This window comes from Thermomonas sp. (assembly GCF_025993755.1).
GTDB lineage: Bacteria > Pseudomonadota > Gammaproteobacteria > Xanthomonadales > Xanthomonadaceae > Thermomonas.
On record NZ_JAMQHN010000119.1, the window covers coordinates 1 to 57,671 of the forward strand.

The 57,671-nt window shown below is 64.7% G+C and carries 51 protein-coding genes, 2 tRNA genes and 1 pseudogene (1 of these 54 running past the window's edge); 25 read left to right on the forward strand and 29 right to left on the reverse strand.

The window, feature by feature from the left end:
• Positions 1-132 precede the first annotated feature (132 nt).
• From guaB to Q0X16_RS08030, 5 genes are all read left to right on the forward strand, one after another.
• Positions 133-1,593: an IMP dehydrogenase gene (gene guaB, locus Q0X16_RS08010; RefSeq protein ID WP_297833001.1), complete on the forward strand. Its 1,461-nt coding sequence runs from the start codon at positions 133-135 to the stop codon at positions 1,591-1,593.
• A 129-nt stretch (positions 1,594-1,722) separates the two neighbouring features.
• Positions 1,723-3,282 (forward strand): glutamine-hydrolyzing GMP synthase, encoded by a 1,560-nt coding sequence (guaA, locus tag Q0X16_RS08015; RefSeq protein ID WP_297833003.1) that lies wholly within the window; start codon positions 1,723-1,725, stop codon positions 3,280-3,282.
• Positions 3,283-3,589: 307 nt separating this feature from the next.
• A complete protein-coding gene (gene tadA / locus Q0X16_RS08020) occupies positions 3,590-4,102 on the forward strand; it encodes a tRNA adenosine(34) deaminase TadA (protein ID WP_297833005.1) in 513 nt (170 codons plus the stop codon).
• A gap of 223 nt (positions 4,103-4,325) precedes the next feature.
• On the forward strand, positions 4,326-4,895 hold the full coding sequence (orn, locus tag Q0X16_RS08025) for an oligoribonuclease (RefSeq protein WP_297833007.1): 570 nt from the start codon (positions 4,326-4,328) through the stop codon (positions 4,893-4,895).
• A 17-nt stretch (positions 4,896-4,912) separates the two neighbouring features.
• Positions 4,913-7,936, forward strand: a complete 3,024-nt coding sequence (locus tag Q0X16_RS08030; protein ID WP_297833009.1) for a ligand-binding sensor domain-containing diguanylate cyclase — start codon at positions 4,913-4,915, stop codon at positions 7,934-7,936.
• A gap of 101 nt (positions 7,937-8,037) precedes the next feature.
• Here Q0X16_RS08030 and ppsA read toward each other — a convergent pair whose 3' ends face one another.
• Positions 8,038-10,407, reverse strand: a complete 2,370-nt coding sequence (gene ppsA, locus Q0X16_RS08035) for a phosphoenolpyruvate synthase (RefSeq protein ID WP_297833011.1) — start codon at positions 10,405-10,407, stop codon at positions 8,038-8,040.
• 77 nt (positions 10,408-10,484) lie between these two features.
• Between ppsA and Q0X16_RS08040 the strand changes: the two genes are divergently transcribed.
• From Q0X16_RS08040 to Q0X16_RS08055, 4 genes are all read left to right on the forward strand, one after another.
• On the forward strand, positions 10,485-11,306 hold the full coding sequence (locus Q0X16_RS08040; RefSeq protein WP_297833081.1) for a pyruvate, water dikinase regulatory protein: 822 nt from the start codon (positions 10,485-10,487) through the stop codon (positions 11,304-11,306).
• 181 nt (positions 11,307-11,487) lie between these two features.
• Positions 11,488-11,997 carry a DUF1249 domain-containing protein gene (locus Q0X16_RS08045; RefSeq protein WP_297833013.1) on the forward strand — a complete coding sequence of 170 codons (510 nt, stop codon included), beginning with the start codon at positions 11,488-11,490 and terminating at the stop codon, positions 11,995-11,997.
• Between the two features lie 44 nt (positions 11,998-12,041).
• A tRNA-Ala gene (locus Q0X16_RS08050) sits at positions 12,042-12,117 on the forward strand.
• Positions 12,118-12,140: 23 nt separating this feature from the next.
• Positions 12,141-12,216, forward strand: a tRNA-Glu gene (locus tag Q0X16_RS08055).
• Positions 12,217-12,287: 71 nt separating this feature from the next.
• On the opposite strand, the gene smpB is transcribed toward Q0X16_RS08055, so the two are convergent.
• Complete coding sequence (gene smpB, locus Q0X16_RS08060) at positions 12,288-12,779, reverse strand: SsrA-binding protein SmpB (RefSeq protein WP_297833015.1); 492 nt, start codon at positions 12,777-12,779, stop codon at positions 12,288-12,290.
• 54 nt (positions 12,780-12,833) lie between these two features.
• Here smpB and Q0X16_RS08065 point away from each other — a divergent pair, with 54 nt between their 5' ends.
• Positions 12,834-13,112 carry an RnfH family protein gene (locus Q0X16_RS08065; protein WP_297833017.1) on the forward strand — a complete coding sequence of 93 codons (279 nt, stop codon included), beginning with the start codon at positions 12,834-12,836 and terminating at the stop codon, positions 13,110-13,112.
• Positions 13,113-13,195: 83 nt separating this feature from the next.
• On the opposite strand, the gene bamE is transcribed toward Q0X16_RS08065, so the two are convergent.
• Positions 13,196-13,600: an outer membrane protein assembly factor BamE gene (bamE, locus tag Q0X16_RS08070; RefSeq protein WP_297833019.1), complete on the reverse strand. Its 405-nt coding sequence runs from the start codon at positions 13,598-13,600 to the stop codon at positions 13,196-13,198.
• Between the two features lie 157 nt (positions 13,601-13,757).
• Here bamE and fur point away from each other — a divergent pair, with 157 nt between their 5' ends.
• Positions 13,758-14,156: a ferric iron uptake transcriptional regulator gene (fur, locus tag Q0X16_RS08075; RefSeq protein WP_297833021.1), complete on the forward strand. Its 399-nt coding sequence runs from the start codon at positions 13,758-13,760 to the stop codon at positions 14,154-14,156.
• A 9-nt stretch (positions 14,157-14,165) separates the two neighbouring features.
• On the opposite strand, the gene Q0X16_RS08080 is transcribed toward fur, so the two are convergent.
• From Q0X16_RS08080 to Q0X16_RS08090, 3 genes are read right to left on the reverse strand one after another with little or no spacing between them, the layout of a single operon-like run.
• Positions 14,166-15,029, reverse strand: coding sequence for a copper resistance protein B (locus Q0X16_RS08080; RefSeq protein WP_297833023.1), 864 nt, complete (start codon positions 15,027-15,029; stop codon positions 14,166-14,168).
• 2 nt (positions 15,030-15,031) lie between these two features.
• Positions 15,032-16,759, reverse strand: coding sequence for a copper resistance system multicopper oxidase (locus Q0X16_RS08085; RefSeq protein WP_297833024.1), 1,728 nt, complete (start codon positions 16,757-16,759; stop codon positions 15,032-15,034).
• Positions 16,760-16,761: 2 nt separating this feature from the next.
• Positions 16,762-16,968, reverse strand: coding sequence for a heavy-metal-associated domain-containing protein (locus tag Q0X16_RS08090; protein WP_297833027.1), 207 nt, complete (start codon positions 16,966-16,968; stop codon positions 16,762-16,764).
• A 136-nt stretch (positions 16,969-17,104) separates the two neighbouring features.
• Between Q0X16_RS08090 and Q0X16_RS08095 the strand changes: the two genes are divergently transcribed.
• Positions 17,105-19,525, forward strand: coding sequence for a heavy metal translocating P-type ATPase (locus Q0X16_RS08095; protein ID WP_297833029.1), 2,421 nt, complete (start codon positions 17,105-17,107; stop codon positions 19,523-19,525).
• Positions 19,522-20,007: a Cu(I)-responsive transcriptional regulator gene (cueR, locus tag Q0X16_RS08100; RefSeq protein WP_297833031.1), complete on the forward strand. Its 486-nt coding sequence runs from the start codon at positions 19,522-19,524 to the stop codon at positions 20,005-20,007. Before Q0X16_RS08095 ends, cueR begins: the two co-directional genes overlap by 4 nt.
• A gap of 28 nt (positions 20,008-20,035) precedes the next feature.
• On the opposite strand, the gene Q0X16_RS08105 is transcribed toward cueR, so the two are convergent.
• A complete protein-coding gene (locus tag Q0X16_RS08105; protein ID WP_297833033.1) occupies positions 20,036-20,182 on the reverse strand; it encodes a hypothetical protein in 147 nt (48 codons plus the stop codon).
• A 758-nt stretch (positions 20,183-20,940) separates the two neighbouring features.
• Positions 20,941-21,864, reverse strand: coding sequence for a DNA-binding protein (locus tag Q0X16_RS08110; RefSeq protein ID WP_297833035.1), 924 nt, complete (start codon positions 21,862-21,864; stop codon positions 20,941-20,943).
• Between the two features lie 153 nt (positions 21,865-22,017).
• Between Q0X16_RS08110 and Q0X16_RS08115 the strand changes: the two genes are divergently transcribed.
• The 6 genes from Q0X16_RS08115 (at position 22,018) to Q0X16_RS08140 (ending at position 28,855) form a co-directional block, all read left to right on the forward strand.
• Complete coding sequence (locus Q0X16_RS08115) at positions 22,018-23,055, forward strand: site-specific integrase (protein ID WP_297833037.1); 1,038 nt, start codon at positions 22,018-22,020, stop codon at positions 23,053-23,055.
• A gap of 479 nt (positions 23,056-23,534) precedes the next feature.
• Positions 23,535-24,539, forward strand: coding sequence for an SAVED domain-containing protein (locus Q0X16_RS08120; protein ID WP_297833039.1), 1,005 nt, complete (start codon positions 23,535-23,537; stop codon positions 24,537-24,539).
• 9 nt (positions 24,540-24,548) lie between these two features.
• Entirely contained in the window at positions 24,549-25,826 is a 1,278-nt protein-coding gene (locus Q0X16_RS08125; protein ID WP_297833040.1) for a nucleotidyltransferase, read from the forward strand.
• A 148-nt stretch (positions 25,827-25,974) separates the two neighbouring features.
• Positions 25,975-27,582 (forward strand): ThiF family adenylyltransferase, encoded by a 1,608-nt coding sequence (locus Q0X16_RS08130; protein WP_297833042.1) that lies wholly within the window; start codon positions 25,975-25,977, stop codon positions 27,580-27,582.
• Positions 27,572-28,099, forward strand: coding sequence for a Mov34/MPN/PAD-1 family protein (locus Q0X16_RS08135; protein ID WP_297833044.1), 528 nt, complete (start codon positions 27,572-27,574; stop codon positions 28,097-28,099). The genes Q0X16_RS08130 and Q0X16_RS08135 overlap by 11 nt, the downstream gene beginning before the upstream one ends.
• A 21-nt stretch (positions 28,100-28,120) precedes the next feature.
• A complete protein-coding gene (locus Q0X16_RS08140; RefSeq protein ID WP_297833046.1) occupies positions 28,121-28,855 on the forward strand; it encodes an RES family NAD+ phosphorylase in 735 nt (244 codons plus the stop codon).
• Between the two features lie 97 nt (positions 28,856-28,952).
• Here the strand turns inward: Q0X16_RS08140 and Q0X16_RS08145 are convergent, their stop codons facing one another.
• The 5 genes and pseudogenes from Q0X16_RS08145 to Q0X16_RS08165 form a co-directional block, all read right to left on the reverse strand.
• Complete coding sequence (locus Q0X16_RS08145) at positions 28,953-29,603, reverse strand: hypothetical protein (protein WP_132982817.1); 651 nt, start codon at positions 29,601-29,603, stop codon at positions 28,953-28,955.
• A 185-nt stretch (positions 29,604-29,788) separates the two neighbouring features.
• Positions 29,789-30,325, reverse strand: a pseudogene (locus Q0X16_RS08150) (transposase); the annotation flags it as partial.
• Between the two features lie 241 nt (positions 30,326-30,566).
• Entirely contained in the window at positions 30,567-30,788 is a 222-nt protein-coding gene (locus Q0X16_RS08155; protein WP_114958865.1) for a GDCCVxC domain-containing (seleno)protein, read from the reverse strand.
• Positions 30,781-31,068 carry a cation transporter gene (locus tag Q0X16_RS08160; protein WP_114958864.1) on the reverse strand — a complete coding sequence of 96 codons (288 nt, stop codon included), beginning with the start codon at positions 31,066-31,068 and terminating at the stop codon, positions 30,781-30,783. Before Q0X16_RS08160 ends, Q0X16_RS08155 begins: the two co-directional genes overlap by 8 nt.
• Before the next feature lie 10 nt (positions 31,069-31,078).
• Positions 31,079-31,435 (reverse strand): mercuric transporter MerT family protein, encoded by a 357-nt coding sequence (locus Q0X16_RS08165; protein WP_114958863.1) that lies wholly within the window; start codon positions 31,433-31,435, stop codon positions 31,079-31,081.
• Between the two features lie 41 nt (positions 31,436-31,476).
• Between Q0X16_RS08165 and Q0X16_RS08170 the strand changes: the two genes are divergently transcribed.
• Entirely contained in the window at positions 31,477-31,878 is a 402-nt protein-coding gene (locus tag Q0X16_RS08170; RefSeq protein WP_187570539.1) for a MerR family transcriptional regulator, read from the forward strand.
• 74 nt (positions 31,879-31,952) lie between these two features.
• Here the strand turns inward: Q0X16_RS08170 and lpdA are convergent, their stop codons facing one another.
• The 12 genes from lpdA to Q0X16_RS08230 all read right to left on the reverse strand — a co-directional run bounded on the left by lpdA (position 31,953) and on the right by Q0X16_RS08230 (position 48,268).
• On the reverse strand, positions 31,953-33,356 hold the full coding sequence (gene lpdA, locus Q0X16_RS08175) for a dihydrolipoyl dehydrogenase (protein WP_297833051.1): 1,404 nt from the start codon (positions 33,354-33,356) through the stop codon (positions 31,953-31,955).
• 53 nt (positions 33,357-33,409) lie between these two features.
• A complete protein-coding gene (gene lspA / locus Q0X16_RS08180) occupies positions 33,410-33,880 on the reverse strand; it encodes a signal peptidase II (RefSeq protein WP_114958860.1) in 471 nt (156 codons plus the stop codon).
• Positions 33,881-33,911: 31 nt separating this feature from the next.
• Complete coding sequence (locus tag Q0X16_RS08185; RefSeq protein WP_297833055.1) at positions 33,912-35,159, reverse strand: sodium:proton exchanger; 1,248 nt, start codon at positions 35,157-35,159, stop codon at positions 33,912-33,914.
• Positions 35,160-35,181: 22 nt separating this feature from the next.
• Entirely contained in the window at positions 35,182-35,502 is a 321-nt protein-coding gene (locus Q0X16_RS08190; RefSeq protein WP_297833057.1) for a P-II family nitrogen regulator, read from the reverse strand.
• On the reverse strand, positions 35,499-38,627 hold the full coding sequence (locus tag Q0X16_RS08195; RefSeq protein ID WP_297833059.1) for a CusA/CzcA family heavy metal efflux RND transporter: 3,129 nt from the start codon (positions 38,625-38,627) through the stop codon (positions 35,499-35,501). Before Q0X16_RS08195 ends, Q0X16_RS08190 begins: the two co-directional genes overlap by 4 nt.
• Before the next feature lie 40 nt (positions 38,628-38,667).
• Positions 38,668-39,903, reverse strand: a complete 1,236-nt coding sequence (locus Q0X16_RS08200) for an efflux RND transporter periplasmic adaptor subunit (protein ID WP_297833061.1) — start codon at positions 39,901-39,903, stop codon at positions 38,668-38,670.
• Entirely contained in the window at positions 39,828-41,021 is a 1,194-nt protein-coding gene (locus Q0X16_RS08205) for a TolC family protein (protein ID WP_297833083.1), read from the reverse strand. Before Q0X16_RS08205 ends, Q0X16_RS08200 begins: the two co-directional genes overlap by 76 nt.
• Positions 41,022-41,172: 151 nt before the next feature.
• The gene (locus tag Q0X16_RS08210; RefSeq protein ID WP_114958854.1) at positions 41,173-41,559 is read right to left on the reverse strand and encodes a hypothetical protein; all 387 of its coding nucleotides are present in this window, start codon (positions 41,557-41,559) and stop codon (positions 41,173-41,175) included.
• Positions 41,560-41,668: 109 nt separating this feature from the next.
• The gene (locus Q0X16_RS08215; RefSeq protein WP_297833064.1) at positions 41,669-44,008 is read right to left on the reverse strand and encodes a heavy metal translocating P-type ATPase; all 2,340 of its coding nucleotides are present in this window, start codon (positions 44,006-44,008) and stop codon (positions 41,669-41,671) included.
• 47 nt (positions 44,009-44,055) lie between these two features.
• Positions 44,056-45,243 (reverse strand): sterol desaturase family protein, encoded by a 1,188-nt coding sequence (locus Q0X16_RS08220; protein ID WP_297833066.1) that lies wholly within the window; start codon positions 45,241-45,243, stop codon positions 44,056-44,058.
• A gap of 27 nt (positions 45,244-45,270) precedes the next feature.
• Entirely contained in the window at positions 45,271-47,115 is a 1,845-nt protein-coding gene (locus tag Q0X16_RS08225; RefSeq protein ID WP_297833067.1) for a cytochrome c/FTR1 family iron permease, read from the reverse strand.
• Positions 47,116-47,227: 112 nt separating this feature from the next.
• Complete coding sequence (locus Q0X16_RS08230) at positions 47,228-48,268, reverse strand: DNA-binding protein (RefSeq protein ID WP_291210801.1); 1,041 nt, start codon at positions 48,266-48,268, stop codon at positions 47,228-47,230.
• Positions 48,269-48,604: 336 nt separating this feature from the next.
• On the opposite strand from Q0X16_RS08230, the gene Q0X16_RS08235 reads away from it, so the two are divergent.
• The 5 genes from Q0X16_RS08235 (at position 48,605) to Q0X16_RS08255 (ending at position 55,188) form a co-directional block, all read left to right on the forward strand.
• Positions 48,605-48,985, forward strand: a complete 381-nt coding sequence (locus tag Q0X16_RS08235; protein ID WP_297833070.1) for a hypothetical protein — start codon at positions 48,605-48,607, stop codon at positions 48,983-48,985.
• A 71-nt stretch (positions 48,986-49,056) separates the two neighbouring features.
• Entirely contained in the window at positions 49,057-50,361 is a 1,305-nt protein-coding gene (locus Q0X16_RS08240; RefSeq protein ID WP_291210796.1) for a TolC family protein, read from the forward strand.
• Positions 50,358-51,638 (forward strand): efflux RND transporter periplasmic adaptor subunit, encoded by a 1,281-nt coding sequence (locus Q0X16_RS08245; protein WP_345780285.1) that lies wholly within the window; start codon positions 50,358-50,360, stop codon positions 51,636-51,638. Before Q0X16_RS08240 ends, Q0X16_RS08245 begins: the two co-directional genes overlap by 4 nt.
• Complete coding sequence (locus tag Q0X16_RS08250) at positions 51,635-54,814, forward strand: efflux RND transporter permease subunit (RefSeq protein WP_297833072.1); 3,180 nt, start codon at positions 51,635-51,637, stop codon at positions 54,812-54,814. Before Q0X16_RS08245 ends, Q0X16_RS08250 begins: the two co-directional genes overlap by 4 nt.
• Positions 54,811-55,188, forward strand: a complete 378-nt coding sequence (locus Q0X16_RS08255; protein ID WP_246373314.1) for a copper-binding protein — start codon at positions 54,811-54,813, stop codon at positions 55,186-55,188. The genes Q0X16_RS08250 and Q0X16_RS08255 overlap by 4 nt, the downstream gene beginning before the upstream one ends.
• 140 nt (positions 55,189-55,328) lie before the next feature.
• Here Q0X16_RS08255 and Q0X16_RS08260 read toward each other — a convergent pair whose 3' ends face one another.
• The 4 genes from Q0X16_RS08260 to Q0X16_RS08275 form a co-directional block, all read right to left on the reverse strand.
• Positions 55,329-55,895, reverse strand: coding sequence for a hypothetical protein (locus Q0X16_RS08260; RefSeq protein ID WP_297833075.1), 567 nt, complete (start codon positions 55,893-55,895; stop codon positions 55,329-55,331).
• Between the two features lie 90 nt (positions 55,896-55,985).
• Positions 55,986-57,020 carry an ACR3 family arsenite efflux transporter gene (gene arsB / locus Q0X16_RS08265; protein ID WP_291211168.1) on the reverse strand — a complete coding sequence of 345 codons (1,035 nt, stop codon included), beginning with the start codon at positions 57,018-57,020 and terminating at the stop codon, positions 55,986-55,988.
• A 13-nt stretch (positions 57,021-57,033) separates the two neighbouring features.
• Complete coding sequence (locus Q0X16_RS08270) at positions 57,034-57,552, reverse strand: arsenate reductase ArsC (RefSeq protein WP_291210789.1); 519 nt, start codon at positions 57,550-57,552, stop codon at positions 57,034-57,036.
• A 39-nt stretch (positions 57,553-57,591) separates the two neighbouring features.
• Positions 57,592-57,671: the 3' end of a metalloregulator ArsR/SmtB family transcription factor gene (locus Q0X16_RS08275; RefSeq protein WP_291211164.1), read on the reverse strand. It continues 253 nt past the right edge of the window; only the last 80 of its 333 coding nucleotides appear in the window; its start codon lies beyond the right edge, outside the window; its stop codon occupies positions 57,592-57,594.

The window sequence follows — 57,671 nt, forward strand, 5'->3', positions numbered from 1 at the left end:
AGTATCGGGGAGCGACTTTCGGGAAGGGCTTCACCTCCGCCTGCCAGGATCTCCCCAAGCTCCACGAGGACCACGCGCTTCCCGCAATCGCGGTACAATGACGCGCTTCCCCACTTCCACATGGGACTGCCGATGCTCCGCATCCAGGCTGAAGCACTGACGTACGACGATGTTTCCCTCGTCCCCGCGCACTCCAGCGTCCTGCCCAAGGACGTCACTCTCGACACCCGCCTGACCCGCGACCTGCGCATCCGCCTGCCCCTGGCCTCGGCCGCCATGGACACCGTCAGCGAGGCCAGGCTGGCCGTCGCACTGGCGCAGCTGGGCGGCATCTCGATCATCCACAAGAACATGACCGCGCAGGCGCAGGCCGCGCAGGTGGCGTGGGTGAAGAACTTCGAGGCCGGCGTGATCCGCGAACCGCTGACCGTCGGGCCCGAAACCACCATCGGCGAAGTGCTCAAGCTCACCCGCGCGCGCAACATCTCCGGCGTGCCGGTGGTCGACGACAGCGGGCACCTCGTCGGCATCGTCACCGGCCGCGACATGCGCTTCGAGAAGAAGCTCGACGATCCGGTGCGGCACGTGATGACCAAGCGCGACCGGCTGGTCACCGTCAAGGAAGGCGCCAGCGACGAGGAAGTCGTCGAACTGCTGCACAGGAACCGGATCGAGAAGGTGCTGGTGGTCAACGACGCCTTCGAGCTGCGCGGGCTGATCACCGTCAAGGACATCCAGAAAAAATCCGACAATCCCAACGCCGCCTACGACAGTCACGAGCGCCTGCTGGTCGGCGCCGCGGTGGGCGTGGGCGGCGACACCGAGGCGCGGGTCGAGGCACTGGTCGGCGCCGGGGTGGACGTGATCGTGGTCGATACCGCGCACGGACATTCGCAGGGTGTCATCGAGCGCGTGGCCTGGGTGAAGAAGCACTACCCGCAGGTGCAGGTGATCGGCGGCAACATCGTCACCGGTGACGCCGCGCTGGCGCTGATGGACGCCGGCGCCGACGCGGTGAAGGTGGGCGTCGGCCCCGGGTCGATCTGCACCACCCGCGTCGTGGCCGGCGTCGGCGTGCCGCAGATCACCGCCATCGACATGGTGGCCACCGCGCTGAAGGACCGCATCCCGCTGATCGCCGACGGCGGCATCCGCTACTCGGGCGACATCGGCAAGGCACTGGTGGCGGGCGCGTCCAGCGTGATGATCGGCGGACTGTTCGCCGGCACCGAGGAGAGCCCGGGCGAAATCGAACTGTTCCAGGGCCGCAGCTACAAGAGCTATCGCGGCATGGGCAGCCTGGGCGCGATGGAGAAGGGCTCGAAGGACCGCTATTTCCAGGACGCCGCCGACGCCGACAAGCTGGTGCCGGAAGGCATCGAGGGCCGGGTCCCGGTGCGCGGCCCGCTGGCTGGCGTCGTGCATCAGCTGATGGGCGGCCTGCGCGCGACGATGGGCTACCTCGGCTGTGCCACGATCGAGGACATGCGCAGCAAACCGTCGTTTGTGCAGATCACCGGCGCCGGTCAGCGCGAAAGCCACGTCCATGACGTGCAGATCACCAAGGAGCCGCCCAACTATCGGGCGGGGTGAGGTGGCGCGCTTGCGAACCACCGGTTCGCGCGCCGCCGAACGCCCGGCCAGGGATGGCCGGGCAGGGCCATCCGGAGCCGAGGGTATTGCGCCATGGACGGCGACATCCGTTCTCAAAATGCGAAGCCGATGACCGCCATCCACTCCGACAAGATCCTGATCCTCGACTTCGGCGCGCAGTACACCCAGCTGATCGCGCGCCGCATCCGCGAACTCGGCGTGTATTGCGAAATCTGGGCGTGGGACCACGATCCCGCCGAGATTGCCGCGTTCGGTGCGAAGGGCATCATCCTGTCGGGCGGCCCGGAATCGACCACGGAAGCAGGCTGCCCGGCCGCACCGCAGCAGGTGTTCGATGCCGGCGTGCCGCTGCTCGGCATCTGCTACGGCATGCAGACGCTGGCGAAGCAGCTGGGCGGCGATACCGAAGCCGGCAACCAGCGCGAATTCGGCCATGCCGCGCTGGAGGTCGTCGCGCAGGACGCGCTGCTTTCGCAGGTGGCGACCACGCCCGAGCTGCGCAACGTGTGGATGAGCCACGGCGACCACGTGTCGCGTGCGCCAGAAGGGTTCGCCGTCACCGCCAAAACCGACCGCCTCGGCATCGCCGCCTTCGCCGACGACGCGAAGAAGATCTACGGCGTGCAGTTCCACCCGGAAGTGACCCACACCGCCGCCGGCGAGGCGCTGCTGCGCCGATTCGCGGTGGACATCTGCGGCTGCAGGACGCTGTGGACGGCGGCCAACATCATCGACGACCAGATCGCCCGCGTGCGCGAGCAGGTCGGCTCCGACGAGGTGATCCTCGGTCTTTCCGGCGGCGTGGATTCGTCCGTCGTCGCCGCGCTGCTGCACCGGGCCATCGGCGACCAGCTGACCTGCGTGTTCGTCGACACCGGCCTGCTGCGCTGGCAGGAAGGCGACCAGGTGATGGCGATGTTCGCCGAGCACATGGGCGTCAAGGTGGTGCGGGTGAACGCCGCCGACCGCTATTTCAAGGCGCTGGCAGGCGTCAATGACCCGGAGGCCAAGCGCAAGATCATCGGCAATCTCTTCATCGAAATCTTCGACGAGGAATCGGCCAAGCTGAAAAACGCCAAGTGGCTGGCGCAGGGCACCATCTACCCGGACGTGATCGAATCGGCCGGCAGCAAGACCGGCAAGGCGCACGTCATCAAGAGCCACCACAACGTCGGCGGCCTGCCCGAGCACATGAAGCTGGGCCTGGTCGAGCCGCTGCGCGAGTTGTTCAAGGACGAGGTGCGCCGGCTCGGCGTGGCGCTCGGCCTGCCGCGCGAGATGGTCTACCGCCACCCGTTCCCCGGCCCCGGCCTCGGCGTGCGCATCCTCGGCGAGGTGAAACCCGAATACGCCGAACTGCTGGCGCGGGCCGACGCCATCTTCATCGACGAACTGCGCAAGGCCGGACTGTACGACAAGACCTCGCAGGCCTTCGCCGTGTTCCTGCCGGTCAAGTCGGTGGGCGTGGTCGGCGACGCCCGCGCCTACGAATGGGTGATCGCCCTGCGCGCGGTGGAGACCATCGACTTCATGACCGCGCATTGGGCGCACCTGCCGTACGAGTTCCTTGGCACGGTTTCCAATAGAATAATCAATGAATTGCGTGGCATTTCTCGTGTTGTGTATGACATTTCCGGAAAGCCACCCGCAACGATTGAATGGGAATGAAGCGACCGTTTGCGCGCCACTGGCGCGCGGTCGCTTCATTGCCCCGTCGAATAGACGGGGCCGGGGCGAACGGCCCGTTTGCGAACCACTGGTCCGCGGGTCGTTCATTGCCCCGCCGAATAGGCGTGGCCGGGGCGAACGGCCTGTTTGCGAACCACTGGTTCGCGGGCCGTTCATTGCCCCGCCGAATAAGCGGAGCCGGGGCGAATGGCCTGTTTGCGAGCTACTGGCGCGCGGTCGCTTCATTGCCCCGCCGAATAGGCGTGGCCGGGGCGAACGGCCTGATTTCGAACCAAGCGACCCCTGAATGACCGAGACTGTGGCCAACGACCATCACTGGATGCGCCATGCCCTAGCGCTGGCTGCTCGTGCCCGCGACGAAGACGACGAAATCCCGGTGGGCGCGCTGGTGGTCGACGGGACCGGCAAGTGCATCGGCGAAGGCTGGAACCGCAACATCACCGACCACGATCCGTCCGCCCATGCCGAGATCGTGGCGCTGCGCGAGGCCGGCCGGGTCCTGAGCAACCATCGGCTGGTCGGCTGCACGCTGTACGTGACGCTGGAGCCCTGCGCCATGTGCGCGATGGCCATGGTGCATGCGCGCATCGCGCGGGTGGTGTTCGGCGCCTTCGATCCCAAGACCGGCGCGGCGGGCAGCGTGTTCGATCTGCTGGCCGATCCCCGCCACAACCACCGCGTCACGGTGACGGCTGGCGTGCTTGAGGCCGACTGCGGGGACATCCTGCGCCGGTATTTCCGGTCCAAACGGGCCATGTCGGTTCGCCCGGATGGCGATCCGGACCCAGGCGTGGCTTGAAGGATCGCCCCTGCCGCGTGCGCGATACATGGTCAGGGTGCGCCATTTCGGCCAATCTCGATTTTTGAGATTGATTTGCGCTATCTTCAGCCGGAGGTCGTTCAGGCTTGAACGATAGTCATGGCGGGCGCCGCGCGCATGATTTGCGGGTTTGCCATCCATGACGCAAGTCAACGCTGGTTGATGTTGCTTGTGATAAACCGCGTGCAAGGTGCTTGAATTGATGAACACGGATGTGACGAACGATCGGCTGATCTGGATCGACCTCGAAATGACGGGGCTTGATCCGCTTGCACACGAAATCATCGAAATCGCCACAGTCGTCACCGACGCCCAGCTCAACGTGCTGGCCGAAGGGCCGGAACTGGCGATTTCGCAACCGCTGGCGACGTTGGAAGCGATGGACGACTGGAACCGCAACCAGCACGGGAAGTCCGGGCTGTGGCGGCGGGTGCTGGAAGAGGGCGTCGCACTGGCCGAAGCGGAGGCACAGACGCTGGAATTCCTGAAGGTCTGGGTTCCTGCCGGGGCATCGCCCATGTGCGGCAATTCGATCTGTCAGGACCGCCGCTTCCTGAGCCGGCTGATGCCATCGCTGGAAGCGCATTTCCACTACCGCAACCTCGACGTCAGCACGCTCAAGGAATTGGCCCGACGCTGGGCGCCGGCGATCCACTCGGGGTTCAGCAAGACATCCGCGCACACCGCGCTGAGCGATGTGCGTGATTCCATCGACGAACTGAAGCACTACCGACGATTCATGGGCGCACTGGCGGGGCTTCCGCCGGGCTAGGGAGCGAAATCGGACGCATGAGCAGGGGGGCTCTCGTTTCCACAAGACATGCGCTGCTGGCGGCGTTGCTGCTTGTCGCATCCACTTGCGCGCTTTTTCTGCCGCAGACGGCAATTGCGCGGACGGTTTCCCCGGCCCGCGCGGAAAAGCCGATCTCCACCTTTTACCGTGAGGTCTGGACCACGCGGCAGGGCCTGCCGCACAACCAGGTCAACACGATGGCGCAGACGCCTGAAGGCTATCTGTGGCTTGGAACCTGGGAAGGCATCGTCCGCTATGACGGCCTTGAATTCCAGATCTTCGATCGCGGCAACACGCCGGAACTGAAGGACAACGGGATTCGTTCGCTTCAGGCCGCTGCCGATGGTGCGCTGGTCGCGGGTACCGCGCGCGGTGGCGTGGTCATCAAGCGCGGCAATCGCTGGCAGACCCTGGAGATGCGTGACGGGCTGGCGGAAAACAGCGTCATGGACGCGCTCATCGACCGCCGTGGGCGCCTGTGGGTGGCCCATGAGAGCCACGGCGTCACCCGCGTCGAGAACGGCAGATTCACGCATCTGAACGTCGCCAACGGTGGCCTGCCCAGCGACGTCGTCTACAGCCTTGCCGAGGATGGCGATGGCGATATCTGGGTCGCCAGCGCGCGCGGACTGGTGCATCTGACTGATCGGGGCAGCCGCGTGCTCGGATCGGGCGCCGGGCTGCCGGACGGCGCCATCGTGCACCTGACCCAAACCCGATCCGGGCAACTTCTGATCGGAACCGAGCGTGGCGCCTACCGCCGCATCGGCCACGAGGAGCGCTTCGAGCCGATTTCCCCGCTGCTGCCCAAGGACAACGTCCCCAGCCTGGCTGAAGATGCTGCAGGGAACCTGTGGGTCGGAACCATCAACAATGGCCTGTACCGGATGTCGGCGCTTGGCCTCGAACATTTCACCAGCGACGATGAACTGCCCAACAACCGCACGGCCTCTCTTCTGGTCGATCGTGAAGGCAGCCTTTGGGCCGGGACCAATGCCGGTCTGCTGCATCTGGCCGATACTCCTTTCACCAACTGGGGGCGCGCCCAGGGGATGAGCGATGACTATGTGCGGGCCCTGTCTCCAGCCGATCAGGGTGGCGTCTGGATCGGCACCGGTCGCGGCTTGAACCTGTGGCGGGATAACCGGGTCGTCGCCAGCTACACCCATGCCGACGGACTGCCGGGCGATTCGATCCTGAGCCTGCAGCCGAGCCGCGACGACAGCCTGTTGGTCGGCACTTACAACAACGGCCTGCTGCGCCTGCGCGACGGCAAGGTCGTCGCTCATTACGATACGGCGAGCGGCATGCCGGGAAGCGACCAGGTCCGCGCAATCGCGGAACAAGCCGATGGCACCCTCTGGATCGGCACCACCCGCGGACTGGTGCGATACCGCGATGGCCAATACCGGCTGATCACCCGTGCCGACGGACTTCCCAGGGAGTTCGTCCTGGCACTGCACATCGATCGCAAGGGCGCGCTCTGGGTGGGCACATCGGATGGGGTGGCGGTGATCCGGGGCGATCGGATCGAAACCATCGACGTGCGCGCGGTCAACGATGGCAAGGTCGAGTTCGACTTCCTGGACGATCCCGATGGCACGGTGTGGATCGCCAGCGACCGCGGCCTGATCCGCTGGCGGAACGGGCAGATGCATTCGCTGGGATTGGCCCAGGGCCTTCCGTTCGACACGTTCTTCGCGGTCGTCGACGACGGCCGCGGGGCGTTCTGGCTGACTTCCAACCGCGGCGTGCTTCGCGTTGCCCGAGCGTCGGTCGACGCGGTGCTGGACGGCCGCAGCAGCCGGCTGCAGGTGGACCACTTCAGCGAACCCGACGGGTTGGCCAGTGCACAGTGCAACGGCGGTTCCAGCCCGGCGGCGATCCTCGACGCACGCGGCAATGTGTGGGTAGCCACCGCGGGCGGCGCGGCGATGGTGGCACCAACCGCCCTCCAGGGCAACCGGCCGGCGCTGCCGCAGGTGGTGCTGGAACAGATCCTCGCCGACGACCGTGTCGTCGATTGGGTGGAAGGACAACCCCTGCAGCTTCCTGCGGGCACCCGGAAGCTTGAATTCCGCTATGCCGCGATCAGTTTCCTGATTCCGCGATTCCTGCGATACCGGCACCGGCTCAACGGCGTCGATTCGGGCTGGGTCGAAACCAGCAATCGCCGCATGGCGCAGTTCACGAACCTCGGCCCTGGCCAGTACGAGTTTGATGTTGCGGTCTCGGCGCCTAGCCTGGGTCAGGCCTGGAGCCCCCGCAGCACCCGCGTACAGATCGACATTGCGCCGCAGCTCTGGCAACGCACCGGTTTCCACGTTGCGTTGGTGGTCGCATTCGGTCTCCTCTTGGTGGGGTTGATCCGCTGGCGCACCCATAGCCTGCGCCAGCACGCCGCCCTGCTGGAACACGTGGTCGAACAGCGAACCCATGCGCTGAGCGAAAACGCTGCGGAACTGCGACGGGCGGACAAGGAGAAATCCGTACTTCTGGATCGCCTGCGCGAGCAGACCCGCGATTTCCAGCGCATGGCGCTGGAAGATTCGCTGACCCACGTCAGCAATCGCCGCAATCTGGACGCGATCCTTGCCGCCACCTTTGCCGGCGCTGTGGCCGCGGACAAGCCGCTGAGTTTCGCCTTGTTCGACGTCGATCTGTTCAAGCAGATCAACGACAACTATTCCCACGATTCCGGCGACCGCGCGTTGATCGCGATCGCGCACACGCTGCGCGACGGCGTCGGTGAGCGCGGTACCGTGGCGCGTTGGGGCGGCGAGGAATTCGCGGTTCTGCTTCCGGATACCGATCTCAAGAGCGCGCTGAAATTATGCGAGGAACTGCGCATCGCCGTTGAAGCGATCGATTGCAGCGCCTACGCGCCGGGCACCCGGTTGACCGTCAGCGCGGGCGTGGTCGACCGCACCGGCATCAGCCATCACGAGAAGATGGTCAGTCACGCCGACAAGCTGCTGTATTGGGCGAAATCGGCCGGACGCAACCGGGTGTGCGGCTGATATTGGGCCAAAGCCCATTGACAGACGTCGAGACGATTTCTGCGACGACTACGGCGTAGGGCCCGACCTGCCAGCGGCAGACGGGCCCCGCGAGAGGATCTTCAGTGCCTGGCTTTCGCCAGCGCCAGCCAGGTATCAACCACGGTGTCGGGGTTGAGCGAAACCGACTCGATGCCCTGTTCCATCAGCCACTGCGCCAGATCCGGGTGGTCGGACGGCCCCTGGCCGCAGATGCCGACGTACTTGCCCTTGGCGCGGGCGGTGGAAATGGCCATGGCCAGCATCTTCTTGACCGCAGGATCGCGCTCGTCGAAGCGGTGGGCAACGATGGCCGAATCGCGGTCGAGCCCGAGGGTAAGCTGGGTCATGTCGTTGGAGCCGATGGAGAAGCCGTCGAAGATGTCGAGGAACTCGTCGGCCAGCAGCGCGTTGGACGGGATCTCGCACATCATGATGACCTTCAGGCCACCTTCGCCTTGCACAAGGCCGTTCTCGCGCAGAACCTCGACCACCTCGCGGCCTTCATCCAGGGTGCGCACGAACGGGATCATCACCCACACGTTGGTCAGGCCCATGCCCTCGCGCACGCGCTTGACCGCGATGCACTCCAGCCCGAACGCCTGCTTGAAGTTCGGATCGATGTAGCGCGAGGCGCCGCGGAAGCCGATCATCGGGTTTTCCTCGTGCGGCTCGTACTTCGACCCGCCGAGCAGATTGGCGTATTCGTTGGACTTGAAGTCCGACAGGCGCACGATGACCGGCTTCGGGTACACCGAGGCGGCGATCGTGGCGATGCCTTCCTTCAATCGCTCGATGTAGAACTCCACCGGCGAGGCGTAGCCGGCGATGCGGGCGTCGATCTTCGCTTTCGTCGCGGCGTCCTGCCGGTCGTATTCCAGCAGCGCGTTGGGGTGCACGCCGATGTGGCTGGCGATGATCATCTCCAGCCGCGCCAGGCCGATGCCGGCATTGGGCAGCATGCCGAAGTCGAACGCGCGCTCCGGATTGGCCACGTTCATCATGATTTTCAGCGGTGCGGGCGGCATGTTGCCGAGGTCGGTCGTGGTGCGCTCGAAGGGCAGGGCGCCGGCGTAGATGTAGCCGGTGTCGCCTTCGGCGCAGCTCACCGTCACCTGTGCGCCGTCCTCGATGCGGTCCATGGCATCGCCGGTGCCGACTACGGCCGGCACGCCCAGCTCGCGGGCGATGATGGCCGCGTGGCAGGTGCGGCCACCGCGGTTGGTGACGATGGCGGCGCTGCGCTTCATCACCGGCTCCCAGTCGGGGTCGGTCATGTCGGCCACCAGCACGTCGCCGAGCTGGACGCGGTTCATGTCGTCGAGGCTGCGCACCACGCGGGCCACGCCGCTGCCGATCTTGCTGCCGATGGCGCGGCCCTCGGACAGCACCTCGCCGCGCTGCTGCAGCGCGTAGCGTTCGATCTGGGTGGCGTGGGCGCGCGACTTCACGGTTTCCGGACGCGCCTGCAGGATGTAGAGCTTGCCGGTGTTGCCGTCCTTGCCCCATTCGATGTCCATCGGGCGGCCGTAGTGCTGCTCGATGACCAGCGCCTGCTTGGCCAGTTCCTGCACGTCGGCGTCGGTGATCGAGAACCTGCCGCGCAGATCGGCCGGCGTGTCTTCGGTGCGCACGCGCTCGCCCGGCGCATCGGAATAGACCATGCGCAGCTGCTTGCTGCCCAGCGAGCGGCGCAGGATCGCCGGCTTGCCGGCCTGCAGGGTGGGCTTGTAGACATAGAACTCGTCCGGGTTGACCGCGCCCTGCACGACCATCTCGCCCAGGCCGTAGCTGGCGGTGACGAACACCACGTCGCGGAAGCCGGATTCGGTGTCCAGGGTGAACAGCACGCCGGACGCGCCGACGTCGGAACGCACCATCAGCTGCACGCCGGCGGACAGGAACACGTCCTCGTGCTTGAAGCCGTGGTGGACGCGATAGGCAATCGCGCGGTCGTTGTACAGGCTGGCGAAGACTTCCTTGACCTTGCGCACCACGTCGTCGGCGCCGGTCACGTTGAGGAAGGTTTCCTGCTGGCCGGCGAAGGACGCATCGGGCAGGTCTTCGGCGGTGGCGGAGGAGCGCACCGCCACCGCGATGTCGGCCGCGCCGCTGTCGGCGCAGAGCTTCGCGTAGGCACCGCGGATGTCGGCATCCAGTTGCGGCTGCAGCGGGGCATCGATCACCCAGCCGCGGATTTCGGCGCCGGCTTTCGTCAGCGCCGGCACGTCCTCGACATCGACCGTCGCCAGCTTGTCGTAGATGCGCGCGTGCAGGTCGTTGTGGTCGATGAAGGCCTTGAACGCATCGGCGGTGGTGGCGAAGCCGCCCGGCACCGAGACGCCGAGATCAGACAATTGCCCGATCATCTCGCCCAGCGAGGAATTTTTGCCGCCCACCTGGGCGAGATCGGACAGGCGCAGGTCGTGCAGCCAGAGGATGTTGGCGGTCAAGGCGGACTCCGGAAGGGGGGCGGCGGATGCGCACGAAACTCGGCTATTTTAACCCGTCGAGCAGCGAAGGAACCCCGATGGATGCCGTGCGTCCCGTGTTTTACGTCTCCGATGGCACCGGCATCACCGCCGAAACCATCGGCCACAGCCTGCTGACCCAGTTCGAGGGGCTGCGTTTTTCCACCGATCGACTGCCGTTCGTCGACACGCTGGAGAAAGCTCGTGAAGCCTCGGCGCGAATCCAGGCGGCGGGGAAGGCCAGCGGGCTGCGGCCGATCGTGGTCAATTCCTGTGTCGATCCGGTCCTCAACCAGACCCTGGCCGACAGTGGGGCGCTGATGCTCGACGTGTTCGCGCCGTTCATCGCACCGCTCGAGGCCGAACTCGGCAAAACCCGCACGGCCTATATCGGGCGCGCCCACGGCATGGTGGATTTCGACACCTACCACCGCCGCATCAATGCGATGAACTACGCCCTGACCCATGACGATGGCGTGAAGCCCGATTACGCCGAGGCCGACCTGATCCTGGTCGCCGTCTCGCGCGCCGGCAAGACGCCGACCTGTGTCTATCTGGCGCTTCAGCACGGAGTCAAGGCCGCCAACTACCCGTTGACGCCGGAGGATCTCGATGCCGAACGCCTGCCGGACAAGCTGCGTCGCTATCGCAAGAAGCTTTTCGGTCTGACCATCGATCCGGTTCGCTTGCACCAGATCCGCCAGGAGCGTCGGCCGGATTCGCGCTATGCCCAACTGGACACCTGCAAACGCGAGGTAGCGCAGGCCGAAGCGCTGATGCGGCGCGAAGGCGTGGAATTGCTCAGCACCACCCACGCCTCGATCGAGGAAATCGCCAGCCGGGTGATGGAGCACCTCGGCATCAATCGCGAAATGTTCTAGTTCTAGGGCCTCACGTAGCTTGCCCCGGCATAGCCGAGTCCGGACGGGTGCGGGACTTGATGACGCGGAAAATCCGGAACGGGTTCGTTCCGGATTTCCCCATGGAGCCCATCCAAACTAGGCACGAAACGCGATCGCGTCAATCCTGCCGCTGCGCGCGTTTGCTGTGTAGGATCGGAGCATGTCCAGCGCGCTCGCACCTCGCCAACAAGTCCCCAGCCTCAGCCGGCTCGGTTGGCTGATGGGGCTGTATGCGGAGAACCATGCGCGGCTGCAGCGCCTGTTCGAGCCGCTGGATCTTGCCCGCGGGCTGTATCGCTCGCAGGCGGGGGAGGGGCCGGCCGTCTTCCTCGCGGTCAGCGAACGCCATCCGTACACGATGGAAATGGGCCTGAGCTACGACCTGACCGATCCCGACACCGGTCTGCCGGATCCTTCCGCAAGCCTGCGGCTGTATCGCGATACGCGCCAGCTCGAAGCCACCCACTGCTATGCCGGCCGACGCTGGCAGGACGTGATCGGCATCGACGCACCGCCGCGGCGCGTCCTCGATCACCGGCTGCAGATGAACACCTTCCTCGGCAAATGGCTGCAATACCTCGCCGAACAGGGCCACGGCGTGGCGACCTTGCGCCGGGTCTCGCGCCAGGTTCCGGCCGCGGACTCGCCCGGCGGCGCACGCAAGGCTTGACCGCCACGCGATTTGCCCGGACAATGCGCGTCTTTCCAGCCCGTGGGGCCATAGCTCAGCTGGGAGAGCGCCTGCATGGCATGCAGGAGGTCGCCGGTTCGATCCCGGCTGGCTCCACCAATCCGCTGCAAGTTTCACGGCCTGTCCCCATCGTCTAGAGGCCTAGGACACAACCCTTTCACGGTTGCGACCGGGGTTCGAATCCCCGTGGGGACGCCATCTCGGCGTTTTCAACATCCAGCAACGCCGCCAAGACCGCGCCAAGACGCGGTTTTTTGTTGCATCCGTCGCTATGCGTCGCGATTGTGCCGGCGCATGGCGCGCTGCTTTTCGCGATTCCAGTCCCGCTCCTTGCTGGCGTCGCGCTTGTCGTGCTGCTGCTTGCCGCGCGCCAGCGCAATCTCGGCCTTGACCTTGTTGCCTTTCCAGTAGAGCGCGGTCGGAACCAGGGTGTAGCCGTCGCGCTGGATGCGGCCGGTCAGACGGTCGATCTCGTGGCGGTGGAGCAGCAGCTTGCGGGTGCGGCGGTCGTTGGCCACGACATGGGTCGAGGCCTGGATCAGCGGCGTGATCTGGGAGCCGATCAGGAATAGTTCGCCCTGCAACACGACGGCGTAGGCATCCCCGATGTTGGCGCGGCCGGCGCGGATGGCCTTCAGCTCCCAGCCCTGCAGGGCAAGGCCGGCCTCGATGCGCTCCTCGAAATGGTATTCATGGCGGGCACGCTTGTTCAGCGTGATGGTTCCGCTGCCTGTCGTATCCTTGTCTTTCTTTTTGGCCATGCCCGCATTGTCGCCGATCGCGCTGGATTGGGGCGCATCCGATTTGAATTGCCGATGACTTCGCCCAGTCCCCCAACCCTGCACATCGAACTGGTTCGCGCCTGGCCGCACCGCTGCGAGCGCATCAGCGTCGAGATTGAAGCGGGATCCCGCGTCGGCGATGCGCTGGCTGCCGCCGGTTGGCGGCTTGACGACGAATTCGTTGCGCTGGCGGTATTCAGCCAACCGGCCGTCGAGGCGACCGCGCTGCACGACGGCGACCGCATCGAACTCCTACGCGAGCTGCGGCTGGATCCGATGGCGGCCAGACGTCGCCGGGCGAAAAAAGCCTGAGGGGTCGGTATCGCCTGAAACTTGTCAGCGCACCGCCCCGAGGCAACGCGGGTCAAACCAGCTTTGCCTCAATCTGCAACAGCTTACTGGCGTCGCCGCCTCTTGTTCTCGGCATCCGGATTCAGATTCGGGCCGTAGTAGCGAATCACGTCGCGCGAGAGCTGGGCATCCCTCTCCGGGAAATACTCGCCTTCCCAGCGTACCAGCCGATCGTTGTCGAACCACAGCGTCAGGTTCTTGACCTGTGTCTGGTCACGCCGGCCCACGCGTTCGGTCGCCGTGTAATCCCAGCGGTTGTGGTGGAACGGATCGGCAATGGCAGGCGTGCCCAGCAGCGCCAGCACCTGCTGCCGATCCATGCCGGCCTGCAGTTGTTCCACTGCAGTGGATTCGAGCAGATTGCCCTGGAACACCGGCTGCCGATACAGATAGCTGCAGCCGCTCGCCAGCAGGCTCGCGAGAAGGACGGGAAGCAGGGCGTTGCGCATCGGCGGGGCGGGGCAGTGGCGGAACGCCGATGATACACTGCCTGCGGCCGTCATCATTCAATTCGCAAGGAACCGCCAGTCGCCGCGGCGTTCCGAACGGGATGACTTGGGCACCCCTTGGATTGAACTGCGCAGCCTGCGCACGGAGGAGAGGTCGATGCCGCGGGATCTTCGCAAGGTCGGTCTGAAGGTGACACATCCCCGCCTGCGCATTCTGGAACTGCTCGAGCACGCAAAGCCGCGCCACATGACTGCGGAAGACATCTATCGCCAGCTCCTGGCCAGCGGTGAGGAGATCGGGCTGGCCACCATCTACCGCGTGCTGATGCAATTCGAATCGGCCGGCCTCGTGCTCAAGCACAACTTCGAGGGCGGCACGGCCGTTTACGAGCTGGACCGCGGCGAGCACCACGATCACATGGTCGATGTCGAAACCGGCAAGGTTGTCGAGTTCCACAACGACGAGATCGAAGCCCTGCAGAACCGGATTGCCGGTGCCCACGGCTATGAGATCGTGGATCACGCGCTGGTGCTGTACGTCCGCAAGAAGCACTGAGCGCGCGGCTCAGAACCAGAAACGCAGGCCGGCGACCCATCCGCGGTTGTGGACCGGCTCGCCGCCGAGGCGGGCGAAGCTGGCCGTGCGGCCGAACCGGCGCGACCATTCATAGCCCACGTAGGGTGCCAGCTCGCGGCGTACCTCGTAGCGCAGGCGCAGGCCCGCCGAGGCTTCGGACAGTCCGGCGCCCATGCCGCGCCCGGGATCGTCGCGGGCGTTCAAGGTGGCTTCGATCCGCGGCTGCAGGATGAGACGGTTGGTGAACAGCAACTCGTACTCGACCCCGGTCTGCAGCATGGCCTGCCCGCGATTGCCCAAGTACGCGGTGGCCTGCAACTCGAACTTGTACGGCGCCAGCCCCTGGACGCCGACGGCGAGCCAGTCGCGCGATCCGCCTTGCCAGGCGTCATGTCGAAGCCCCACCAGAACGTCCCACCAGGCATCGACCGGGGTGCCCCACAGGGCTTCCAGCTTCGAGGTGGTCCGACCCTGCGCGCGCTGACCTTCGCTGCGCAGCCACAGCCGGCCGCGATCGTGGCCGATCCAGAACCGGCCGTCCCAAGCGAGACCGTCGCCCTGCACGTGCTCCAGCCGATCCATCTGCAGCGTCCAGACCAGCGGATCGGCATGGTCGTCATGCGCCTGCAGCGGCGGGAATGCTGCCGCACGGTCGGCGTCGGTGAGGGCAGGGGGACGGTAGCCGGTGTCCGCGCCATCATCCGAAGACGATGGCGCCTCCTGCGCATCGTGCAACGTGACGCGGGCCTCGTCGTGCATCGGCGGCATGCCGTGCATCGCGTGGCCGGCGTGGTCCTGTGCCCCGGCAAGGCCGGCAAACAGCAGCAGTGCGAGTGCGAATGACGTGCGCATGCTCATTCCTCCACCCGCACTTCGCGCATCATCCCGCCTTCCATGTGCAGCAGCATGTGGCAGTGGAAAGCCCAGCGCCCGAGCGCGTCGGCGGTGACCCGCAGGCTGCGCCGGCTGCCGGGCGGCACGGCGACGGTGTGCTTTCGCACCAGGAAACCGCCGTCGGCATCCTCGACGTCGCTCCACATGCCGTGGAGGTGGATCGGGTGCTCCATCATGGTGTCGTTCACCAGCACCAACCGGACGCGCTCGCCGTAGCGCAGGCGGATCGGCTCGGCGTCGGCGAAGCGGATGCCGTCGAAGCCCCAGGTGAAGCGTTCCATGTTTCCGGTCAGGTGCAACTCGATGGTGCGCGACGGTTCACGATCGTCCTGCGGTGGGTGCAGGCTGTGCAGATCGGCATGGCGCAGCACGCGGCGGCCGTTGTCGCGCAGGCCCACGCCCGGATCGTCCAGCCGCGGCGTCGGCGTTATGGTCTGCATGTCGACGTCGGGGTTGCCGGTTTCGCTGGCCGGATGCGTCTGCATGGCGCCGGCGTGGTGCATGCCGTGGTCCATGCCCGGCATGTCCATCATCGCCGTGTCGTCGCCGCTCGCCGCCATCGGCATCGCCATCCCGCCGTGGCCCATGTCCGCCATGGACAGCAGCGGCCGTGGGTCCAGCGGCGGGATCGACGCCTGCATCCCGAGCCGCGGCGCCAGAGTGATGCGGGTGTAGCCGCTGCGATCCATCGCCTGCGCGAACACCGTGTAGGCGTCGACATCGGTGGGCTGGACGATCACGTCGTAGGTCTCCGCCGGGGCGATGCGAAATTCCTCGATGGTCACCGGTTCCACCGGCTGGCCGTCGGCGGCGACCACGGTCAGGTTCAGGCCCGGGATGCGGACGTCGAAGAAGGTCATCGCCGCGCCGTTGATGAAGCGCAGCCGCACCTGCTCGCCGGGGGCGAACAGGGCGGTCCAGTTCTGCGCGGCGGTGTGGCCGTTGGCGAGATAGGTGTAGGTGTTGCCGTTGACATCGGCCAGGTCGGTGGGGCTCATCCGCATCGCGCCCCAGGCCAGACGGTCGTCGACCGTCGCCCGCAGGCCGTCACGGCGCGCATCGCGCAGGAAATCGACCAGCGTGCGCTGGTGCAGGTTGTCGTAGTCGCTGCGCTTCTTCATGCGCGCGAACAGGCGCTTTGGCGCCAGATCGGTCCAGTCCGACAGCAGCACCACGTAGTCGCGCTCGCAGGACAGCGGATCGGGACCGATCGGGTCGATGATGATCGGCCCCAGCAGTCCGGCCTGTTCCTGCAGGCTGGAATGGCTGTGGTACCAGTAGGTGCCGCTCTGCCGCAGTTTGAAGCGGTACAGGTAATCCTCGCCCGGCGCGATGCCGTCGAAGCTTATGCCCGGCACGCCGTCCATGTTGGCCGGCAGCAGCAGGCCGTGCCAGTGGATCGAACTGGCCTCGTCGAGATGGTTGCGCACGCGGATCTGCACGCTGTCGCCTTCGCGCCAGCGCAGCACCGGGCCGGGCAGCAGGCCGTTGACGGTAAACGCCGGCACCGTCCTGCCGGTGACATTGACCGGCGAGCGGGCAAGCTGGAGGTCGAAGTGGCTGCCCGCCAGCACCGTCGGCTGATCCGGGGACGCTAGCGCCCATGCCGGGCGCAGACCCAGCGCGGCGGTGCCGAAGGTCAGGCCGCGCAGCAGCCGACGGCGGTCGGGATCGTCCGGTCGGGTCATGGTCAACCGGCGGCCGCGAGCAGGGTGGCCGGGTAGTCGGCCTCCGCCAGCGCCGCGATGGCCGCTTCGGCATCGAAATGACCGTCGGCGCGCACCTCGCCGCTGGCAAGGTCGACCGTGACCTCAGCTGCCGGATCGAGCGCCCGCAGGGCCCGGGTGACCGCATTGACGCAGTGCTGGCAGCTCATGTTGTCGACTTTCAGGCGCATTGAAATCTCCGTAGCGGGTTGACGGCAGCGAGTGTCCGGCTTTCCACCATGGGAAGGTCAAGCGCCCGGATGGCCGTTGACATTCCAATCATGGCAAGGATGACACTCTTCGCATCGCCCGGATCGGACCACGACGATGTCACCGGAAGCACCGCTGAAATTGGCCATCGAGGGCATGACCTGCGCCTCCTGCGTCGCGCGCGTTGAAAAAGCCCTGCGCAAGATCCCCGGCGTGCGCGACGCCAGCGTCAACCTGGCCACCGAGACCGCCACCGTGGACGCGCCTGAAGTGGCGCCGGACACGCTACTTCAGGCGGTGACGCAGGCCGGCTACGGCGTGGCGACCGCACAGGCCACGCTGGCCATCGAGGGCATGACCTGCGCCTCCTGCGTGGGGCGGGTGGAAAAGGCGCTGCGCAAGGTGCCCGGCGTGCTGGAGACCAGCGTGAACCTCGCCACGGAGACCGCGCGGGTGCGGATGCTGGCCGGCACGCCGCTGGCGGCGCTGCACGCGGCGGTGGCCGGGGCCGGCTACGCGGTCAAGGTGGACGCGCCGATTGCCGGCGATGCTCCGACGGCAACCCCGACGCACACCCGCGAAGCCCGACACCTGGCGCTGGCCGCCGCGTTGTCCTTCCCGCTGCTGCTGCCGATGCTGTTGATGCCGCTGGGCATCCACTGGCAACTGCCAGGCTGGGCGCAATGGCTGCTGGCCACCCCCGTGCAGTTCTGGCTGGGCGCACGCTTCTACCGCGCCGGCTGGGGCGCGCTCAAGGCCGGCAGCGGGAACATGGACCTGCTGGTCGCGCTGGGCACCAGCGCGGGCTACGGGCTGAGCCTTTACAACCTGCTGCTGGACGGGCTGGGGCAGGGCGGGGCGCCGCTGTACTTCGAATCCTCGGCAGTCATCATCACCCTGATCCTGCTCGGCAAGTGGCTGGAAGCGCGCGCCAGGCGCCAGGCGACCGACGCCATCCGCGCCCTGCAGGCGCTGCGCCCGGCAACGGCGCGGGTGCTGCGCGAGGGCGTCGAGGTCGAATGGCCCGTCGATCAGGTGCAGCCTGGCGAGACCGTGGTGGTGCGCCCCGGCGAACGCATCCCGGTGGACGGCAGGGTGCTCGACGGCAGCAGCCACTGCGACGAATCCCTGCTCACCGGCGAATCGCTGCCGGTGCCGAAGGCGCCGGGCGATGCGGTCACCGGCGGCGCGGTGAACGGGGAGGGACGGCTGCACGTGCAGGTCACCGCCGTCGGCGCCGAGTCGGTGCTGGCGCGCATCGTGCGACTGGTGGAAGACGCCCAGGCAAAGAAGGCGCCGATCCAGCGCATCGTCGACCGCGTCAGCGCGGTGTTCGTGCCGGCCGTGGTGGCCATCGCCGGGCTGACCCTGCTGGCATGGGGCGTGGCGAGTGGCGACTGGCCCCAGGCGCTGCTCAACGCGGTGGCGGTGCTGGTCATCGCCTGTCCCTGCGCGCTGGGCCTGGCCACCCCGACCGCGGTGATGGCCGGCACCGGCGTCGCCGCGAAGGCCGGGATCCTGATCAAGGACGTCGAGGCGCTGGAGCACACCCGGCGCCTGCGCAGCCTCGCCTTCGACAAGACCGGCACGCTCACCGCCGGCAAGCCGCGCCTGATGCAGATGACTGCATTTGATGGCGACGACGACGCGCTGCTGGCACAGGCGGCGGCGCTGCAAGCCGGCAGCGAGCATCCACTGGCACACGCGGTGCTGGAAGCGGCGCGATCGCGCGGGCTTGCCATGTCCGCAGCCGAGGAGGTGGCTGCGGTGGCGGGGAAGGGCGTGCGTGGCCGCGTCGGAGCGCGGACGCTGGCCCTGGGTCATGCGCGCTGGATGGGCGAACTCGGAGTCGACCTCGAACCCGGTGCGGCTGGCGCGAGCGCGGCCTCCACAGCGGGCTGGACGCAGTCCTGGCTGGCGGAAGAGACCGGCGCAGGTTGGAGGCTGCTCGGCCTGTTCGCCTTCGGCGACGCCCCGCGCCCGGAAGCGCCTGCGGCGATCGCCGATCTGCATGCGCTGGGCCTGCGCACGGTGATGCTCTCCGGCGACAACCGTGCCGCTGCGGCGGCGGTGGCCGCCCAGGTCGGGATCGCCGAAGCGGACGTGAATGCCGAACTGCTGCCCGCCGACAAGGTCGAAGCGATACGCGCGTTGGGCCTTGCCGGGCCGGTCGGCATGGTGGGCGACGGCCTCAACGACGCGCCGGCGCTGGCGGCCGCGACGGTCGGTTTCGCCATGGGCAGCGGCACCGACGTGGCGATGCACGCCGCCGGCATCACCCTGATGCGGCCCGATCCGCGACTGGTGGCCGATGCCATCGACATTTCCCGCCGCACCGTGCGCAAGATCCACCAGAACCTGTTCTGGGCCTTCATCTACAACGTGATCGGCATCCCGCTGGCGGCGTTGGGGATGCTCGACCCGATGGTCGCCGGCGCGGCGATGGCGGCATCGAGCGTCAGCGTCGTCGGCAACGCCCTGCTGCTGCGGCGCTGGTCGCCGAGAGCACGCACTACCACCGGAGCAACCAGCCCATGACGACGAAACCCGCCCGCCCCGAACTGGCCCATTCATTAATGCATGGCTTTCATAACATCGGGCAAGCATCTGAATCTAGTGGTGTTTCAACGAAGATGATTCGCCACTACGAACAGATTGGCCTGATGCCCGAAGCGGCCCGGACTTTCGCCAATTACCGCCTGTATAGCGATACCGATCTTCATCGCCTGCGCTTCATCAAACGCGCGCGTTCGCTGGGGTTTTCACTGGACCGGATCCGCGACCTGCTGAAATTGTGGGATGACCCGCATCGTGCCAGCAGCGAGGTCAAGCGCCTTGCGCGCGCCCACGCTGCTGAACTCGGGGAAAAGATCCGTGAACTTCAATCCATGCAGCGAACCCTGGAGACGCTGGCCAAGCGATGCCACGGCGATGACCGCCCCAGTTGCCCGATTCTGGAAGACTTGGCCGAAGGCGGGGCGACATTGCTGTCCGGCCGATCGGTCTGTTCGAAAAAATGAAGTAGATTCAGTTTTTTACCTATAAGAATTACAGAAATTTCTGATTGGCCGGTGCCGGACTGATGCCTACGCTATGCGGCATGGTCATGTCGAGAAGTGCAGGATGCGCGGGTTGCCGCCATTGTTCATCAGAGCCGTTGCCTTGCTTGCGCTCGGCGCAGCGCAGCCGGGTCACGCCGAAACCCTGAACCGTTGCATCGGCCCCCAGGGCAGCGTCAGCTACCAGAACACGGCCTGCGGCCCGGGAAGTCGGCTGGATCGCACGCTGGACTACCGACCCGACGCGTCCCCAGCTGTTTCGCCTGAAAGCAGGCTCTACCGCTATCAGCCGCTTTACCGATCCTACTCGTCGCGATCCCGCAACCGCGGCCGTCAACACGGAGCGACAACCTCAACGCCAAGTGCCATTTGCAGCGCCGCCAAGGATCGACGGCGCGCCGAGCTGGAACGCATCGGACTGCGTCGAACTTTCGACCAACTCAGCCGGCTTGATGCCACGGTGAGGGAGGCGTGCCACGGATATTGAAACGCCTTTCTTGGCCAAGAGCGTCCTTGCTCTATGACATAATAGACATTATGCGAATATCCATGCGCATGAAACTATACAGGTTCACGATGGATAACACGCAGTTGTGTCTGCCGAAGCCTTCCCTGCTGCGCATCCGCATTGTTGATGCCGCGCCAGTTCAGTAAAGCATGCTGCAACCCTGCGCACGTCCGAAAATCATGCATCAGCGCCGTCGCAGTTGGCCAAAGAATTGCTCCAATGAATCCCCCTGGCGCCAGCCGACAAACGTCCCTTTTTCGACCAACGATCGCCCGCTTTTCGTAGTTCGTCCTAGAACACGCCCGGAAGAACGCACAACCGCCCACAACATGCCCTTGATGCTCCCACGACTGAAGGTAGGAAGAGTGTGCGCCCAGAGCGGTGGATCAGCCTCCTGAATCTATAGTGCGCTTTGCCCGGCGTAACTGCTTCTCTGCTTTAACAGGAGTAGCGTTGCCGCTAACTTTTCGCATGGGCTGAGCTGTCCTCTGAGCGAGTTGCGCTTCCAGTGCTTCGGCCCGGCCTGTTTGTCTTGCCAGATCTCGCTGAGCAGTCGACAGGTCGGCTTTTGCCTGCTTCAAGGCCTTTTCTAACCTCTCGCGCTCTAGGTCGCGGTCGCGTTCGACATCGCGCAGCTGTGCGCGGAACTCTTTAACCTCCTGGCGCGAACGATCCACCTCGGCGTGAGCTCGATCCTCGACTGCGCGAGAGTGAGCAATCTGCGCCTCGCGCTCCTGACTTGCGGACGCCCTTTCGGCCTGCAGCTGACGGTCGAGTCGGGAACGTTCTTGCTCTAGACGGCCGAGACGTTCTGCTAGGGCGGTGCGTTGCTCTGTTACGTCGGCCAGTTGGGTCTCCAGCTGGTCAGCCCTGCGCTGAGCTTCGGCCAAACGAGCCTCGGCCAGTGACCGAGCCTGATCGGAGGCAGCGCGAGCTTGGGCGGCCTCAGCGATCAGTTCAGAACCTTGACTCTGTTCCGCGGCTAGGACTGCGCGAGCCCGTTCTAGCGCTTCGTGTTCGAGGGCAAGGGCAAGGCGTGCCTGCTCGCGAGCCGTGGCCACCGCCTGCGTCCACAGCTCCCCTGCTAGACGCTGCACCGCAGCGGGTGCATCGGGGATGGCCACAGTTGGTGCTAGCGCCGCCAGCCGCTGGCCTAGTCCTGTCCACCAGTTATCTAAAAGCTTGGTGACAGTGTTTGGGGAGCCGGTGCCTAGATGTGCGCGGATGCGCTCGACGGTCGGTCGCTCACCTGCGATGACGATCGCGTCCGCGGCTGCATGGACTTGCGCTTCAGTAATGCCTCTGGCCATGGCTTGTGCCTCCCACGCGGCTGCCCTACTCTGCTGGTTTCGTACTAGCGATAAGTGATGATTATCGTGGCTATAGAATCCTATTCGTAGTAAATACTACATACTATGAAACAGATTTCCACAAATCCGACCCTTGAGGAGACGGCGTCTGGCATGACGCTGCCCGTGCAATTGGCGCAGCAAGCCGCGGATGCCGTGCGCGAATTGCTCGCGGAAGCCGCGGCCGAAAACACGACGCGCAGCTATTCCAGCGCCTTGCGTTACTGGGCGGGCTGGCACCAAGCGCGCTACGGGATCGAGCTTACGCTGCCGGTTCCGGAGGCCGCCGTGCTGCAATTCGTGGTCGACCATGTGGTCCGCCGCAATGCCGACGGCGACTTGGCGTGGGAGCTGCCGCTGTCCGTGGATCAAGCGTTGGTCACCGCCGGCCTGAAAGCCAAACTCGGCCCCTGGACGCTATCGACTGTGCGACACCGCGTCGCGGTGCTGTCCACGGCCCACCGGCTCAAGCAGCTCCCGAATCCATGCGAGCAACCGGCGATTCGCACGGTGCTGAGCCGCGCCGCCCGCGCGGCGGTCAAGCGCGGTGAGCGGCCGCGCAAGAAGACCGCGATCACCCTGACCGAACTCGAAGCCATGCTGGCCACCTGTGATGACAGCCTCGAAGGTGTGCGCGACCGTGCCTTACTCTGCTTCGGCTTTGCCAGTGGTGGTCGTCGGCGCAGCGAGATCGCGGCCGCCGACATGCGGGATCTGCGACGAATCGGCGACAAGGGCTATATCTATCGGCTCGAGCACAGCAAGACACAGCAGGCCGGCGTGACCGTGAATTCGACGCCCGACAAGCCCGTTCTCGATCGTGCGGCGCTGGCCATGGAGGACTGGCTCGATGCTTCTGGGATCACCGAAGGGGCGATCTTCCGCCGGTTATGGAAACGACGCATAGGCCCTGCCCTCTCTCCTGCTGCTGTGGGCGAAATCGTGCAGCGACGCGCGCAGCAGGCAGGGCTTGAGGGTGACTTTGGCGGACACAGTCTCCGGTCGGGATTCGTGACCGAGGCAAGCCGTCAGGGCGTGGCGCTGCCGGCGATCATGCAGCTGACGGAGCACCGGGCGGTCTCGAGCGTGATCGGCTACTTCCAGACGGGTGGTGCGACGGCGAATCCCGCTGCTCGTCTTCTTGAAGACTGATCGCCCATGAGTGCCCGATTTCAGCGACTTTGGGCCAAAAGCATACTTTGAAGCACTAATCATTATTGCCACAGCGAGCACCGTTGGGGTGTCAAGCAAGTGGCAGTTGAAACGATCTTTGGCGAATCCACCTGTTGCAGCAGCAACTAGCATGCTGCTCTTGAAAAGAGTGATGCACATCCCAATGTGTAGTGGTGCTGGGCCAAACTTCACCCAATGGTTGGGGTTATATGCGTCGCATTCCATGCGACTGGGTGCTTTTAGGCTCAGGGGTGTCAGCACTCCACGAGGGGCTTATGAGCGGAGATTCAGGAGGATCGGCAGCTAAACCGTCGCGGACGTCACGCAGGCGAAAGGAGCTTTCGGCTGCCACCCAACGTGCTGTCTGGGCGCGCAGTGGGGGCATTTGCGCGCGCCCCGGGTGCGACAGCATCCTGTACGAGGATCCGGTCTTCTTCAAGACGCGGGCATTCGGTGAGTTGGCCCATAACGTCGCAGCCAGCCAGGATGGACCGCGTGGCGATGCCACCCGCTCGCCCCAGCTCTCCGACGACCCGGAAAACTTGATCCTGCTTTGCCCCACCTGCCACACCTTGGTCGACAAGCCTGGCTGGCAACAGGATTATCCGGAAGCAATGCTCGCCGAGTGGAAGCGGCAACACGAAGCGGTCATTCGCGTGGCCGGCCGGCATAGCCACGGCCGCGTTGCCATCGCCCTCCACTACCTGGGCGTCATCGGCCGGCAGGTCGTCGCGGGAAGCCCGAATACCATTCCCCTCGCCGCGCTCCAACGGGGGCTCGTTCTGACGGAAAAGCCGTTTGAGCTGCGTGTCGACGCAAGCGGTTACGCGGCCCAAAGTCCCGAATACTGGCGTCACGTCGTCACGGAAATCCGCAAGCAGGTCGCGCAGCTGCAAATGCAAGGCCAAGGCCGGTCCGCGATCGGCTTGTTCGGCCTGGCCGACATGCCGGCATTGATGGCGCTGGGTTTCGCGCTCGGCCACGCCGCTGAACTCTATCCCTTTCAGTGGGATCGTTACGCGCACACTTGGCTGTTCCCGGCGAATGACACGCCCGCCAGCGAGTTCCGAATCGAGTGGCCGGACACACTGGATGCCCCGGTAGCGCTGGTCTTTTCATTGTCCGGCACGATTGATCCGGACCGCGTGCGCGCCGCGTTCCCCGGCGCGCGCCCAGCAATCATCCACATGTCGGTTGATCTACCGAAGCTGGATCTCGTTCAGTGCGCTGCGACGATCGAGGCCTTTCGGATTGCAGTCGCAGGGGTGATCGCGCGACTGGAAACGCTGCTGCCGAAGACCGCCGCGATCCATGTGTTCCCGGCGATGCCTGCGTCCTTGGCTGTGGCGTTTGGTATGGCCATCAAGCCGAAGGTCAGCTTCCCCATTCAGGTCTACGACGCCGAAGGCCCGAATGGCGTGTTCCATCCAGCGCTCTCCCTTCCCCTCCCCTCGTCCGCGTAGGAGACATTCATGTACGACGGTTTGACGACTTCGACCTTCCCCACGCACCGTGCTTCGCCGCAAGAAGAGGCTTGGGAAAAACTGTTGCTGGAGATCGTGGAAGCCGTTTCGGTTCCCGTATCGGACTACGCACGCATCGAAAGCCATTACAACGCCATCAGCGAGATCCTGATCGAGCCGAATGACCCCGCGTTGGCGGAGGGGCATGTGTTCCCGCAGGGCTCGTTTTTGACTCGCACCGTGGTTCGTGCGTTGGGCCAGGGTGAGATTGACGTCGATGCGATCTTGCTGCTTCAGGAAACGGCGCAGACGCCACGCGAATTGCTCGAGACCTTGCATACCGAGCTCGCGTCGCGGGCAAGGACCCAGGGCGATGTCGAGCGCCGCAACCGTTGCGTCACGGTGCACTACGCCGACGCAACGCTACCGGCACATCTCGATGTCACCCCGGCGATTGCAAGCGCGGGCAACGACGATGACGAGGGTTGGGGGCCGTTGGAGGTGCCCGATTACAAACAGGCGGACTGGCATCCGACCAATCCTCGGGATTTCGCGGATTGGTTCAATGACATCAGCGAAATCCCCATCCTCCTTGAGCAGGGAACAGTCTCGTTCACCGAAGCACGAAAGCGAGCGGACGCCGAGCAACTGCCGAGCCACGAGGCCATCAATGCCTTCGATCCATTGCGGGCAACGGTCAAGTTGATGAAGCGGCATCGCGACGTCTTTCGCGAGCGCCATGGCGCGGAAGCTCCGGTGCCAATTTCGGTCGTCATTACCACGCTGGCGGCCAAGGCCTACAAGGAAGTTGCCGAGCTTTCGCGGAAGCAGCCATTGACGGCGCTGCAGGCCATTCGGGAAATCGTCGCGCGCATGCCAAATCAGTTCGATCAAAACGGTCGCACGGGCTCGGAGTGGATATTGTGCAATCCGCGCCGTCGAACTGAAAATTTCGCCGAAAAATGGAATCGCGATCCTGCCTACGCTGCATTGTTCGCGAAGTGGCATGGCGAACTCGCGAGCGCCGTCGGACTTGGATTTGTGGCGTTCAGCGAAGAACGCGTCTTCGAAGAGGAGGTGTTGGCCGCGTTTGGCCCGGAAGCGCGCAAGCGAACCCGCAGCTTCCTTTTGGAAGAGGCCGGCCTGGGGCATCCGTTGCCAGGGCTTGACGACAGCACGGCCGACCGTTTGCGCAAAGCGAGCGCGGTGGGTGCGACGTTCCGCGGATTGGCCGAAACAGAGCCGCGGCAGGCGGCGCAACCCAAGTCGTTGGGCCGCCTTGGCTGAAGAGCCCGCCGCCGCGACTGAGCGTCCGCACGAGCGGGCGCAAATCCAACTGGAGCGCCACTTCGGGCATACAGGTGTGCTCGCACCCCTACCCCGCACTGTCATTGACAAGGCGGTGAGAGGGGCGTGCCACGGCTGGTCTTTGCCCTTGCCGCTCGACTATCGCGGTCAATCGCGCGAGTTGCGGCTGATCTTACCGGCGCAGTTTCCCGCCGAGCCTGTCCAAGCCTTTGTTCATCCGGTGGCATTCTTGGAATGGCCGCATGCGGAGTCCGATGGGCATTTGTGCCTGTGGCCGGAAACTCTTGCTCCAGTGGCATACACTCCAGAGGCGCAAATTGATCGCTGTCTTGAGCGCATCCAGGACATCCTTGCCCTGGTAGGGGTCGATGCGGATGCGGGACGACGCGACGCGGAGTTTGCCCGCGAATGGCTCAGTTACTGGGCGCAGCGCGTAGAAGGCTCCTATCGCGCGAGGACGCAAGGAATCCTCGTCACCCCTCCTTCAAGCAATACGAGCGTATTGGCTGCATGCAATGTGCTGGTTCGTGGCACGCAGCAGCCCAGCCTGCTCCTTGGGTCGAACCCCACCGCATTGCATCCGTGGCGCGAGGTGCTTGGCGACCCCAAGGCTCCCATCACGAATGAAGGAGCATTGTTTGTTCCCCTCGCCCAAGCGCCCATTGGTGCGCCTAAGACTCTCGATGAAGTGCGCGAGCTGTTGAGTGAGTCACCTGACGCATTGACGATGCTCGACCAATACCTACGACGGGCAGAGCCGATACCTTTCTGGATTGTTGTCACGGTGCGGGATACATGCCCGCAAGCGGTTGCAGCCTTGGAACTCGCCCCCAATCCACCGGTGGTGGTTCGCCCCGCCCACGAACGCGACAAAAAGCGGCAACAGCGAGAATGGCAACGTGTGGCAGCACATGCTTGGCGCGTCCGCGTCCAAGCCATCGAACGCGCGGATCCTTCCTGGATCCATGGTCGCAGTTTCGACACCGAGGCAATTGCCCTAATGCGCAAACGGGTGACATTGATCGGGTGCGGCTCATTGGGTGGACTGGTCGCGCAGTCATTGGCCCATGCGGGCATTGGACATTTGACGTTGGTCGACCCTGAAAAGCTGGAGCCGGCCAATCTAGGAAGGCATGTCCTCGACGCAAAGGTCCTAGGTCAGGGAAAGGCGCAGGCGTTGGCGGCACGTCTGCACGACCAACTGCCACATTTGAATGTGCGTTCAATTCCACATCGCATTCAAGACCCTCCATCGGCGATGGCGTTGGAAAATACGGACTTGGTCATATGCACCGCTGCAGATTGGCCGGCTGAGCGTTACGTAATGGAGGTATTGACAGACGGAGGTCTTCCGCTGCTCGTGAGTTGGGCCGAACCACATGCCTTGGCCGGTCACTCCGCAGTCGACACCACGGGGGGACACCGGCTGGCGTCCCTCTTCGACCGCGATGGTTTGGCCATCTGCCAGCGCACACGCTGGCCGGAAGTGGCGTGGGCATTGCCGGGGTGTGCCGCAAGCCACCAACCCGGTACTTTCAACCGGCTGCAACAGATCGCAGGCATGATCGTAGAACACGCGATCGATGTACTGCTTAAGTCAACTTCGCCCGATGAGCATCGCATTTGGCTTGGCGACACCGCCACGCTCCGCCGCCTTGGTGGTGATTGGATCGACTTCCCCCCCACCAATGCCCGTGCGAGCGTCATTGCGCTTCCACTTCCCCATGTCTTCTGAGCGTTGGCAGTACCGAGACCCGAATGGCGGCCTTACGGTATCAATTGCGTCGCCAGTCCTGCACTTGTTCGATGGTTCTCGCCAACGACTGTGGCAGCGAGAACGTGGAGGCGCTTTGTTTGCCAAATCGATCGGAGCCGATGGTTGGCTTGAGGTTGTTGAAGCGAGCAGTCCTCATCCGGACGATCGTGCAGGTTGGAATTGGCTCGAGCTTAGCCACCAGCGATGCCTAGACGAAATTAGGGAACGATTCGCGCGTGGCCTGCATTTCATTGGCTACTGGCACACGCACCCAGAGCGCCTGCCTAAACCATCGGCGCGCGACATCGCTTCATTCCATCGCAACCTGCAGGGAGGCGGCATCGCCTTGAGAAAATTGGTGGCGGTCATCGTTGGAACAGATCGCACCGCGGCGGGTTTGTGTGTTGCCCTTATCTCGGATAGAGAGCCAACGCTATCTATTCTTCTTCCAATGTGCGATTCCAAGCGGCAAGTTCGTTGTCCTGACCACTCTTGAGGCTTTCGCTACATGGGCTCGATGCTCGAACTCATCAGGGGATTGCTTCGTGATTCCCCAAATCCAGAAATTGGAACGTCAATTTGGCGTGCTCACACAGGTAGAGTATCCGACTCGTTCACCGCTGAAGAGCAAGCTTGCGAAATACTCGTCAATAGTTGGCTGGACGGACGCATTGACATAGGTTCGGTGTTAGGCCTGAAACTGGTGCAGGAATTAGTTCGGGACCTCCCAAGGCATGGAGTTCCAGCGTCTTACCGTGCGCGCTTCTTCCCTTCTGCGACGCCCCCGACCAGTCCACTCCAGTTTGGGCCGCCCCCAAGAGGTGGTTCCCAAGGGCGTTACAACAGCACAGGGCAATCTGCGCTTTATCTGAGTGTAGATTTGTTCGGCTTGAAAGCAGAAATGGAACGAGACAAAGACGACACCCGTCGCCTGTACTACGCTCACTACCGCCCTATCGATACGCTATCGGTTGTTGATTTATCCGATTCCAGTATTCATGCCGCTCTTCACTTGGCATTTGATCGGGCGGAGCGTCTGGATACTTCATATGAAATCAGCCAGAAGCTTGCCGACGTGGTCCGGTCGTTCGGAATTGATGGAATGATTGTTCCCGGCGTGCGCGGTAATCTCAATCACCATTACTGCAATGTTGTATTGTTCAATTGCAGAGATTGGGAGTATTGGTTAGATACTTCGCACCCTCCCCAAGAACTAGATCTATACGTCGGAGCAGGCTCTCCCCTTGCGTAGCCCCGATAAATCGATCTTATCTCGAATGCGTTGCCACCGGCGTTGGAACCCCACGATTGACCAGACCAAGCGCTACAGAAACCGGTGGAGCGCATAGTCAACGGTGGAATTCCTTCGCGAGCGCGATCGAGATTAATGCCTGCCCCATGTCGCCGAATAGCCAGAGGTAACGCTCTGGATCGAGCACAAAATCGGCCGGTGCTTGCGTGAGCGTGTTAGAAAGCTGGGTGACTACGTCCTCAAGTACGAGCCGGGCCGCGGCGTTCAGGCCGTCGGTGCTGACGGGGTCGGGCTGCGTCGCCTTAATGGCGCCCTCCCGCACCCATGCCCCCATCTGCGTGCCCGCGTTGCCATGCTCGGCAAACATGCTGATGTGGTTCACCAAGCGCTGCCGGCGCAGCGCGACGAAGTCTCGGATGGCCGCTTCCCTCGCCGGCGACGACAGTCCTCGGACCGCCTCGAATTCCTGTTGTGCCTGCTCGGCTTCGAGTCGGTCGCGCCGGTCAATCACGCGCCGCATGACGGCGGCAACCTGCTGCTGCATGCGGCCGCTTTGGAGCACCGCTTGCCCCAGGTAGTCCGGGCCGACCTGGTCGCCGATCAGCGCATGGTCGAATTCGTGGATCGTCCAGTCGTCGCCGTAGCGCGTCTTCAGCGGGTCGACGTGGACCACCACGGTGCGATCGGCCGTGTCAGGCGCGGCCTGTCCCAACCGGATGGTCCAGCACTGCAGGTCGAGCAGCGACAAGTAGGCCAGGACTTGCCCGGCACGAAGGCAGAGGACGATGGTGTGACCGAGCCCGGTTGAGGGTCGGCAGGGATTCATGCAAAAAACAGCCGTTCGGCGCCTAACCTTCTGATGTGAAGGGATTTTGGCTGCCAGGCGCAGTGGATTCATAGCGAAAGCTTGCGCTCCATCATGCCGGCCACAGGCTAGGTCTTTCGAGTCTGCCGGGATGGGACTGTCGATCGTTCCGGCGTTTCGGGCTTGTCTTCCTGTAAGCGCAATTGCGCGAGCAACTGCTCCAACGTCTCCAACCGGACGCCGGCGCGCAGCGCCTCCGCTTCAGCATGCTCGCGGCGCTCCCGTTCCTTCGCGGCGTCCGTGCGGGCGCCGGTCAGTTCGGTGTGTGCGGCTTCCAAGGCCTGGAGATCTTGCGCCCACCGTGCCTGCAGGGCCTGGTGCTCCACCGCTGTCTGTCGCAATGCGTCCAATTCCTGTTGCTGGGCTTGCGCCGCTTGGCGGGTTTGCGTCAATTCCCGTTCCAGGCGGCCGTGCCGTTCGAGCCACTGACTGTTGTCGCGGTTCAGTTGCAGCAGCTCGTGGTTCTTGGCGGTCAGGGCCTCATTGGCCTGACGCAGGGCGACCTGCAGTTCCTGGACCTGGTGTTCGTGCCGGCGCTGTTCCTGGTCACGCTGCTCCTTGACCGAGGTTCGGTAATGTTCCAGCGCCTCGCGGGCATGCTGGTGCCATGCGCCGCACTGGCCGTTGCCGTTGTGTTGGCTAGTCGCGCGTTATGAAATTGCGCCCGAACGGGCCTTACGTCGTGCCCGTCGTGCGTCGCGAGAATTCCCGCACCTCCCTGGATGACATCAGGGCGCCGATGACGATCTCGGCGCAATTCACATCACACCTCGCGCTAGACAACATCGATGTGGGCGATTTTCCGGAACCGTACGAAAACGAACTGATCTTGGCTGCGTAGCGTGGTTAACCCGTGCTGTCACAGCAGGAACTGTTTTGCTGGATGGGCGGACACGGCACGGTGCCGTACGAGCAAAAAACACAACAGTCGCCCGGCTTGGGTTTCAGTAGCTCGCCGCAGCCCACGCACTCGTACAAGAACTGGCACGCCGTCGTCGGCATGGTTTCGACAGCCTGATGTCCACACTGCGGGCACGTCAGCGTGCTCTGCAACTGCAACTCAGCCACCCTTTGCCCTCACGCTGGCAGGAAAGCCGGCGTCCGTAATGGCACGCGTTACGACAGGCAAGCTTGTTCGCTCCGCGTCGAACGTCACGACCACTGTTCCCGCCTGGGTATTCACCTGCCTGCCCGTCACGCCCGGCACTTGGTCCAAGGCCTTCTCGATGGTGATGCTGCAAGCGGGACAGGTCATGTTCTTGACGTTGAGTACGACCTGCTTGGGTGTCGCCGCGATCGCCACGCCGACCCACGCCATCATCACCAAGCCCAATATGGATTTGCGCATCGATCAACTCCTACAGAAACCAGCCTACGTAATAGGGGAACAGCAGCAACAAGCCGATCAGCACCGTGGCGATCCACAGCCAACGCCTGCGGCGATACAGAACCCGAGGATCCACGCATTCTCCGTCGGTACGGCAGCGTGACGCCGGCCCATAGAGGGCCCAGAAAGCCAGACCCAAGCACCCCAGCGTGGCGGCACTGAACCAAGGTCGCCAGGCATCCAGCGCGGTGAGGTTGGCAATCCATGCGCCGCTGATGCCCAGCAGCACCAAAACCAGAGGCACCACGCAGCACACGGATGCCGCGAAGGCGGCAAGACTCGCCGCAATGATGGCTGGAAGGGAGGATCTGGCAGGGAGTCTGGCCATGGGCGCATACTACGGTCCGTACCTTGGTACGGAGTCAAGTCATGGCCGCGAGCCCCCTCACTATCAGCAAACTGGCGGCTTCCGCCGGGGTGCACGTCGAAACCGTGCGCTACTACCAGCGCCGCCGACTGTTGCCGGAACCCCAGCGACCCCAAGGCGGTTTTCGCCACTATGGCTCGGCTGATGTCGCCCGCCTGCAGTTCATCCGGCGCGCCCAGGCGATGGGTTTTACCCTGGATGAAATTGCCGGGCTGTTGGAGATCAAAGGCAAGCGCGCTTGCGAACAAACGCGTCAACTGACCGCGCTCAAGCTGGTCGATGTTCGCCAACGACTCGATGCATTACACCGGTTGGAAGTCGATCTGATGAGCCTCATCGCCGAATGCAATCAGGCGCCGGGCGGCGGTTCATGTCCGACACTCGAACTTCTCGATCGATCGTGATTTGGCGAATTCCCCCCGCACTGGTACCGCGGCGCCAAGCGACGAAACAGCGCCGCGCAGTCGATCCCGGATAGTCAACGTGCGCTGTGGATCGCCCACTTGCCCACATCCATTGCAGCTTCCTTGAGTGCTTCCGGCAAGGTCGGGTGGGCATGACATGTACGCGCGAGGTCATCGGCAGCGCCGTGAAACTCCATGGCAACGACCGCCTCGTGGATCAGCGATCCGGCTTCGGGTCCCAAGATATGCACGCCCAAAATGCGGTCCGTCTCGGCATCGGCCAGTACCTTTGCCAATCCTTCGGTCTGCGCCTTGGCCCGGGCGCGACTGTTGGCGTTGAACGGAAAACGCCCCACTTTGTAATTCACGCCAGCATCCTTCAGCGCTTCCTCGCTCAACCCGACCGATGCCGCCTCGGGCGCCGTGTAGACAATGGCGGGAATCGCGCCGTAGTTGACATGGCCAGGCAAACCGGCGAGTTGTTCGGCCAGGGCGATGCCTTCCTCGGTGGCCTTGTGCGCCAGCATCGGGCCGCCGATCACGTCCCCGATCGCGTAGATGCCTTCCACATTCGTGCGCCACTGCGCATCTACCGTGATGAAGCCCTTACGGTCCCGCTGCACGCCCAGCGCATCCAGTCCCAGACCTTCGGTGTACGGGCGTCGTCCCACGGCTACCAGCACCCGGTCGGCCTGAAGTGGTTCGCTCGCGCCGCCATTCGATGGCTCGACCGACAGCACCACGCTGTCACCGTCAACCTTTGCCGAGGTGACCTTCTGCGAGAGCCGGAACTCGAAGCCCTGCTGCTGCAGCACCTTGTGCAGGCCCTTGGCGAGTTCGGCATCCATGCCGGGTGTGATCCGGTCCAGATACTCAATCACGGTCACCTTGGAACCCAGCCGTTGCCAGACCGAGCCCAATTCCAGGCCGACATAGCCGGCGCCGATCACGACCAGGTGCTCGGGTACCTGCGCGAACGACAATGCGCCGGTGGAGAAGACGATCCGGTCTTCGTCGATCGGGACATTCGGCAAGGTGGCGCCCGCCGACCCCGTCGCAATCACGATCGCCTTGGCCTGGAGCGTCTGACTGGCGCCATCGGCGGCAGTCACGCTGACCTGGCCGGGGCCAGGAATCGATCCGGTTCCAAGCAGTCGCGTGATTTTGTGCTTGCGGAACAGGTAGTCGATGCCGTCGCCCAAGCCGGAGACCACCTTGTCCTTGTGATCCAGCAAATTCGCGAGATTCAATCGCAGGCCATCGAACTCGACGCCATGCGTGGCGAATTCGGTTTTGGCCGCCATGAAGCGTTCGGACGATTCCAGCAAGGCCTTCGAGGGAATGCAGCCGATGTTGAGGCAGGTACCACCCATGCGGGTGCGGGTTTCGACGCAGGCCACCTTCATCCCCAACTGCGCGGCACGTATGGCGGCCGGGTAGCCGCCCGGCCCGCCACCGATGATGACCAGATCGAACATCACATTTGCGTCCACTATTCGTTCTCCGTGAATGAGCCACGCGGCAAGCCGTTCTAGCCGCGCCGAAAGATGCCTTGCAACACCAGAATTGCGGCACCGGTGACGATGGCGACATCGGCCAGATTGAATGCGGGCCAGTACCAGTCGCGCCAATGCCACTGGATGAAATCCACCACATGCCCGCGCATGATGCGATCCACCGCATTGCCCAAGGCGCCTCCGATAAGCAAGGCGTAGGCAAGCGCCGGGGGCCATGCATGACGTGGCAGCTTGGTGAGCCAACGCGTCAACAGCGCGGCGATCGCCAGCGCAAGGAACGTCAGGACATGGCGTTGCCAGCCGCCGGCCGAGCTGAGGAAGCTGAAGGCAGCACCGGTGTTATAGGAGCGGTACCAGTTCCACCAGGAGTCGAACACGGGCACCGCCGTGTGCTCCGGCAATGCGGTCAGCACCCAGTATTTGGTGAGCTGATCGACGGCCAATACGGCGGCGGACACACCGAGCCACGGCAGCGCGCTTGGCATTCGCGGCACGCCACCCTGCGCGGTGCGTCTCTCACGCATGATTGCGCTCACTGGTCTGCCACGCCGCTCGCAGCAGCGCGGGAAGGCGCCGGGCGTCACGCGCCAGGAGCATGCCCGCCAGTGCCAGATAGAGCCAGGCGATGGCCGTCAGCACGAAGATTTCCTGCTCGGGGTTGGATTGATAGAAGAACGCCAGCATCAGCTGCCCGACGAACAGCACCGCCAACGCCACGGCGCCAACCAGGCTCAGCCGCATGCGCAGCAGCAATGCCAGTGCGAACATCGATTGCGCGGCGGTCAGGAAGAATTCCTCGTGCTGGCGTGCGTCCAATGGCAGCGAGGTCAACTCACCGGCACCAATGCTCATGGCAATCGGCAGCATGCCCACCAGCAGGGTCCATTGATTGATCTTGTCGCTGATCATCGTGGTCAGACCGGCGCGGGCGCGGCCATCCAGCACGAACAGGATCGCGATGGTGACCGCCGGCGCTTCGCTGGCCAGCGGTGCCAGCCACTGGATCAACAGGAACTCGTCCATCCCCAGGCGTCGACCCGAAGCCACCAGCGATTCGGCGAAGGGTTCGGCCGCCAGCAGGATCACGCCTGCGGCCGCCACACTCATCACTGCCATCACCGTCCAGCGCTTGCCGGGCGACAACTGCGCGATCACCGCGCCCGGGCCCGGCTCTTCGTCTTCTTCCTCTTCTTCGTTCTCGGCCTTTGATGTGCGCCACAGGTACAGGCAGAACAAGGCACCCAGCACGACGAAATCGAACAGGCCGATGCGGTTCTTGAGGATGATGACGAAGGCATACGCGCTCGCCAACGCAAGGAAGACGATTTCGACCGAATTTTCGACCTGCAACGCAATCCCGCGTTGCCGCGAGCGCCACCAGTGCAACCCCACCAGCAGCGGCCAGGCAAGCCCGATCAACAGGCGATTGGCACCGGTCATGTTGGCGGCGGCGTAGGCCACATACCCGGACGCCGGATCTTGGCCGGCGCGGTAGGCGTAGTAGAAGTCCACCGCGTATTCGGGCAGCACCGTGATAAGTGCGACCACCGCCAGCACGAAGCCGGTGGCGATGTACTTCTCGGCAGCCTCCGCGCCCCACGACAGCAGGAAGCCGGCGGCCAGAATCGCCGTGCCGAACAGCACCATGTCGCCCAGGGCGCCGACGCTGCTCCCGGTCACACGCAGGTACAGCGCGGGCACGACGGCCAGCGCTGCCAACCCCACTGGAACCACGAATTCTCGGACTGCGCTGTGTGTTCGCATGACGTGCCAGCTCCCTTGGGTCCTACGCGGTGCCGTCGATGGGGAATGCTTGCTCCACCGGGCTGACATAGACCCAGCCCGCGTCCGGTCGCCCCGTCCGCCCGACACGGCGGAAGATTTCCACAGCCCGGGCCACGTCTTCATCCTCGCAGAACAGTTCCATCTGGATCTCGCTGATCACCTGGTCGCCGAACTCGACCGAATACTCCTGCTCGCGCGCACTCAACGCGCGCAACAGGCCTTTCACGTCGAACAGGCTGAGGCGCTGGAAGCCGGCGGCTTCCAGCGCGTGGATCAAGTCTGAGACACGATTGCGGTGCACAAATGCCTTGATCTGTTTCATGACGCAGTCTCCTGAGAATTGTGCTCGGCCGCCTTGCGGTCGGAGCGGTTTTCAAGCCATTCGTACAGAACCGGAAGCAGGATCAGCGTGAGCAGCGTCGAACTGATCAGACCGCCCACGACCACGGTCGCCAACGGACGTTGGGTTTCCGCACCCACGCCGCTGGAGAGCAGCATCGGCACCAAGCCGAGGATCGCCACGCTCGCGGTCATCAACACCGGTCGCAATCGCAGCGCCGTGCCCTGCACCACCGCTTCGCGCACCGACAGGCCTTTCTCACGCAGCTCGTTGAGGAAGTTCACCAGCACGATGCCGTTGAGCATCGCGACGCCGAACACCGCGATAAAACCGATCGCCGAAGGCACCGACAGGTACTGGCCGGTGACAAACAACGCCAGCAGGCCGCCGATGGTGGCGAACGGCACGTTGGCCAGAATCAACGCGGCGTACTTGACCGAGTTGAAGGCGGTATAGAGCAGCACGAAGATGAAGAAGATCGTGATCGGCACGATCAGCGCCAGCTTCGCCAGGGCGCGTTGCTGGTTCTCAAATGCCCCACCCCATTCAATCCAGTACCCCGGCGGCAGCTTTACCTGCTGTTTGATCGCCGCTTCCGCGTCCTGGACGAAGCCGTCAACGTCACGGCCACGCACGTCCATCTGGATCACCGCGTAGCGTTGCAGTTGCTCGCGGCGGACGAACGAGTAGCCTTCGGCCACATTGATGTCGGCGACTTCCGACAGCGGCACCAAAGCACCGGTGGCTGTGCGTAGCGGGATGCGACGCAACGACTCGACCGAATCGCGTGTCGCGTCATCCAGCCGTACCGCGATATCGAAGCGCTTGACCCCATCGAGTAATACGCTCACCGGTTCGCCACCCAGTCCGTTGCGGACGATGGTCAGCACCTCCTCAGCGTTCATGCCATGGCGGGCCAGTTCGTCACGTTTGACCGCGATGCGGATCTGCGGCTTGCCGATGTTGGCTTCCAAGGCGAGATCGGCCACACCCGGCACCTTGTCGAGCACCCGCTTGATCCGGCCGCTGAGCCTGTCGAGCTCGCCCAGGTCTTCGCCGTAAAGCTTGAGCGCCAGCGTGGCGCGCACGCCGGAAATCAATTCCTCCACGCGCATCTGGATCGGCTGGGTGTAACCGGGCACCACGTTGGGCACGACCTTTTCCAGCGCCTCCTGCATGGCCGCTTCGAGCTGCTTGATGTCGCGGCCCGACTTCCACTCGTCCTCGGGTTTGAGCGCGGTGTAGATCTCCATGTAGTTGACGTCGGCGGTCTCGCCCTTCTCGGCGCGGCCGATCATCGCCAGCGTAGTCTCGACCTCGGGGAACTGCTTGAACGCCGCAGCAATGGTGTTGCTGGTGCGGATCGATTCGTTGAGCGAGGTCGACGGGATGCCGGTGATCCGCCACATGATCGAGCCTTCCTGTAGCTGCGGCATGAACTCCTTGCCCAGAAACGGGAACAACGCGAGGCTCGCTACCAGCGCCACGACAGCACTGACCACCACCACACGCTTGCGCGACAGCGCCTTCTCCAGCAGCGGGCGGTAACCGCGCTTGATCCGCGCGACCAGCCAGGTATCGCGTTCCGGCTTGGGCTTGAGGATCATCGAAGCCAACACTGGGATCAGGGTCAGGCTCAGGATCAGCGAGCCGGCCATCGCGAAGGCGATGTTGAACGCCATCGGCTTGAACATCTTGCCTTCGAGGCCTTCGAGCGAGAACAGCGGCAGAAACACCACGATGATGATGCCGATCGCAAACGTGATTGGATTGGCCACTTCCTTGGCCGCGGCCAGCACCGCCGAGGTCCTGTCGACCTTCTCGCCGTGCTCCAGGCGCTCGGCCATGATCCGGAAGGCGTTCTCGACCATCACCACGGCGCCATCGACCATCATGCCGATGCCGATCGCCAGACCTGCCAGCGACATGAGGTTGGCCGAGAGCCCGGCCTGCCCCATGCCGATGAAGGCGATCAGCATCGCCAGCGGCAAGGTCACGATCACCACCAGCGCCGAACGCACTTCGCCCAGGAACAGGAACAGGATCACCGCCACCAGCAGCGAGCCTTCAATCAGCGCCCGCACGGCGGTTTCCACCGCCTTGTTGACCAGGTCGGTGCGCTCGTAGATCGGCTTGAGCACCATGGTCTTCGGCAGTGCGGCACGCACCACGTCGAGCTTGCCTTTGACCGCTTCCACGACGCTCTTGGCGTTCTCGCCGATGCGGGCAAGGGCTTGCCCCATGACCACTTCCTGGCCGTCACGGGTCACGGCGCCAAACCGTGGCGCCGGCGCTTCGACCACCGTGGCCACGTCGCGCAGATACACCGGCACACCGTCCTCGGATTTCAGCACGATGGCGCCGATGTCCTGCGCGGATTTCAGCAACCCCAGGCCGCGCACGAGGAACTGCTCGCGCCCGACGTCCATGACGTTGCCGCCGACCTGGCCGTTGTTGGCGGGGAGCGCATTGATGACGTCGCTGAAGCCAAGATTTCGCGCGTACAACCGCTGCGGGTCGATTTGCACCTGGTACTGGCGTTCGCCGCCGCCCCACGAGGTGACATCGTCCACGCCAGGCGCGGTGCGCAGGATCAGGCGCACCGTCCATTCCTGCCAGGTGCGCAGGTCCATGTCGGTGACCTGATCCTTGCTGACGCCGGGCGCTCGTTCGACGGTGTACCAGTAGACCTGCCCCAGGCCCGACGTGTTCGGGCCCATGCTGGGTTTGCCGTAACCCTCTGGCAGGCGGTCGCCGATTTCCTGCAGGCGCTCGTTGACCAGTTGACGGGCGAAGTAGATGTTCATGTCGTCCTTGAAATAGACCGACACGTACGACAGCCCGAACAGGCTGACCGAACGGATTTCCTGCACCTTCGGCAAGCCGGCCAGCGCCGATTCCACCGGTGTGGTCAGCAACTGCTCGACGTCCTCGGCCGCCAGGCCCGGGGATTCGGTGTAGACATTGACCTGGACCGGGGTGACATCCGGAAACGCATCGATCGGCACGTTGCGCACGGCGCTGATGCCGAGGAAGGCCACCACCGCGAACACGATCAGGACCAGGAACTTGTAGCGCAGGGAGAGTTCGACCAGGCGATTCAGCATGGCGCACCTCCCGCAAAGGTGGGATTGGCGTCAGAGATCATCACTCTTCTCCTAACTGCGACTTGAGCATCTGCGCTTTGACGGCAAAGGCGCCTTCGACCACGACGGCGTCGCCGGGCTTGAGGCCTTCGCGGATGACGGTCCGATCGCCGATCGCTTCACCGGTACGCACCGGCGTCGGTTCCAACGCACCGGTCGCGTTGCGACGGAACACGACCGTGTCGCCTTCCAACTGCACCACCGCGTCGGTTGGCACCGACACCATAGTCACGGCGGCGTTGCCATCCTTGGCGACGTCGCTGGCCTCGAAGAACACATCGACGTAATCGCCGCTGTGCAGGCGGTCGTCCCGGTTCGGAACCTCGATCCGCACCACCGCATTGCGGGTCGTGTCCGACGTGCGATGCGCGGGATGCTGAACGGTACCCTTCAGGCGCTCGCCGTTGAACACCACCGTCGCTTCCGTGCCGGGTGTGATGCGCGGAACGATCCCCGATGGCAGCTTGGCGTCGACCCAAACCACCGATTCATCGACCAGGCGGAACAGCGTCTTGCCCGGTTCAATTTTCTCGCCGACGACCACGGCATCCTCGGTGATTCGCCCGGCATGCGGCGCGGTCAAGGTGAACTGGCCGTTGCTGCGCCCGGCCGCCGTGCCCGGCAAGCCATACGCCTGTGCCGTTGCGCGAGCGCGATCGAGCGCGACCTGTGCCTCGTTGATGCGGCGCCCGGACACGGCCTCACGACCGAGTGCAGAGACGCGGCGCCATTCCTGTTCGGCGATGCGCAACTCCGCTTGGGCATTGGCGACCTCGACGCTGGACAGCGTCACCAGCGGTGCGCCGGCGCGTACTTCGTCGCCGAGCTTGGCATGGCGACGCACAACCAAGGCTTCGACGCTGGGCGTGATCAGAGCAGTGCCGTAGGCATTGTCGAGCACTTCACCGGGCGCACGCAGCTGCTCGCTCATCGAGGACGGCTGCAACGTCTGCACGACGATGCCGGCAGCTTTCATCGCTGCGGCATCGAGTTGGACCGGCGCGATGCCGTCCTCGCCTTCGGCGGGACCTTCAGCGCCATCGGCCTCGGCAATGGTGGCCGGCGCGGTCGACGGAGTTTTAGAGCAAGCGGCCATTGCCAACAGCAACGCCGCGGCCAGCGGCAGGGACATCAATCGGAACGGGGTCATCGAAAGCTCTCTCATGGGGTGCCCTCCAGGCCGGCCCAGCGTTCGAGCTGTCCGGTGGCGGCGAGGTAGTCGGCGTAGTTGCGCCACAGGCGCGCTTCGAGTTCGGCGCCGGCGAGTTGCGTGTCGAGGGTCTGCTTGAGCTGCAGCAGGTAGTCGGCGGTGGACAGTTCGCCCTCCCGCCACAGACGCTCAAGGAGATTGGCACGACGCTCCACATCCGTGCCGCGGCTCGCCTGCCAGCGCGACCAGGCCGATTGCGCGGCAGCGTAGCTGTCGATCGCGCGGCGGCGATCGGCATCGAGTTCGACACGCACACGCTCGGCTTCGGCGACCGCAACATCGGCATCGGCTTGAGCCGCCACCACTTCGGCGCGATACGAATTGCGCACGAACAGCGGGATGCTGAGCGACACGCCGACCACGTTGTCCTGCACATTGCCGTAGTCGATGCGTCCCCCGCGCACGCCCACGGTGGGATCGGCCACCCGGTTACGGCGGGCGACGGTGACTTCGCGTTCGGCGGCGAGCGCAGCGGCTTGTGCGGCTTGCCAATCGGGCAGCTGTTCGATGCCGGTTTGGGGTGCCATCGGGGGTGGCAATGCGTCGCTGGGCAGCGTCAGGCTCGCCAAGAGTTCCGGTGAGCCGCCGACCGCGCGGAAACGCGCTTCGGCCTCTGCCTGTTCGGCGACGAGTTGCGACTGCTGGGCTTGCGCTTCATCGCGGGCCAGCAGCGCCAAATCGCGCTCCAACCCGGAAATGTCGGCTGCAGCAAACTGCTTTTGTGCCAACTCGCCAAAGCGCGTGACCAACGCCAATCGACGTTCACCGGTGCGCACACGTTGCTGCGCCGTCTGTAGCTCAGCCCAACTGGCGAACCACTGCTTGGCGAAATCGCGGCGACGCAGCTTGGCTTCAGCGGTGGCTAGATCGACCCGCGCGGAGGCCGCGTCGCGACGCGCGCGACGCTTGCCGCTCAGATCGAGCGTGAGGTTGAGGCCAGCGGTTGTGGTGCGATCCGGGCCTTCATCGTCGCCGGCCAACTCGACTTCGGGGTTGTAGAGCGGTCGTCCGGCCGCATCGTACCGGGCACGGGCTGCGGCCAGTTGCGCTTCGGTGGCGCGATAACTCGGATGGTGTTGCCAGGCGGCCTGCAGCGCCTCGCGAAGTGCGACTGGGGCCTGTGTATCGGGGGTTTGGGCGGCCATGGCCAAGCCCGACAGCAAACTCGCTGCCAGAACCAGGACGGCCAGCCGCGCGACGCGACGTCGTCGCGGCGAACGAACAAGGTGCATTGGAAGATCCTCTGAGTCGGCGGTGTCCTCTGGCGCTCCGCGCCAAAGGGGCAAAACACCTGACTCAGGCGATCGGCGGCCTCAGTTCCAAGGGTTGCGACGCGCTGGGCGGCAACCCGGACGTACGCATAGGCAGCGCCTGCGGCACGAGCACAACCACGATCTGCGTATCCGGCACCATGGCGGCAGCATGATGGCAACCGCAGTGACTGCAAGCGGCATGCCCGAGCTTGAGCTTCGTGGAATCGTCATTACCGCTATCCAGCGGCGATGCCTTCACCGCCACGGCATGGCTGCCATCCGTGCCGAAGCCCATGTCCGCGAAATCGTGCTTCGCGCAGGCGACCGCCGCGCCGATCTTCAGAGCGAAGATCAGCAGCACCAGTACCGCCAGCCGCGTGGAAGCGCGCAGGCGGGCCAGCAGCAGGCAGGAGGAGGCGACCGGGTTCATCCTGCCATCCTAGCCGGTGCCACGGACGTTATAAAATCTCATCAGGCCGGTTCCCGGGAGCGGGTCATGCCGTTCCTCGCTCGTGGACACATGCGCGACGGTATCCACGTCACTTCCTCAGCAGGCGCATGCCGTTGCCCACCACCAACAGGCTGGCGCCCATGTCGGCGAACACCGCCGCCCACATCGTGGCTTGGCCTGCAAAGGTCAGCACTAGAAAAACCGCCTTGATCCCCAGGGCCAAGGTGATGTTCTGCATCAGCACGTGAGCGGTGGCGCGCGAGAGCCGGATGAAGGCCGGAATCTTGCGCAGGTCGTCGTCCATCAGGGCGACGTCAGCGGTTTCGATCGCGGTGTCGGATCCGGCCGCGCCCATCGCGAAGCCGATATCGGCCCGTGCCAGGGCCGGGGCGTCGTTGATGCCGTCGCCAACCATGCCGCTGGTACCCTGTGCGGCGAGCGCTTCGACCTCGCGCAGCTTGTCTTCGGGTAGCAGGTTGCCTTGGGCGCGGTCGATACCGACCTCACCGGCGATGGCCTGCGCCGTGTGCGGGTTGTCCCCGGTCAGCATCAGGGTCTTGACCCCGAGCGCGTGCAAGTCGGCGATCGCCTGCCGGCTGCTGTCCTTGACCGTGTCGGCCACGGCGAAGATCGCCTGCACGCCATCGCTTGCCAGCAGCGCCACGACGCTCTTGCCTTGTGCTTCCAAGGCCGCGAACTGCGCTTCCAACTCGGCGGAACTGGCACCCAACTCCTGCACGAGTCGGTGATTGCCCAGGTGGTAGAGCGACCCAGCGACGCGGCCACTCACGCCGCGGCCCGGCAGTGCAGCGAACTCCTCGACCTCTTGCATCGGCACGCTGTCATTCTGTCCCGCCACGGCGATGGCCTTGGATACAGGATGATCGGAACGCGCCGCCAGGCTGGTCGCTATGGCGCGCACGCGGGTCGCATCAGCCTGGCCCCAAGCCGCGAAATCGGTCTGTTTAGGCTTGCCGTGGGTGATCGTTCCGGTTTTGTCCAGCGCCAACCACCGCAGCTTGCGGCCATTCTCCAGGTACACGCCGCCCTTGATCAGGATGCCGCGTCGCGCCGCCGCGGCCAGACCGCTGACGATGCTCACCGGGGTGGAGATCACCAGGGCGCAGGGACAGGCGATCACCAGCAGCACCAGGGCCCGGTACGTCCAGTCCAGCCAGTCCGCGCCCATCAAGAGCGGCGGCACCACCGCCACGCCCAGGGCGACGGCAAACACCAGCGGGGTGTACCAGCGCGCAAACTGATCGACGAAACGCTGGGTCGGCGCACGATTGCCCTGCGCGGCTTCGACCGCGTGGATGATGCGGGCCAAGGTGGAATCGCTGGCCACGGCGGTAACGCGATACTCCAGGGAACCTGCTTCGTTGATGGTGCCGGCGAATACCGGGTCGCCTTCGGCCTTTTCGACCGGCAGGCTCTCGCCGGTGATCGGCGCCTGGTTGACCGTCGAACGGCCGAGCACCACCACGCCGTCCAGCGCTATGCGTTCGCCGGGCTTGACCCGCACTCGGCTGTCGAGTGCGACGGCCTTGGCATCCACCTCGATCCAGCGCTGATCGTCTTGCAGAACGGTGACACGTTCGGGCGTGAGATCCATCAGGCCGCGTATCGCATTGCGGGCGCGATCCAGCGACTTGGCCTCGATCACCTCGGCCAACGCGAACAGCACCATCACCATCGCCGCCTCGGGCCAATGGCCAATGAGCATCGCGCCCGTGACAGCGATCGACATCAGGGCGTTCATGTTGAGATTGCGGTTCTTGAGCGCAATCCAGCCCTTCTTGTAGGTCGACAGGCCGCCAGTCCCGATGGCGACCAACGCCAGCGCGATGACCAGCCACGTCGGGGCGCCGAGCCAAGACACGACTTCGGCGAGGATCGCCGCTATGCCGGAGACGGCGAGCGGCCACCACGCTGTTCGGGTCGGCACCGGCGCGCCCAGCGCGGCACCGCCGTGGGTGCCGACGACCTCGGCCTCGAAGCCAAGCGACTTCAGGCCCGCCAGGACATCGGGCAAGGCGTCGGCCGCATGTCGGACCGTCAAGGTGCGCTGCACGAGGTTGAAAGCCAGCGAAGCCACGCCGGGCATGCCACTAAGTTTGCCGCGGATCAGGCCTTCCTCGGTGGGGCAATCCATCTTGGCGATACGCAATGCCGTTTCGACGTCGGAGGACGGCGTATCCATGGGCGTCGCCTGCATGCCGATCGCGGTCAGTGCGTCTTCCACGGACGTCAGCGTGGGCAAGTCGTGATGCACCGTCAGCGTGCGTTGCACCAGGTTGAACTGCAGGTCCGTCACCCCGGGTACCTGGCCGAGCTTGTTGCGGATCAATGCCTCCTCGGTGGGGCAGTCCATGTTCTGGATGCGATAACGCATCGGTGACTGCATGACCTTTGGCGCGAGCGCCATCGGTGCAGTCGCTGCAGGCGTACTACCGCAACTGTTGCAGGTGTCGCTCATCGCGCAGGTTCCTCCATATAGGCCTGCAGGGCCGGCACAATCGGCCGCGTCAGGAACGCGCCGATGCGCGCGCCGCCCGTGTTGCCGCGCGGCATCCACAACCAGGTGAACAGTGCTGCGGCCAGCAGCCGCGGCCCTTGGCCGAGGGTCTCGCGCCGATCGCCAAAGCGCACGCTCCAGCACAGGAACGCCCAGTGGCTGCGAAGATGAGAAACCGTGCGTGCCTGACCGAGCACATGCGCCTCTTCGAACAAGGCATACGCACGCTCAGCATCGCCGGCCCGCATTGCCGCGTAGCCGGCGGCCAACCGCTGCGCGAAGGCTCGACTGCGGCGGTCCGGCGTCACGCGGAACGGCCAGATCAATTGCGCAAGATATCCCGACGGCATGGCTTCTTCGCGCAGTCCGACGGCGTCGGCCGCCAGCGGTTCGGGCCGATCATGGAACGTACCGAACAGGCGATCCCAGAGCATGAAGAACTCGCCGAAGTTGACCTGGGCGTCCTCGTAGTCGCGCTTGTGATGCCAGCGGTGGACTTCGGCCACGCCCAGCCAGCGACGCAGTGGGCCGACCCGGTAATCGAGGTTGGCGTGCTGAAAGGCCAACTGCACGCTGAGCAGCGCCAGCCAGGCGCTGAGCACCTGCGGGGGCGCGCCTAGTGCCACGAGGACGCCGATGCTGGGACCGGCCATGAGCAGCGCACTGAGCGGATGCCGGCGCTCGCCGTTGAGCCAGTACAGGCGTTCGGCGCTGTGGTGGATCGCGTGCAATCGCCACGCCCAGACATAGCGGTGACTTACGCGATGCATCGTGTAGAGGCCGACATCGACGATCGCGCCCGCCAGCAACAGTTGAAACACCACGGGCCACTGCGTCGGCCACAGCGAGGCCACCAGCAGCGTCCCTCGCAAGGCGTGCAAGGCATAGGCCGTGCCGGCCAACAGCATCAGGTTGGCCAGACCGTGCAGCACATCCGCGCGCAGATCGCCGTGATCGCGCAACCAGACGCGCTCGTACGGCTGCAGCCGCTCGAGTAGCGCCACGCAGGCGATGCCCGCCGCCGAGACCGCCGCCAGCGTCGGCCATGCCGGCAGGGCATCGCCGGCGACGGCCAGCACCATCAACGCCGTGGACAGCATCACCGCTGGGTAGCTGCCGTACCGAATCAGTCCTTGCACGTGCATGTCAGATCCTTGGGCACGGGCCGTGCCTTATTGGGCCGCCCGCGCGAGCACGCGTGAGGTGCGGGCGTTGAAATAGAAGCCGCCCATCGCGACAACCGCGACGAACAACTGCGCCAGCAGCGACTGCCAGGACGGGTACACGCCCAGCCAATCGATCCGGGGCGCGGCAATCAGGGCCTGGCCGACCCAACCGGCCTCCTGCAACGCGGCGACGCCCTTGCCGACGAGCACCACTGCGAGCACGGCGATCAGGATCGAGCTGATCGAGAAGAACTGGCCGATGGGCAGGCGCTTGCTCATGCGCAGCATCCAGTAGGCGACCGCGGCGAGCACGACGCTGCCGGCGACCAGCCCACCCAGAATTGCGGTGCTGTTCTCCTGGCTCCACATCGCGATGAAGAACAGGATCGTCTCGAACACTTCGCGGTAAACAGCGACGAAGGCGAGCAGGAACAGGAAGATTGCCGAGCGGCGGGTCAGCGCAGCGGAGACTTTGGCGTGCAGGTACTGCTGCCAGCGGCCGGCCAGGCTCTTCTGGTGCATCCAGATGCCCACACTCAACAGCACCGCAGCCGCAAACAATGCAGAAACGCCTTCGGTCACCTCGCGATTGGCGCCGCTCACATCAACCAGATGGGTCGCGATCGCCCACGTCGCCACGCCGGCCAGCAACGCGCCGATCCAGCCCGCGTGCACCGCCGGCAGGGCCTCACGGCGCTCGGCCTTGCGCAGGAAAGCGATCATGCCGATCACGATCAGCAGCGCCTCGATGCCTTCGCGCAGCAGGATGGTGAAGCTACCCAGGAACGCCGTGGTGCGATCGGTATGCGCGTCCTGCAGCACGCCCTCGGCGCGATCGAACAGTGCGGTGACCTGCGCGGCCTGCGCGGTCGCGTCGGCCACCGGCACACGCCGGCCGATCATGTCGCGATAGCGCGCCATCGTCGTTTCGAGCTCCCGCATCAGGGCGTTGTTGCGAGCGGCGAGCGTGGGTTCGACCGGCTCGACTCCGTCCAGGTACGCCGACAAGGCTGCGGTCTTCGCCTGCACGGCATCGCCGGCCTCGTAGGCGCTGAGGCTCTCGGCCATGCGTTGCCGGGCCAGCGCGAACGGCTGGGCCGTCGCGCTTGACGCCGGGCTCTGCAGCGCCTGCGGGTGCGCGCGCAGGTAGGCAACGATGGCCCGCGCCTGTGCGGCTTGACTGCCGCCAGCCACCAGGTCCGCCTCGCTGGTGCGGGTCAGCGCTTCCAGCGTGGGAATGCGCTGGCGCCAGGCGGGATCCTCGCGCCACAGGGTTTCCCCCTCGACCCGCGTCTGCGGGGAATGCGCCAGACTGCCGACATAGAACCCTAACGCCCAGCGATCCGCCTCAGGCAGCGACGCGAAGCTGGTCATGGCCGTGCCCTGAATGCCTTGCGAGATCGCCTCGTACAACGCGAAGGGCGTGCGCCGGGCGGCGCGGGTGGCATCGGTGAAGGCGATCGGCGGCGGGTCGAGGCTCGCGGCGGCCGGGCCGTCGCCAGCGCCCGTCGGGCCGTGGCAGGCGGCACACTGCGCCGCGTACAGATGCGCCCCGCGGGCCGGATCAGGGGGTGTCGCCGGCACGGCGCCCACCGGGTAGCTGGCCAGCAGGCCGTCGGCCAACCGGTGCGCCAACGCGGCGACGTGCCCGGCGTCGGCCTTGCCCTCGACGGCTGCGACCAGTTGATCCGCCTGGCCAATCAGCGCAGCTTGGCCCGGCGTGGTCGGCAGCACGGCCAATTGGCTCCGCACGGCGCCTGCAAACTCGCGCATCTCCGCGTACTCGGCCTCGGACACGACGCGGCCAGCTTGCACGGCAGCGCTGTAGTCGACGGCGACATAGTCCAGCAATTGCCAAGTCTGGCGTGGATTCACTGGCGTCGCGGGGGCCGCAAAGACCGGCAGGGGGTTCGGCCGAGATACGTGTAAAAATGCCCCATAGGACGTGATTTTTTTCGTGAAATCATCTGGTTGCCGATTTTTTCTTGCCGACTGAGCCGGGAGTTTGATCTGGGCGCAACTGCGCCAGCACCTGCTCCAGCGTGTCCCTGCGCACACCGGCCCGCAACGCGTCGGCTTCAGCCTGTTCGCGACGCTCCCGCTCCTTCGTTAGATCGGCGCGAGCACCGCCCAATTCTGCCCGTACAGCTTCCAGCGTCTGGGTATCTTGCGTCCAGCGCGTCTGCAAGGCTTGGTGCTCGATGGCCGTGAGCCGCAGCGCGTCCAGTTCCTTCTGCCGATCGTCTGCATCCTGCCGCACTTGGGTCAGTTCCCGCTCCAGGCGTGTGTGGCGCTCCAGCCACTGCCCGTTGTCGCGATTGAGCTGTACCAACTCGTGGTTCTTGGCGGTCAGCGCCTCGTTGGCATGGCGTAGCGCGACCTGCAACTCCTGCACCTGGTGCTCGTGGCGGCGCTGTTCCTGCTCCCGCTGGTCCTTGACCGAGGTCCGGTAGTGCTCCAGCGCCTCGCGGGCGTGCTGGTGCTTCTGTTCCAGCGACTGCGCATGGGCCTCGTGCTCGGCCAGGCGTGTGGTCAGGCCGGCGATGCGCTCGCCGAGCTGGGCGACCTCGGTGACACGGTCGGCCAGGGCCTGCCGGGTGGTCGCGTGAGCGGTCTTTTCGTCGTGCAACGCCGTTTCGTTGCCCTGGAGCTGGGCGCTCAAGGCCACGGCTTCCTGCTGCGCACGCTCCAGTGCTTGTCCGCGCTCCTGCAACTGCGCCTCGAAACGCTGCTGGGCCTCGGCAACAACGGTCTCAGCCTCCTCGTGCAGACGTCCGGCGAGCCGCCCGATCAGGTCCTGTAGCGCCTCACTGACAGCGACTTTCGCGCCCAAGCCTTGCCCTTCCTCTTCCTCCAGTTCCTTCAGATAGCGGTGGATGGTGGTCTTGGAGCCGGTGTTGCCCAATGCCACCCGCACCGCGTCCACCGACGGGTGCTTGCCCTGCACCCGCAGCGCGTCGCGGGCCTTCTGTACATCGCTCTTGTACAACCCAGCACGGGCCATGGCCGCCTCCCCGGACGATTTCGTAATGTATTACATACCATGTAATTACATATCGTTTCAACCACGTGAATCATCGAGCTTTGGCTGTAAATTTAGGCGGGATAATAGTAGTTTATCCCGCCTGATGCTCCACAGGTGGTGCCCGACGGCTGCCAGACAGTACGAAATGGCCTGTACCGGGAACTTTCGGGATTCAATGCACTTCCAAGCGAACAGCCCGCAGTACACTAGATCGGCGATGCTCCAGCCCTTGGCCCCTCTCACGCAAAGTCTGTCCATGGCTTCCGCTCGCCACGGCGCGACGTTGTGTTGCGAGAGAGGTCCATGAAGTTGCGCGTGCTCCGGACTCGATCGCTCCGCCTTCGCTTTGCTTGGCTGGCGTTGCTGGCGCTGTTGTTCCAGCAGGTCGCGCTGGCCGCCTACGTGTGCCCAGTCAGCGAGACGCCACCGGAGCCGAAGGCGATGATGGCCGGCTGCGAAGGCATGGAAATGCCGGACCCCACTGCGCCGGTGCTGTGCGACCAGCACTGCCAACGTGAGCATGTCACCAATCCTGATCTCAAGGCCCCGCAGGTGCCGCCGCTAGCACTGCCGGCGCTGCATTTCACCCTGACCGAAGCCCTGCTGACGCCGGTGCAGGACCAGCACTACGAAGACGTACCGACCTGCCGGTCCGATCCCCCGCCGGCGCAGCGCTTCTGTAGCCTGCAGATCTAGACCCCGACCGCACCCCGTCCCCGCGCTGCCGATCACGGCGGCGCGCTCGTCGTTGTGTGCTCGGAGGTCTCATGTCCTTTTCTTTCTCGCTGCACCGCTGGTGCGGCACTTGTCGCTGGCCCGTGTGGGCCCTCGCCATCGGTTTCGTTGTCACGCCCGCCTGGTCCATCGCGGCTGGCATCTCTTTCAATGACGCGCAGCGGCTGGCGGCCGAACGCGCTCCTTTGCTCAAGGCCCGCCAAGCGCAAATCGCGGCCACGCAGGAAGAAGCCGCCCGCGCCGCCGCCTTGCCCGATCCCAAACTGACGCTGGGTCTGACCAGCTGGCCGGTCACCGGTCCCGACGCGTTCGAATTCCGCGCCGACGACATGACCATGAAGCAGATCGGCGTGATGCAGGAATTCCCGGCTCGTGCCAAACGCCAAGCGCGTCAGGCCGTAGCCGATCGCGGGATCGAGCAAGCGGAAGCGTTGTCAGTGGCCGAACAGTTGGCGGTTCGACGCGGCACGGCCGAGGCCTGGATTGCCCTGTGGGCCGCCCAGCGCGAAGTAGTCGCGCTGCAGACCCTGCGGGAACCGGCTTCCATCGCCGTGCGCACAGCCGAGGCGCGTTTGACGGGTGGCACTGGCACGGTAACTGACACTCTGGCCACGCAAGCTGCGGCGCTGGAACTGGAAAACCGGATCGATGCCGCGCTAGCCACGTTGGAAGCCTCTCGCGCTGGCTTGGCGCGGTGGCTCGGTGTGGATCCGGCGGATATGGACGCCGAAGACGCACCGCCCGAGTTGACGGAACTGCCCGTCGCCCCGGCCACGCTGCTGGCCTCAATCGACCGCCAAGGACCACTGCTGCCGTGGCGCTCACGCGAAGCCCTGGCCGAAGCCCAAATCGATGCTGCCATCGCTGAGAAGCGACCAGACTGGAGCCTCGGTGTGACCTATGGGCAACGCGACCGAACATCGGGAGGCGTATCGCGTAGCGACATGCTGATGGTCGAATTCGCTGTCGACCTGCCGCTGTTCCCCCGCAATCGGCAGGATCGAGGCGTGGCAGCACGGCGAGCCGAATTGGATGCGGTGTCCGCTGAACGCGAGGATGCTCGTCGCGTCCAGATCGAAGTCGTCCGCCGCGCTTTGGCCGACTGGCAGGGCCTGCAACGTCAGGTCACCCGCAAGGAAACCCAATCCCTTCCGCTGGCCCACGACCGCGCGAAGACAGCGTTGGCTGCCTATGCCGGCGGCGGTGACCTGCAACCGTGGCTGGAAGCGCGCCGCGACGAAATCGAACTGCACATCGAGCACGCCCGCCATCTGGGCGAACTCGGCCGCGCCTGGGCAGCGTTGGCCTATCTACTGCCCGCGGAGACCACGCCATGACATCCACGACGAACCGTTTGATGTTGGCGGCAGCCGCTGCTGGGCTGCTGACCGTGGGACTCGGTGCCGGCTACTGGTGGACGCAGCGCCATGCCGGCCACGACCTGAAGCAAACGGCCACGCCAATGGCGAGCCAGACCGAGCGCAAGGTCCTGTACTGGTACGACCCGATGGCGCCGGACCAGCACTTCGACAAGGCCGGCAAGTCGCCCTTCATGGACATGCAGTTGGTGCCCAAGTACGCCGACGAAGTCGCCGGCGGCAGCGTGCGCATCGACGCCGGATTGCAGCAGAGTGTCGGCATCCGCACTGCGCAAGTCGAAATCGGCCGCTTGGCGTCCACGGTGCGCGTGCCGGGCACGCTGACCTGGGATTTGCGTCAGGAATCGGTGGTGAGCGCCCGCGTCGAAGGCCTCGTAAGCCACGTGCAGGTGAAAGCCCCGTACACGAAGGTAGCGCGCGGCCAGCCGCTGGCCTCGCTGCTGGCACCGAGTTGGAGCAGTGCACTGGCCGAGGCGCGGGCCTTGCGCCAGGCGCAGTCGGCTTCGGCGCGGGAACTACAGTCTGCCGCCCAGCAACGCCTGCGCGTGTTGGGCGTGCCTGGCGGCATGGCCCGCGACGGCAGCGTAACGCTGAGCGCACCGAAACACGGTGTCGTCACCGAAGTGCTCGCCCGCGAAGGTCAGACGGTGATGCCGGGCACACCACTATTCCGCATCAACGGCACCGACACGCTGTGGCTGGAAGCGGCGATCCCGCAGGCCAGTGCGATGGCGTTGCGTCCTGGTACTCCGGTGGAAGCCGTCGTCAGCGCAGCGCCTGGTCAGACGTTCGTCGGTGAGGTCGAAGCGCTGTTGCCGCTGGTCGATACCACCAGCCGCACACAGCGGGCGCGCATCGTGCTGCGCAATCCCAATGGCGTCCTGGCGCCTGGCATGTTCGCCGAGGTGACGCTGCAACCACAGGATGGTGCCGCAGTGCCGCTGGTACCGACCGAGGCACTGATCGCCACTGGTGCCGATAGCCGCGTGATCGTGCAAGACGCCGACGGCGGCTTCCGTCCCGTCCGGGTGCGCGCCGGACGCAGCAGTGGTGGGCGCACGGAGATCCTCGCCGGGCTTACTGGCCGCGAGAAGATCGTGGTCTCAGGCCAGTTTCTGATCGATTCGGAGGCGAGTCTGTCCGGTGCGCTGGAACGCCTGAATGACACCTCCACCAAACCAACGCCAACCACGAGCGCCCCCAGGCCGGGCTTGCCGATGGGAGACCGGCAATGATCGCCGCCCTGATTCGCGCCGCGATTACGCATCGCGTGTTCGTGCTGTTGGCCGCACTGGTCTTGGCCCTGATCGGCACATACTCGGTGACGCGCACGCCGATCGATGCGCTGCCCGATCTGTCCGATACCCAGGTGATCATCCGCACCAGCTACCCGGGCCAATCGCCGCAGGTGGTCGAGGATCAGGTCACTTATCCGCTGGCTACCACGATGCTGTCGGTGCCTGGCGCGACGACGGTGCGCGCCTTCTCGTTCTTCGGCGACTCCTACGTCGACGTGCTGTTCGATGACAGCACCGACCTGTACTGGGCGCGCTCGCGGGTGCTGGAGTACCTGAGCCAGGCACGCGATCGCCTGCCGGCCGGCGTCACGCCCGCGCTCGGCCCCGATGCCACGGGACTCGGCTGGATCTACGAATACGCGCTGGTCGATCGCACCGGCCAACACGATCTTGGCCAGTTGCGTGCGCTGCAGGACTGGTTCCTGCGCTATCAGCTCAAGACCGTGCCGAATGTCGCCGAAGTGGCGACTTTGGGCGGTATGGAGCGCGCGTGGCAGATCGTGCCCGATCCGCAGGCGCTGGCCGCCCGCGGCGTCACCGTGGCGCAGTTGGTCGATGCGGTGCGCAACGCGAACGGTGCTAACGGGGGCTCGGTGATCGAGCAGGGCGAAGCAGAGCTGATGGTGCGCAGCGAAGGCTACCTGAAGAGCCGCGTGGACTTCGAAAACGTGCCGGTCACCACCGACGCCAGCGGCGTGCCGGTGCTGCTGCGTGACGTGGCGGTTGTGCGGCGGGGTCCGACGTTCCGCCGCGGTCTCGCCGAGTTGGACGGGCAAGGCGAAGTGGTTGGCGGCATCATCGTGATGCGCACGGGCAAGAATGCGAAGGCCACCATCGCCGCCGTGAAAGCACGGCTGGCGGAACTGCAGCGCAGCCTGCCGGCCGGCGTCGAGATCGTGCCCACCTATGACCGCTCGCGGCTGATCGACGCCGCGGTGAGCAATTTGTGGAGCAAGTTGTTCGAGGAATTCCTGGTGGTGACGCTGGTCTGCGTGTTGTTTCTTGTGCACCTGCGCTCGGCGCTGGTAGCCGTGATCACGCTGCCGCTGGGCGTACTGGTCGCCTTCATTGCACTGCATCTGCAAGGCGTCACGGCGAACCTGATGTCGCTCGGTGGTATCGCGATCGCGATCGGCGCGATGGTGGATGCGGCGATCGTGATGATCGAGAACACCCACAAGCATCTGGAGCATTGGCGTAACGCGAACGACGGACGTGAACCACAAGGCGCAGAACGGTGGTCGCTGATCGCCGACGCTGCCGCCGAGGTGGGGCCCGCGTTGTTTGTGAGCCTGTTGATCATCGCGCTTTCGTTCGTGCCGGTATTTGCGCTGCAGGGACAAGAAGGCAAGCTGTTCAAGCCGCTGGCTTTCACCAAGACCTACGCGATGGCTGCAGCAGCCGGGCTCGCGGTGACGCTGGTGCCGGTGCTGATGGGCTATCTGATTCGCGGGCGTATTCGGCCGGAACACGCCAACCCGCTCAACCGCGGCCTGATCGCGTTGTACCGGCCGATCCTGGAAGCGGTGCTGCGCTACCCGAAAGTGACCCTGACGTTGGCCGGGGTATTGCTGCTTACCGCGCTGCTGCCGCTCAGCCGGCTCGGCAGCGAGTTCATGCCCGCGATGGATGAAGGCACGTTGTTGTACATGCCCACGGCACTGCCGGGGCTGTCCGCCGGCAAGGCCTCGCAACTGCTGCAGTTGACCGATCGAATGATCAAGACCGTGCCCGAGGTCGATCATGTGTTTGGCAAGGCGGGGCGAGCCGAAACGGCCACCGATCCGGCGCCGCTGGAAATGTTCGAGACCACGATCACCTTCAAGCCGAAGGACCAGTGGCGGCCCGGGATGACGATGGACAAAATCAAGGCGGAACTGGACAAGGCGGTACACGTGCCGGGACTGACGAACCTGTTCGTGCCGCCGATCCGCAACCGCATCGATATGCTCTCCACCGGCATCAAGAGCCCGATCGGCATCAAGGTGCTGGGTAGCGACCTGGCCACACTGCAAAATGTGGCCGATCGGATCGAGACGGTGGCGAAGACCGTGCCCGGTGTCAGCTCGGCAATTGCCGAACGCCCGACCAGTGGGCGCTACGTCGATGTGCACATCCGTCGTGATGAGGCGGCACGCTACGGGCTGTCCCAACAGCAATTGCAGCAGTTGATCGCGACGGTGGTGGGCGGTGATCCGATCGGCCAGACCGTCGAAGGGCGCGAACGCTATCCCATCGTGGTGCGCTATCCGCGTGCCGAGCGCGACTCGATCGAGGCCTTGCGACAACTACCGATCGTCGCCGCAAACGGCGCCCAGCTCACGCTGAGTCAGGTGGCCGACATCGCGGTGGTTGCAGGACCATCCATGCTGAAAAGCGAGGGTGGCCAGTTGGCTACTTATGTCTACGTCGATACGGCCGGCAGCGATTTGGGCACGGTAGTGGCCAATCTGCAACATGCGGTGGCTAGACAAGTCAAATTGCCGCCGGGTACGACCGTGGCTTGGTCCGGTCAGTTCGAATATCTGGCCAGTGCCATGGAAAGGCTCAAGGTGGTGGTGCCGATTGCGCTGGTGATCATTTTTTTATTGATCTATGCCGTTTTCCGAAGCGTGAGCGAAGCCGCGCTGATCATGGCCAGCGTGCCGCTGGCACTGGTCGGCGGACTATGGCTGATCTGGTTGCTTGGTCATGCGGTGTCGGTGGCCACGATCATCGGCTTCATCGCGCTGGCGGGCGTCGCAGCCGAGTTTGGGGTGGTGATGCTGTTGTATCTGCACCATGCCTGGGAGCACCAACTTGCGCTCGATCCCCACGCAGACCAGGAAGCGCTGGATGCAGCGATCCGCGAAGGTGCCGTGCAGCGCGTGCGCCCGAAGGCGATGACCGTCGCGGTCATTCTCGCCGGTTTGTTTCCGATCCTGCTCGGCCACGGTGCCGGTTCGGAAGTGATGCAGCGCATTGCCGCCCCGATGATCGGCGGCATGGTCACTGCGCCACTGTTGTCCATGCTCGTGATTCCGGCCGCATACCGGTTGCTGCACGGCCGCGCCTTGACTCGCCGCCGTTCGTCCACCCCGTCATCCCATGTCATCACAGGAGAACACCAATGAAGATCCCCGCCTATCTCATCACCACTTTGCTTCTGGCAGGCTGCTCGCAGGCCCCTGACAACACCGAAGCGGTGCAGGCCGCGCCCACAGAGCAGATGCCGATGTCCGAAGCCGAGCAAGCGAAAACACCGGCCGAAGCGTCCGCTGCCGTGACGGCGTCGGCAACAGGCACCGTGCAAGCAGTCGATGCCGCAGCCAGCAAGATCACCATCGCGCACGGCCCGGTAGAGGTGCTGCAATGGCCGGCGATGACGATGGCCTTCAAAGCCACACCCGAGCAGATCGCCTCAGTGCGGGCCGGTCAGAAAGTGCAGTTTGAGTTCACTGCCGAAGGCATGAACGCCACGATTATCCGGGTCCAGTCCATCCAATAATTGATCCAAGCCTTGATGAAGCGCGGCGCCACCGCGTCCGATAGTCAGCTTGTGATCGAAGTTAGGGTGTTGGAGAGTCGCATATCACCTGAATTAAGCCGAGCCGCGAAGCGGCTTCGGCTTGAATGAACTGTTAGCCATCACTGCGGGTAGATGAAGTCACTGCTCTCAGAAGGCACGCTCTGCAAAAAGTGAGCGAGCGCTCCTAGCGACTCAGCCCAGATGTGTGTGGCCTCTTCGCGTGTAGCGGAGTAGCCCGTGTTGATAAAAATTGTGCAAGTAAAACCAGACGAATTACTATATTCCGTGAATGTTGCGCCTTCCAGCTCCCAATTGAACGAAGTTGGTGCGGAAAAATTAGAAGTGTGCAAGAAGCGATCGAAGTGGAAGAATATTGGAAAGTAGTTCTTTGCGTCGGCAATAGCGGACTTAGAGTTTATTGCGAACTCAATATATCCGGAGTCTCGATGTCCTTGATCGTCGTCGATAGGCCCACTTACGCAGCCTACCGAGAACAAGCCTGTCTGATGAGAATTGATTGCAAGCGCCAGATCAAGCAAGGCCGAGTCTTTAGCTAGCTCAGGTATGGCGCGGAGCGCGGCCTCATCTCCTTTGACGTACTTAAAGCCATAGTTGGCGTCGCCATCCTCTCGCAGTACTCCATCACCGCCGTATGGTATGGGCTTGGCTCGATGCCTGATGCTCAAATAGTTGGAATGTCTAGTCATATTTGGTGTGATGGCTAACGATCCGTTAGGCAGTATGCCAAATGGCATCCTGAGACTCGCCTGCTCGGACTATGACGCCCGAAGTCGACGCTCGTACCAGGGCTGGGATCGATTGACGATCCTGACCACCGACAGCATTACCGGCACCTCGATCAGCACGCCCACCACGGTGGCCAGCGCCGCACCCGATTGCACGCCGAACAAGGCGACCGCGGTGGCGACGGCGAGCTCAAAGAAGTTGCTAGCACCGATCAGCGCTGACGGCCCTGCCACGCAGTGGGCGACGCCTAGCTTACGGTTGAGCAGGTAGGCCAGGCCGGAGTTGAAATACACCTGGATCAGGATCGGCACGGCCAGAATCGCAATGATCAGCGGCTGCTCGATGATCTGCCGGCCCTGAAAGCCGAACAACAGCACCAGCGTCGCCAACAGCGCGACCAGTGACACTGGCCCTAGTCGCGCGAGCACCGCATCCAGCCTCGCCTGACCACCACTGGCAAGCAGCCAGCGGCGAAGCAGGACGGCGACCGCGACCGGCACGAGGATGTACAGCCCGACCGAGAGCGCCAGCGTGTCCCACGGCACCGTGATCGACGACAGCCCCAGCAACAGGGCCACCAGCGGCGCGAAGGCGACCACCATGATGGCGTCATTGAGCGCGACCTGGCTCAGGGTGAAGTTCGCATCGCCGCGGCACAGGTTGCTCCACACGAACACCATCGCGGTGCACGGCGCGGCCGCCAGCAGGATCAGGCCGGCCATGTAGGAGTCGACCTGGTCGGGTGGCAGCCAGTCGGCGAACACATATCGGAGGAAGAACCACCCCAGCAGGGCCATCGAGAACGGCTTGACCGCCCAGTTGACGAACAGGGTGACGCCTATGCCGCGCCAGTGTTTGCCCACCTCCCGCATGGCGCCGAAGTCGACCTTCAGCAGCATCGGGATGATCATCAGCCAGATCAGGGCAGCTACTGGCAGGTTGACCTTGGCCACCTCCATGCGGCCAAGGCTTGCGAAGGCGTCGGGCAGGAAGTGCCCCAGACCGGTGCCGACCACGATGCACAGCCCGACCCAGAGGGTCAGGTAACGTTCGAACAACCCCATGCGGGGCGCTGCCTCAGCCATCGACGGATCCCTCGTCGTCAGGTTGCACGAAGCCGATACGATCGAGCGACTCCTTCAGAGCTGCACGGTCGTCCCAGATCTCGGCCGGCAACGCCAGCAGCGCCTGCAGGCGCGCCTTGACGATGCGGTGCGCCTGGCGGAACGCCTCTCGCTTGTCCTCGTCATTGCTCTCCACCGCGGCCGGATCGGGAAGCCCCCAGTGCGCGCGCAGGAAGTCGCCGAACACGACGGGGCAGGTTTCGGCCGCCGCCGAATCGCAGACCGTCACCACCAGATCCATCGGCGCCGCATCCGCTGTCGCGAACTCGTCCCAGGACTTGCTGCGCAGGCCGGCGGTGGCGATGCCCTCGGCCGCCAGCTGGCCCAGCGCGAAGGGATTGACCGTGCCCGTCGGCTGGCTGCCGGCACTGAAGACTTCGAAGCGATGGCCGGCCCAGGCGCGAAGCGTGGCTTCGGCCAGGACGCTGCGGGCGGAGTTGCCGGTACAGAGGAAGAGGACGCGACGCTTCACGGGGTGGGTTCCTTGATTGGGGAGGGGCTGAGGCGGCAGTCAGCAGGCGCGGGCGGTCGCCACACCAGGGCTGCAGCTCGTGTCTGAGGAGCCTGCGCAGCAGTTATGAGTCAGATAGG

What these genes read in the sequence shown, in the direction of transcription:
- guaB (WP_297833001.1), top strand. Translation starts at nt 133, where the DNA reads ATGCTCCGCATCCAGGCTGAAGCACTGACGTACGACGATGTTTCCCTC.
- guaA (WP_297833003.1), top strand. Translation starts at nt 1,723, where the DNA reads ATGACCGCCATCCACTCCGACAAGATCCTGATCCTCGACTTCGGCGCG.
- tadA (WP_297833005.1), top strand. Translation starts at nt 3,590, where the DNA reads ATGACCGAGACTGTGGCCAACGACCATCACTGGATGCGCCATGCCCTA.
- orn (WP_297833007.1), top strand. Translation starts at nt 4,326, where the DNA reads ATGAACACGGATGTGACGAACGATCGGCTGATCTGGATCGACCTCGAA.
- Q0X16_RS08030 (WP_297833009.1), top strand. Translation starts at nt 4,913, where the DNA reads ATGAGCAGGGGGGCTCTCGTTTCCACAAGACATGCGCTGCTGGCGGCG.
- Q0X16_RS08040 (WP_297833081.1), top strand. Translation starts at nt 10,485, where the DNA reads ATGGATGCCGTGCGTCCCGTGTTTTACGTCTCCGATGGCACCGGCATC.
- Q0X16_RS08045 (WP_297833013.1), top strand. Translation starts at nt 11,488, where the DNA reads ATGTCCAGCGCGCTCGCACCTCGCCAACAAGTCCCCAGCCTCAGCCGG.
- smpB (WP_297833015.1), bottom strand. Translation starts at nt 12,779, where the DNA reads ATGGCCAAAAAGAAAGACAAGGATACGACAGGCAGCGGAACCATCACG.
- Q0X16_RS08065 (WP_297833017.1), top strand. Translation starts at nt 12,834, where the DNA reads ATGACTTCGCCCAGTCCCCCAACCCTGCACATCGAACTGGTTCGCGCC.
- bamE (WP_297833019.1), bottom strand. Translation starts at nt 13,600, where the DNA reads ATGCGCAACGCCCTGCTTCCCGTCCTTCTCGCGAGCCTGCTGGCGAGC.
- fur (WP_297833021.1), top strand. Translation starts at nt 13,758, where the DNA reads ATGCCGCGGGATCTTCGCAAGGTCGGTCTGAAGGTGACACATCCCCGC.
- Q0X16_RS08080 (WP_297833023.1), bottom strand. Translation starts at nt 15,029, where the DNA reads ATGCGCACGTCATTCGCACTCGCACTGCTGCTGTTTGCCGGCCTTGCC.
- Q0X16_RS08085 (WP_297833024.1), bottom strand. Translation starts at nt 16,759, where the DNA reads ATGACCCGACCGGACGATCCCGACCGCCGTCGGCTGCTGCGCGGCCTG.
- Q0X16_RS08090 (WP_297833027.1), bottom strand. Translation starts at nt 16,968, where the DNA reads ATGCGCCTGAAAGTCGACAACATGAGCTGCCAGCACTGCGTCAATGCG.
- Q0X16_RS08095 (WP_297833029.1), top strand. Translation starts at nt 17,105, where the DNA reads ATGTCACCGGAAGCACCGCTGAAATTGGCCATCGAGGGCATGACCTGC.
- cueR (WP_297833031.1), top strand. Translation starts at nt 19,522, where the DNA reads ATGACGACGAAACCCGCCCGCCCCGAACTGGCCCATTCATTAATGCAT.
- Q0X16_RS08110 (WP_297833035.1), bottom strand. Translation starts at nt 21,864, where the DNA reads ATGGCCAGAGGCATTACTGAAGCGCAAGTCCATGCAGCCGCGGACGCG.
- Q0X16_RS08115 (WP_297833037.1), top strand. Translation starts at nt 22,018, where the DNA reads ATGACGCTGCCCGTGCAATTGGCGCAGCAAGCCGCGGATGCCGTGCGC.
- Q0X16_RS08125 (WP_297833040.1), top strand. Translation starts at nt 24,549, where the DNA reads ATGTACGACGGTTTGACGACTTCGACCTTCCCCACGCACCGTGCTTCG.
- Q0X16_RS08135 (WP_297833044.1), top strand. Translation starts at nt 27,572, where the DNA reads ATGTCTTCTGAGCGTTGGCAGTACCGAGACCCGAATGGCGGCCTTACG.
- Q0X16_RS08140 (WP_297833046.1), top strand. Translation starts at nt 28,121, where the DNA reads ATGCTCGAACTCATCAGGGGATTGCTTCGTGATTCCCCAAATCCAGAA.
- Q0X16_RS08160 (WP_114958864.1), bottom strand. Translation starts at nt 31,068, where the DNA reads ATGCGCAAATCCATATTGGGCTTGGTGATGATGGCGTGGGTCGGCGTG.
- Q0X16_RS08165 (WP_114958863.1), bottom strand. Translation starts at nt 31,435, where the DNA reads ATGGCCAGACTCCCTGCCAGATCCTCCCTTCCAGCCATCATTGCGGCG.
- Q0X16_RS08170 (WP_187570539.1), top strand. Translation starts at nt 31,477, where the DNA reads ATGGCCGCGAGCCCCCTCACTATCAGCAAACTGGCGGCTTCCGCCGGG.
- lpdA (WP_297833051.1), bottom strand. Translation starts at nt 33,356, where the DNA reads ATGTTCGATCTGGTCATCATCGGTGGCGGGCCGGGCGGCTACCCGGCC.
- lspA (WP_114958860.1), bottom strand. Translation starts at nt 33,880, where the DNA reads ATGCCAAGCGCGCTGCCGTGGCTCGGTGTGTCCGCCGCCGTATTGGCC.
- Q0X16_RS08185 (WP_297833055.1), bottom strand. Translation starts at nt 35,159, where the DNA reads ATGCGAACACACAGCGCAGTCCGAGAATTCGTGGTTCCAGTGGGGTTG.
- Q0X16_RS08190 (WP_297833057.1), bottom strand. Translation starts at nt 35,502, where the DNA reads ATGAAACAGATCAAGGCATTTGTGCACCGCAATCGTGTCTCAGACTTG.
- Q0X16_RS08195 (WP_297833059.1), bottom strand. Translation starts at nt 38,627, where the DNA reads ATGCTGAATCGCCTGGTCGAACTCTCCCTGCGCTACAAGTTCCTGGTC.
- Q0X16_RS08205 (WP_297833083.1), bottom strand. Translation starts at nt 41,021, where the DNA reads ATGGCCGCCCAAACCCCCGATACACAGGCCCCAGTCGCACTTCGCGAG.
- Q0X16_RS08210 (WP_114958854.1), bottom strand. Translation starts at nt 41,559, where the DNA reads ATGAACCCGGTCGCCTCCTCCTGCCTGCTGCTGGCCCGCCTGCGCGCT.
- Q0X16_RS08215 (WP_297833064.1), bottom strand. Translation starts at nt 44,008, where the DNA reads ATGGCGCTCGCGCCAAAGGTCATGCAGTCACCGATGCGTTATCGCATC.
- Q0X16_RS08220 (WP_297833066.1), bottom strand. Translation starts at nt 45,243, where the DNA reads ATGCACGTGCAAGGACTGATTCGGTACGGCAGCTACCCAGCGGTGATG.
- Q0X16_RS08230 (WP_291210801.1), bottom strand. Translation starts at nt 48,268, where the DNA reads ATGGCCCGTGCTGGGTTGTACAAGAGCGATGTACAGAAGGCCCGCGAC.
- Q0X16_RS08240 (WP_291210796.1), top strand. Translation starts at nt 49,057, where the DNA reads ATGTCCTTTTCTTTCTCGCTGCACCGCTGGTGCGGCACTTGTCGCTGG.
- Q0X16_RS08245 (WP_345780285.1), top strand. Translation starts at nt 50,358, where the DNA reads ATGACATCCACGACGAACCGTTTGATGTTGGCGGCAGCCGCTGCTGGG.
- Q0X16_RS08250 (WP_297833072.1), top strand. Translation starts at nt 51,635, where the DNA reads ATGATCGCCGCCCTGATTCGCGCCGCGATTACGCATCGCGTGTTCGTG.
- Q0X16_RS08255 (WP_246373314.1), top strand. Translation starts at nt 54,811, where the DNA reads ATGAAGATCCCCGCCTATCTCATCACCACTTTGCTTCTGGCAGGCTGC.
- arsB (WP_291211168.1), bottom strand. Translation starts at nt 57,020, where the DNA reads ATGGGGTTGTTCGAACGTTACCTGACCCTCTGGGTCGGGCTGTGCATC.